The organism is Microbacterium esteraromaticum, from assembly GCF_028747645.1.
GTDB classification, from domain to species: Bacteria; Actinomycetota; Actinomycetes; order Actinomycetales; family Microbacteriaceae; genus Microbacterium; species Microbacterium esteraromaticum_C.
The window spans coordinates 2106079-2157709 of the sequence record NZ_CP118100.1 but is presented as its reverse complement, the minus strand read 5'-3'; the positions used below and the strand labels follow the sequence as shown (position 1 = coordinate 2157709).

Annotated in this window: 70 protein-coding genes and 1 riboswitch (2 of these 71 running past the window's edge); of the genes, 34 read left to right on the top strand and 36 right to left on the bottom strand. The window is 67.3% G+C overall.

All coding sequences use genetic code 11. The features are described 5' to 3' along the window. From PTQ19_RS10250 to PTQ19_RS10180, 15 genes are all read right to left on the bottom strand, one after another. A protein-coding gene (locus PTQ19_RS10250) for a hypothetical protein (protein ID WP_274367243.1) crosses the window boundary here: on the bottom strand, positions 1 to 120 show its 5' end (the start). It extends 336 nt beyond the left edge of the window; only the first 120 of its 456 coding nucleotides appear in the window; its start codon is at positions 118 to 120; its stop codon lies beyond the left edge, outside the window. Next, the gene (locus PTQ19_RS10245) at positions 113 to 352 is read right to left on the bottom strand and encodes a hypothetical protein (protein WP_274367242.1); all 240 of its coding nucleotides are present in this window, start codon (positions 350 to 352) and stop codon (positions 113 to 115) included. The genes PTQ19_RS10250 and PTQ19_RS10245 overlap by 8 nt, the downstream gene beginning before the upstream one ends. Before the next feature lie 3 nt (positions 353 to 355). Then, complete coding sequence (locus tag PTQ19_RS10240; RefSeq protein WP_274367241.1) at positions 356 to 700, bottom strand: hypothetical protein; 345 nt, start codon at positions 698 to 700, stop codon at positions 356 to 358. Next, positions 697 to 1755: a hypothetical protein gene (locus PTQ19_RS10235; protein ID WP_274367240.1), complete on the bottom strand. Its 1059-nt coding sequence runs from the start codon at positions 1753 to 1755 to the stop codon at positions 697 to 699. Before PTQ19_RS10235 ends, PTQ19_RS10240 begins: the two co-directional genes overlap by 4 nt. A gap of 114 nt (positions 1756 to 1869) precedes the next feature. After that, positions 1870 to 2508: a hypothetical protein gene (locus PTQ19_RS10230; RefSeq protein ID WP_274367239.1), complete on the bottom strand. Its 639-nt coding sequence runs from the start codon at positions 2506 to 2508 to the stop codon at positions 1870 to 1872. A 176-nt stretch (positions 2509 to 2684) separates the two neighbouring features. After that, the gene (locus PTQ19_RS10225; RefSeq protein WP_274367238.1) at positions 2685 to 3065 is read right to left on the bottom strand and encodes a DUF4326 domain-containing protein; all 381 of its coding nucleotides are present in this window, start codon (positions 3063 to 3065) and stop codon (positions 2685 to 2687) included. 207 nt (positions 3066 to 3272) lie between these two features. Then, the gene (locus PTQ19_RS10220; RefSeq protein ID WP_274367237.1) at positions 3273 to 3764 is read right to left on the bottom strand and encodes a single-stranded DNA-binding protein; all 492 of its coding nucleotides are present in this window, start codon (positions 3762 to 3764) and stop codon (positions 3273 to 3275) included. Continuing rightward, positions 3764 to 4066, bottom strand: a complete 303-nt coding sequence (locus tag PTQ19_RS10215; RefSeq protein WP_274367236.1) for a hypothetical protein — start codon at positions 4064 to 4066, stop codon at positions 3764 to 3766. Before PTQ19_RS10215 ends, PTQ19_RS10220 begins: the two co-directional genes overlap by 1 nt. Continuing rightward, a complete protein-coding gene (locus PTQ19_RS10210) occupies positions 4063 to 4563 on the bottom strand; it encodes a helix-turn-helix domain-containing protein (RefSeq protein ID WP_274367235.1) in 501 nt (166 codons plus the stop codon). Before PTQ19_RS10210 ends, PTQ19_RS10215 begins: the two co-directional genes overlap by 4 nt. After that, on the bottom strand, positions 4556 to 4999 hold the full coding sequence (locus PTQ19_RS10205; RefSeq protein ID WP_274367234.1) for a hypothetical protein: 444 nt from the start codon (positions 4997 to 4999) through the stop codon (positions 4556 to 4558). Before PTQ19_RS10205 ends, PTQ19_RS10210 begins: the two co-directional genes overlap by 8 nt. Further along, complete coding sequence (locus PTQ19_RS10200; RefSeq protein ID WP_274367233.1) at positions 4941 to 5312, bottom strand: hypothetical protein; 372 nt, start codon at positions 5310 to 5312, stop codon at positions 4941 to 4943. The genes PTQ19_RS10205 and PTQ19_RS10200 overlap by 59 nt, the downstream gene beginning before the upstream one ends. After that, entirely contained in the window at positions 5313 to 5774 is a 462-nt protein-coding gene (locus PTQ19_RS10195) for a hypothetical protein (protein WP_274367232.1), read from the bottom strand. Positions 5775 to 5903: 129 nt separating this feature from the next. Continuing rightward, positions 5904 to 6092, bottom strand: a complete 189-nt coding sequence (locus PTQ19_RS10190) for a hypothetical protein (protein WP_274367231.1) — start codon at positions 6090 to 6092, stop codon at positions 5904 to 5906. After that, positions 6089 to 7903 carry a DNA cytosine methyltransferase gene (locus PTQ19_RS10185; protein WP_274367230.1) on the bottom strand — a complete coding sequence of 605 codons (1815 nt, stop codon included), beginning with the start codon at positions 7901 to 7903 and terminating at the stop codon, positions 6089 to 6091. The genes PTQ19_RS10190 and PTQ19_RS10185 overlap by 4 nt, the downstream gene beginning before the upstream one ends. Beyond that, positions 7903 to 10539, bottom strand: coding sequence for a DNA methyltransferase (locus PTQ19_RS10180; RefSeq protein WP_274367229.1), 2637 nt, complete (start codon positions 10537 to 10539; stop codon positions 7903 to 7905). Before PTQ19_RS10180 ends, PTQ19_RS10185 begins: the two co-directional genes overlap by 1 nt. 26 nt (positions 10540 to 10565) lie before the next feature. On the opposite strand from PTQ19_RS10180, the gene PTQ19_RS10175 reads away from it, so the two are divergent. Next, positions 10566 to 10823 carry a hypothetical protein gene (locus PTQ19_RS10175; RefSeq protein ID WP_274367228.1) on the top strand — a complete coding sequence of 86 codons (258 nt, stop codon included), beginning with the start codon at positions 10566 to 10568 and terminating at the stop codon, positions 10821 to 10823. A 248-nt stretch (positions 10824 to 11071) separates the two neighbouring features. On the opposite strand, the gene PTQ19_RS10170 is transcribed toward PTQ19_RS10175, so the two are convergent. From PTQ19_RS10170 to PTQ19_RS10095, 16 genes are all read right to left on the bottom strand, one after another. Next, entirely contained in the window at positions 11072 to 11467 is a 396-nt protein-coding gene (locus PTQ19_RS10170; RefSeq protein ID WP_274367227.1) for a hypothetical protein, read from the bottom strand. Positions 11468 to 11579: 112 nt separating this feature from the next. Further along, positions 11580 to 12446 carry a DUF2303 family protein gene (locus tag PTQ19_RS10165; RefSeq protein ID WP_274367226.1) on the bottom strand — a complete coding sequence of 289 codons (867 nt, stop codon included), beginning with the start codon at positions 12444 to 12446 and terminating at the stop codon, positions 11580 to 11582. After that, positions 12443 to 12826: a hypothetical protein gene (locus PTQ19_RS10160; protein WP_274367225.1), complete on the bottom strand. Its 384-nt coding sequence runs from the start codon at positions 12824 to 12826 to the stop codon at positions 12443 to 12445. The genes PTQ19_RS10165 and PTQ19_RS10160 overlap by 4 nt, the downstream gene beginning before the upstream one ends. 20 nt (positions 12827 to 12846) lie before the next feature. Further along, positions 12847 to 12978 carry a hypothetical protein gene (locus PTQ19_RS10155; RefSeq protein ID WP_274367224.1) on the bottom strand — a complete coding sequence of 44 codons (132 nt, stop codon included), beginning with the start codon at positions 12976 to 12978 and terminating at the stop codon, positions 12847 to 12849. Beyond that, positions 12975 to 13418 carry a hypothetical protein gene (locus PTQ19_RS10150; protein WP_274367223.1) on the bottom strand — a complete coding sequence of 148 codons (444 nt, stop codon included), beginning with the start codon at positions 13416 to 13418 and terminating at the stop codon, positions 12975 to 12977. Before PTQ19_RS10150 ends, PTQ19_RS10155 begins: the two co-directional genes overlap by 4 nt. Further along, entirely contained in the window at positions 13415 to 13651 is a 237-nt protein-coding gene (locus PTQ19_RS10145; protein ID WP_274367222.1) for a hypothetical protein, read from the bottom strand. The genes PTQ19_RS10150 and PTQ19_RS10145 overlap by 4 nt, the downstream gene beginning before the upstream one ends. Beyond that, positions 13644 to 13835 (bottom strand): hypothetical protein, encoded by a 192-nt coding sequence (locus PTQ19_RS10140; RefSeq protein WP_274367221.1) that lies wholly within the window; start codon positions 13833 to 13835, stop codon positions 13644 to 13646. Before PTQ19_RS10140 ends, PTQ19_RS10145 begins: the two co-directional genes overlap by 8 nt. Beyond that, positions 13828 to 14274 (bottom strand): DUF7448 domain-containing protein, encoded by a 447-nt coding sequence (locus PTQ19_RS10135; protein WP_425313209.1) that lies wholly within the window; start codon positions 14272 to 14274, stop codon positions 13828 to 13830. Before PTQ19_RS10135 ends, PTQ19_RS10140 begins: the two co-directional genes overlap by 8 nt. Positions 14275 to 14279: 5 nt before the next feature. Further along, the gene (locus PTQ19_RS10130) at positions 14280 to 15263 is read right to left on the bottom strand and encodes a hypothetical protein (RefSeq protein ID WP_274367219.1); all 984 of its coding nucleotides are present in this window, start codon (positions 15261 to 15263) and stop codon (positions 14280 to 14282) included. Next, on the bottom strand, positions 15263 to 15880 hold the full coding sequence (locus tag PTQ19_RS10125) for a hypothetical protein (RefSeq protein ID WP_274367218.1): 618 nt from the start codon (positions 15878 to 15880) through the stop codon (positions 15263 to 15265). Before PTQ19_RS10125 ends, PTQ19_RS10130 begins: the two co-directional genes overlap by 1 nt. Then, complete coding sequence (locus PTQ19_RS10120) at positions 15877 to 16152, bottom strand: hypothetical protein (RefSeq protein ID WP_274367217.1); 276 nt, start codon at positions 16150 to 16152, stop codon at positions 15877 to 15879. The genes PTQ19_RS10125 and PTQ19_RS10120 overlap by 4 nt, the downstream gene beginning before the upstream one ends. 5 nt (positions 16153 to 16157) lie before the next feature. Then, positions 16158 to 17414: an ATP-binding protein gene (locus PTQ19_RS10115; protein WP_274367216.1), complete on the bottom strand. Its 1257-nt coding sequence runs from the start codon at positions 17412 to 17414 to the stop codon at positions 16158 to 16160. Beyond that, on the bottom strand, positions 17411 to 17647 hold the full coding sequence (locus tag PTQ19_RS10110; protein WP_274367215.1) for a hypothetical protein: 237 nt from the start codon (positions 17645 to 17647) through the stop codon (positions 17411 to 17413). The genes PTQ19_RS10115 and PTQ19_RS10110 overlap by 4 nt, the downstream gene beginning before the upstream one ends. Next, entirely contained in the window at positions 17644 to 17829 is a 186-nt protein-coding gene (locus PTQ19_RS10105) for a hypothetical protein (RefSeq protein WP_274367214.1), read from the bottom strand. The genes PTQ19_RS10110 and PTQ19_RS10105 overlap by 4 nt, the downstream gene beginning before the upstream one ends. Further along, a complete protein-coding gene (locus PTQ19_RS10100) occupies positions 17829 to 18290 on the bottom strand; it encodes a hypothetical protein (protein WP_274367213.1) in 462 nt (153 codons plus the stop codon). The genes PTQ19_RS10105 and PTQ19_RS10100 overlap by 1 nt, the downstream gene beginning before the upstream one ends. Before the next feature lie 158 nt (positions 18291 to 18448). Continuing rightward, positions 18449 to 18688 (bottom strand): helix-turn-helix transcriptional regulator, encoded by a 240-nt coding sequence (locus tag PTQ19_RS10095; protein ID WP_274367212.1) that lies wholly within the window; start codon positions 18686 to 18688, stop codon positions 18449 to 18451. Between the two features lie 111 nt (positions 18689 to 18799). Between PTQ19_RS10095 and PTQ19_RS10090 the strand changes: the two genes are divergently transcribed. From PTQ19_RS10090 to PTQ19_RS10045, 10 genes are all read left to right on the top strand, one after another. Further along, positions 18800 to 19342 carry a helix-turn-helix domain-containing protein gene (locus PTQ19_RS10090; RefSeq protein ID WP_274367211.1) on the top strand — a complete coding sequence of 181 codons (543 nt, stop codon included), beginning with the start codon at positions 18800 to 18802 and terminating at the stop codon, positions 19340 to 19342. A 138-nt stretch (positions 19343 to 19480) separates the two neighbouring features. Next, positions 19481 to 19819 carry a hypothetical protein gene (locus PTQ19_RS10085; RefSeq protein WP_274367210.1) on the top strand — a complete coding sequence of 113 codons (339 nt, stop codon included), beginning with the start codon at positions 19481 to 19483 and terminating at the stop codon, positions 19817 to 19819. 77 nt (positions 19820 to 19896) lie between these two features. Continuing rightward, a complete protein-coding gene (locus tag PTQ19_RS10080) occupies positions 19897 to 21375 on the top strand; it encodes a recombinase family protein (RefSeq protein WP_274367209.1) in 1479 nt (492 codons plus the stop codon). 3 nt (positions 21376 to 21378) lie between these two features. Continuing rightward, positions 21379 to 22053, top strand: coding sequence for a CpaF family protein (locus tag PTQ19_RS10075; RefSeq protein WP_274367208.1), 675 nt, complete (start codon positions 21379 to 21381; stop codon positions 22051 to 22053). Next, complete coding sequence (locus tag PTQ19_RS10070; RefSeq protein WP_274367207.1) at positions 22050 to 22907, top strand: type II secretion system F family protein; 858 nt, start codon at positions 22050 to 22052, stop codon at positions 22905 to 22907. The genes PTQ19_RS10075 and PTQ19_RS10070 overlap by 4 nt, the downstream gene beginning before the upstream one ends. Beyond that, a complete protein-coding gene (locus tag PTQ19_RS10065; RefSeq protein WP_274367206.1) occupies positions 22904 to 23842 on the top strand; it encodes a type II secretion system F family protein in 939 nt (312 codons plus the stop codon). Before PTQ19_RS10070 ends, PTQ19_RS10065 begins: the two co-directional genes overlap by 4 nt. A 53-nt stretch (positions 23843 to 23895) precedes the next feature. Next, positions 23896 to 24081 carry a hypothetical protein gene (locus PTQ19_RS10060; RefSeq protein WP_274367205.1) on the top strand — a complete coding sequence of 62 codons (186 nt, stop codon included), beginning with the start codon at positions 23896 to 23898 and terminating at the stop codon, positions 24079 to 24081. 7 nt (positions 24082 to 24088) lie between these two features. Continuing rightward, positions 24089 to 24484, top strand: coding sequence for a TadE/TadG family type IV pilus assembly protein (locus PTQ19_RS10055; RefSeq protein WP_274367204.1), 396 nt, complete (start codon positions 24089 to 24091; stop codon positions 24482 to 24484). Between the two features lie 25 nt (positions 24485 to 24509). Beyond that, a complete protein-coding gene (locus tag PTQ19_RS10050) occupies positions 24510 to 24941 on the top strand; it encodes a TadE family protein (RefSeq protein WP_274367203.1) in 432 nt (143 codons plus the stop codon). Beyond that, positions 24938 to 25384 carry a pilus assembly protein TadG-related protein gene (locus PTQ19_RS10045; RefSeq protein WP_274367202.1) on the top strand — a complete coding sequence of 149 codons (447 nt, stop codon included), beginning with the start codon at positions 24938 to 24940 and terminating at the stop codon, positions 25382 to 25384. Before PTQ19_RS10050 ends, PTQ19_RS10045 begins: the two co-directional genes overlap by 4 nt. A gap of 6 nt (positions 25385 to 25390) precedes the next feature. On the opposite strand, the gene PTQ19_RS10040 is transcribed toward PTQ19_RS10045, so the two are convergent. Further along, positions 25391 to 26614 carry an MFS transporter gene (locus PTQ19_RS10040; RefSeq protein ID WP_274369067.1) on the bottom strand — a complete coding sequence of 408 codons (1224 nt, stop codon included), beginning with the start codon at positions 26612 to 26614 and terminating at the stop codon, positions 25391 to 25393. A 74-nt stretch (positions 26615 to 26688) separates the two neighbouring features. On the opposite strand from PTQ19_RS10040, the gene prfB reads away from it, so the two are divergent. Next, on the top strand, positions 26689 to 27798 hold the full coding sequence (gene prfB / locus PTQ19_RS10035; RefSeq protein WP_179410428.1) for a peptide chain release factor 2: 1110 nt from the start codon (positions 26689 to 26691) through the stop codon (positions 27796 to 27798). A gap of 90 nt (positions 27799 to 27888) precedes the next feature. Here the strand turns inward: prfB and PTQ19_RS10030 are convergent, their stop codons facing one another. Continuing rightward, positions 27889 to 28866: a DUF2510 domain-containing protein gene (locus tag PTQ19_RS10030; RefSeq protein ID WP_274367201.1), complete on the bottom strand. Its 978-nt coding sequence runs from the start codon at positions 28864 to 28866 to the stop codon at positions 27889 to 27891. Positions 28867 to 29042: 176 nt separating this feature from the next. Here PTQ19_RS10030 and ftsE point away from each other — a divergent pair, with 176 nt between their 5' ends. Genes ftsE through smpB form a run of 3 tightly spaced genes read left to right on the top strand, consistent with a single transcriptional unit; the run spans position 29043 to position 31528 of the window. Then, a complete protein-coding gene (gene ftsE / locus PTQ19_RS10025; protein WP_274367200.1) occupies positions 29043 to 30089 on the top strand; it encodes a cell division ATP-binding protein FtsE in 1047 nt (348 codons plus the stop codon). Next, a complete protein-coding gene (gene ftsX, locus PTQ19_RS10020) occupies positions 30086 to 31000 on the top strand; it encodes a permease-like cell division protein FtsX (RefSeq protein ID WP_206551757.1) in 915 nt (304 codons plus the stop codon). The genes ftsE and ftsX overlap by 4 nt, the downstream gene beginning before the upstream one ends. 51 nt (positions 31001 to 31051) lie before the next feature. Next, entirely contained in the window at positions 31052 to 31528 is a 477-nt protein-coding gene (gene smpB / locus PTQ19_RS10015) for an SsrA-binding protein SmpB (protein ID WP_179410432.1), read from the top strand. Between the two features lie 44 nt (positions 31529 to 31572). Here smpB and PTQ19_RS10010 read toward each other — a convergent pair whose 3' ends face one another. Both PTQ19_RS10010 and lexA read right to left on the bottom strand, forming a co-directional pair. Continuing rightward, complete coding sequence (locus PTQ19_RS10010) at positions 31573 to 33438, bottom strand: S9 family peptidase (protein ID WP_274367199.1); 1866 nt, start codon at positions 33436 to 33438, stop codon at positions 31573 to 31575. Positions 33439 to 33506: 68 nt separating this feature from the next. Beyond that, positions 33507 to 34193, bottom strand: a complete 687-nt coding sequence (gene lexA / locus PTQ19_RS10005) for a transcriptional repressor LexA (RefSeq protein ID WP_179410434.1) — start codon at positions 34191 to 34193, stop codon at positions 33507 to 33509. 317 nt (positions 34194 to 34510) lie between these two features. Here lexA and PTQ19_RS10000 point away from each other — a divergent pair, with 317 nt between their 5' ends. The 6 genes from PTQ19_RS10000 to PTQ19_RS09975 all read left to right on the top strand — a co-directional run bounded on the left by PTQ19_RS10000 (position 34511) and on the right by PTQ19_RS09975 (position 38901). Beyond that, complete coding sequence (locus PTQ19_RS10000) at positions 34511 to 34867, top strand: LysM peptidoglycan-binding domain-containing protein (RefSeq protein WP_206822224.1); 357 nt, start codon at positions 34511 to 34513, stop codon at positions 34865 to 34867. An 89-nt stretch (positions 34868 to 34956) separates the two neighbouring features. Then, positions 34957 to 36039 (top strand): histidinol-phosphate transaminase, encoded by a 1083-nt coding sequence (locus PTQ19_RS09995; protein ID WP_179410436.1) that lies wholly within the window; start codon positions 34957 to 34959, stop codon positions 36037 to 36039. Beyond that, on the top strand, positions 36036 to 36659 hold the full coding sequence (gene hisB / locus PTQ19_RS09990) for an imidazoleglycerol-phosphate dehydratase HisB (protein ID WP_206551760.1): 624 nt from the start codon (positions 36036 to 36038) through the stop codon (positions 36657 to 36659). Before PTQ19_RS09995 ends, hisB begins: the two co-directional genes overlap by 4 nt. Continuing rightward, entirely contained in the window at positions 36656 to 37288 is a 633-nt protein-coding gene (gene hisH, locus PTQ19_RS09985) for an imidazole glycerol phosphate synthase subunit HisH (protein WP_274367198.1), read from the top strand. The genes hisB and hisH overlap by 4 nt, the downstream gene beginning before the upstream one ends. Positions 37289 to 37376: 88 nt before the next feature. After that, positions 37377 to 38123: a bifunctional 1-(5-phosphoribosyl)-5-((5-phosphoribosylamino)methylideneamino)imidazole-4-carboxamide isomerase/phosphoribosylanthranilate isomerase PriA gene (priA, locus tag PTQ19_RS09980; protein WP_179410439.1), complete on the top strand. Its 747-nt coding sequence runs from the start codon at positions 37377 to 37379 to the stop codon at positions 38121 to 38123. Further along, entirely contained in the window at positions 38107 to 38901 is a 795-nt protein-coding gene (locus tag PTQ19_RS09975) for an SseB family protein (RefSeq protein ID WP_206551761.1), read from the top strand. Before priA ends, PTQ19_RS09975 begins: the two co-directional genes overlap by 17 nt. On the opposite strand, the gene PTQ19_RS09970 is transcribed toward PTQ19_RS09975, so the two are convergent. Further along, positions 38894 to 39280, bottom strand: coding sequence for a DUF1844 domain-containing protein (locus PTQ19_RS09970; RefSeq protein WP_179410441.1), 387 nt, complete (start codon positions 39278 to 39280; stop codon positions 38894 to 38896). The genes PTQ19_RS09975 and PTQ19_RS09970 overlap by 8 nt on opposite strands. 241 nt (positions 39281 to 39521) lie before the next feature. Between PTQ19_RS09970 and infC the strand changes: the two genes are divergently transcribed. The 13 genes from infC to PTQ19_RS09905 form a co-directional block, all read left to right on the top strand. After that, on the top strand, positions 39522 to 40127 hold the full coding sequence (gene infC, locus PTQ19_RS09965) for a translation initiation factor IF-3 (protein ID WP_179411810.1): 606 nt from the start codon (positions 39522 to 39524) through the stop codon (positions 40125 to 40127). 74 nt (positions 40128 to 40201) lie between these two features. Next, complete coding sequence (gene rpmI, locus PTQ19_RS09960; RefSeq protein ID WP_179410442.1) at positions 40202 to 40399, top strand: 50S ribosomal protein L35; 198 nt, start codon at positions 40202 to 40204, stop codon at positions 40397 to 40399. A gap of 36 nt (positions 40400 to 40435) precedes the next feature. Next, positions 40436 to 40822, top strand: a complete 387-nt coding sequence (gene rplT / locus PTQ19_RS09955) for a 50S ribosomal protein L20 (protein ID WP_206551762.1) — start codon at positions 40436 to 40438, stop codon at positions 40820 to 40822. Positions 40823 to 40914: 92 nt separating this feature from the next. Beyond that, entirely contained in the window at positions 40915 to 41721 is an 807-nt protein-coding gene (locus PTQ19_RS09950) for a TrmH family RNA methyltransferase (RefSeq protein WP_206822230.1), read from the top strand. Positions 41722 to 41807: 86 nt separating this feature from the next. Further along, positions 41808 to 42557: an amino acid ABC transporter ATP-binding protein gene (locus PTQ19_RS09945; RefSeq protein WP_206551764.1), complete on the top strand. Its 750-nt coding sequence runs from the start codon at positions 41808 to 41810 to the stop codon at positions 42555 to 42557. 32 nt (positions 42558 to 42589) lie between these two features. After that, positions 42590 to 43501 (top strand): glutamate ABC transporter substrate-binding protein, encoded by a 912-nt coding sequence (locus PTQ19_RS09940; RefSeq protein ID WP_274367197.1) that lies wholly within the window; start codon positions 42590 to 42592, stop codon positions 43499 to 43501. A 67-nt stretch (positions 43502 to 43568) separates the two neighbouring features. Then, a complete protein-coding gene (locus PTQ19_RS09935; protein WP_206822234.1) occupies positions 43569 to 44225 on the top strand; it encodes an amino acid ABC transporter permease in 657 nt (218 codons plus the stop codon). Continuing rightward, positions 44222 to 45139, top strand: a complete 918-nt coding sequence (locus tag PTQ19_RS09930; protein ID WP_179410448.1) for an amino acid ABC transporter permease — start codon at positions 44222 to 44224, stop codon at positions 45137 to 45139. Before PTQ19_RS09935 ends, PTQ19_RS09930 begins: the two co-directional genes overlap by 4 nt. Before the next feature lie 42 nt (positions 45140 to 45181). Then, positions 45182 to 46222 carry a phenylalanine--tRNA ligase subunit alpha gene (pheS, locus tag PTQ19_RS09925; RefSeq protein WP_206822236.1) on the top strand — a complete coding sequence of 347 codons (1041 nt, stop codon included), beginning with the start codon at positions 45182 to 45184 and terminating at the stop codon, positions 46220 to 46222. Further along, complete coding sequence (pheT, locus tag PTQ19_RS09920; RefSeq protein ID WP_274367196.1) at positions 46222 to 48720, top strand: phenylalanine--tRNA ligase subunit beta; 2499 nt, start codon at positions 46222 to 46224, stop codon at positions 48718 to 48720. Before pheS ends, pheT begins: the two co-directional genes overlap by 1 nt. Before the next feature lie 84 nt (positions 48721 to 48804). Beyond that, the gene (locus PTQ19_RS09915) at positions 48805 to 49770 is read left to right on the top strand and encodes an NAD-dependent epimerase/dehydratase family protein (RefSeq protein WP_274367195.1); all 966 of its coding nucleotides are present in this window, start codon (positions 48805 to 48807) and stop codon (positions 49768 to 49770) included. 47 nt (positions 49771 to 49817) lie between these two features. Continuing rightward, positions 49818 to 49911: riboswitch (TPP riboswitch) on the top strand. Then, positions 49903 to 50745, top strand: a complete 843-nt coding sequence (thiM, locus tag PTQ19_RS09910; protein ID WP_274367194.1) for a hydroxyethylthiazole kinase — start codon at positions 49903 to 49905, stop codon at positions 50743 to 50745. It overlaps the preceding riboswitch by 9 nt. After that, positions 50742 to 51631 carry the 5' end (the start) of a bifunctional hydroxymethylpyrimidine kinase/phosphomethylpyrimidine kinase gene (locus tag PTQ19_RS09905; RefSeq protein ID WP_274367193.1) on the top strand. 1237 nt of this gene lie beyond the right edge of the window, so the window shows 890 of its 2127 coding nt (coding positions 1–890); the start codon lies at positions 50742 to 50744; its stop codon lies beyond the right edge, outside the window. The genes thiM and PTQ19_RS09905 overlap by 4 nt, the downstream gene beginning before the upstream one ends.

Below are 51631 nucleotides of genomic sequence, written 5' to 3'. Positions count from 1 at the left end.
AGTCACCAACGACTCTTGCCCCAGTGTCCAGGTTTCCTCGACAGGCGGCTCCCACTCCCACGGCCCTGGTGTTGCTGCTCGTGCTACCGCCTCCAGGGCGTCCAAATCCAGATCAGTCATCGGAAACCTCCTCGTGTACCCGCATCCGCTTGAAGTTCCATTCGTCCTTCCGCATGAGATGTGCGGTCGGCTCCTCCACCGTCACCTCGGCGTCATCACCCATGCCCTCGGCTGCGATCACGAGTTTGCGCAGGTCGCCCAGGGTGAAGCCGCGGTAGTTGGTCGATGAGATTGCCGCGCGGCGCACCGTGCTGTCCCAGCGACCTGCTCGGGATTCCTTCTCGTCGCTCATCGTTCAGTCCTCGCTCTCGGGGGTGCCACAGTCAGGAACCGGGAGCCATACGCCAGCCTTGCGGCGGCGGACGCCATAGCTACCGCTGTCGTTTGCGGTCACCCTCTGTGCGTACTCTCGATTCATCCAAGGCGCTCCGACCGAGATGGCCCGACCGCCGCGGGCGTCAAGGATGCCGTACTCCCAATCCGTCTCGTGCTCGGCTTCCCACTCGGCGCGCTTCTCGGCGGTGTGCGCGGCCTCGATTTCTTCGATATGAGCGCGATGCAGGTTGCCCTTCACCCACTCGATGTCGTGCCCGTACTTCGGGTCGTTGATGACCTGCAAGACGTACTCGCTGAGTCTCATCGGTTCTCCTCCTGGTTGGTTGCGAACGCTGCCTTGAGGGCGGCGCGGGCCGCATCGTGGTCGTTCTCGCACTCTCTGTCTCCGGTGTGCCCCATCGCTACGCAGATGGCGACTGCTACCTCATCCACCTGCGCGTCGGTCGGTTCGGCCTGCGGGTAGACAACCTCGACACGGATGCCGCGCTCATTGGCCTGCCCCAGCATCGAGTCGATCAACGCCTGCGTCTTGCCACCCTTTCGCGCCATGAGCTGCACGGTGGGTGGGTCGGCCGGTTCGGCCTGCGTCTCGCGGCCGATCACGCGCACATCGGCGAGGCGGAGCGTGAACTCGGCGGCATCCCAGAACTCGCAGCCCTCCCGTTTGCACGCTTCGCGGCCGAGTAAGAAGCCGGGCTGGTCGTGCCAGCGCCCATGCAAGTCACGGAGCTTGTCGTTCAGCGTCCAGTGATCCGGCCAGTCGAGCTTCTCTGTGCTCGGCTCTGGCACCTCGGGGCGGCGGAAGCCAGCGGCGGCGTGCCATACCGCCGGAAGCACCTTATCCATCGCATCCTCCAGCGCCTCGTGCCAGACGTGCGGATCGTGGCGCATCGCATTGCGGGCATCGATCTTCGCGCCCTCGAAGGCGACCATCTGCGCCTGGTGCTCGTCCTCCCGCTCGTCGTCGGTCGGTGCGGCTTCACGGTGCGCCTGCTCGCGACTCTCAAGTTTCGCGAGTACTTCCGAGTGCGCCTGCTCGAACACGGCAGCGTCTCGTAGTCGACCGGCCGCATCCGCCGGCGTGTGTCCGTCGTACTCCGGTGGCAGGTCGACAGCCGGCACGGTGAACAGGTCCCAATGCTCGGCGCTGTAGTGGTTCGACACCTGCCCGGTCGGAAGCGTCGCGGTGACGATGAACCACCCGCCGCCGAAGCAGAGCTCGCCGCGGGAGTGACGCCACGATTTCACGACAGGGATGCCGGCGGCGAGCCAGCCGTGCGCGGCGTGCGCGTTGTAGAGCATCCGGTACTCGTAGAGCTCATCGAACGTGTGGTGGCCGTCGCTGGTGTTGGTGGGCAAGTGGGATTCGAGGTCATCCGCGATGCGTTCGGCGGCTTCCGGTGAGATCGCAACTCGCTGCTGCTTTTTGCGCGCGGGAGGCCAACCCGCGCAGGTCGTTGATGTCGGTCATGGTCATGCTGCTCGCGTCTCCTTGGTCGGTTCGATGGTGAGGTGGTCGCGGATCTCCCACCCGGCGCGAACGTCAGGTGAGGTCATGAACTGGTCGGCGTCCCATAGCGCTTGGGCGCCGGCGGGACGAGACTTCGCGCCGACGTTGTGGCAGGGGCAACCGCAGTTGAGGTTGGTGCAGTCGGTGTGCAGCTGGTGCTCGCAGGTCGCGGAGCCGGCCCACCGGTCGACATGGGTGGGCACGACGTCGAGCTCGTAGCCGCAGTTTCGGCAGTCGATGACGGTGCCCTTGCGGGACTTGCGGGACACGTGCCCGTACACCGACAAGAACCCGCAGTCGGGGCACCGTTGGGGTGCAACCGGACGTTCCTCCCGGGGCTCGACGGGGAGCGCGTCCCATGCGCGGGCCGCGGCGTGAGAGAACATCACGGCGTCGGCGGCGCCTTGGTGAGTTTGCACCCAGTGGTCGACGGTGCCTCGCCTCGAGGCGAGGTGCCGTTCGCATTCGTCGACGGCGAGGAAGACCAGCGACAGGTTCGCGAAGCCGAGCGCTGAGCCGCCACCGCCTTCAGCGGCGACCGCGCGGCCCTCTGTGGCGTCGAGCTTCGCCTTGAAGTCGGACCACGCGGCGACTGACGCCACGACTCGTTCGTAGCATCCTTTGCAGAGGTGGCCGACGTCGGCGAGACGGGGGAGACAGCCCCTGCAGGTGCCGGGTCGTTCGGCCCAGCCTTCGTGATCCGGGCAGGTCACTCGGTGCTGCCCGAGGACTGTGCAGCGTCGGATGCTGGGCAGTCCGGTTGTGGTTGCGCAGAGGTTCATCGGGGATCTCCGTTCGCGATTTCGAGCAGCACATCTGCGTGGCACGGCTGATCCAGCGGACACCAGCACGCGAGGTTCTTCCCAGCTAGCTCGGTACGGATCTGTTCGATCGTGACCGGCACGAGGTGCGGGTGGTTCATGAGCAGGTCGCGGTAGCGGGCGACCGCGCTTCGACGCGCGCCCTCAAGGTCGGTGTTCTGACCGATGAATCCCACGCCGTCCCGCTCGAGGTCGAACGGCCCACGCTTCCGCACCGGGACGATCCGGACTGGGTTGCCCCACCTCGATGGCCGCGACACCACCACCGTGTTCGGAGGCTTCCGCCAGCCCTTCCGGCGCGACAGTTGCACGCGGTGTGGCATGTTGTCGGTCAGCATGAGCACTCTCCGTTCAGTGCGATCTCCATGAAGCAAGACGGGCAGACTGGGCGGGGCGCAGGTTCGGGCCGCTCGTCAGGGACGCAACCGACGTGCACCAGCTGGCCGTCGACGTACTGCGCCATGTCGCCCTCGTGCACGCGATGGCCACATCCGGCCGCGCACGCGCCGTTGTAGCGGGCGCGGAACGGGTGCGACGGGCGGTCGTCAGAACGGAGTGTCATCGCCGAACCCTCCTGCCGTGCTCCACGCGTCGCTCTGCGCGCTTCCCGGGGTCGCCCACGGCTCATCGGACGCGGCCGATTCCTGTGGCGCGGCCTGACCCTGCTGGCGGGCCTGCGCGCGGGTCACCTGCGCGGTCGCGTACCTGAGCGACGGGCCGATCTCGTCAACCTCCAGCTCGATCGCCGTACGGTTGTTGCCGTCGCGATCCTGGTAGGAACGCTGACGCAGACGGCCCTGAGCGACAACACGCATGCCCTTCGTCAGCGAGCCCGCCACGTGCTCGGCGAAGTCGCGCCAGACCGACGCGCGGAGGAACAGCGCTTCGCCGTCCTTCCACTCGTTGGCCTGACGATCGAACGTACGCGGCGTCGAGGCGATGGTGAAGTTCGCCACCGGCAGGCCGTTCTGCGTGTACCTGAGTTCGGGATCCGCGGTGAGGTTGCCCACCACGGTGATGACGGTTTCGCCGGCCATCAGCGCTCCACCGCCTCAACGATCGTGCCCGCCGGAACGTCGATCTCGATCGCGACGAGCACTTCGTCCCGATCAGGGCGATCGACAAAGCGGATCGGCCATGACGGCCACGTACCGGTGTTCTGGATGCCGAGTTCCCAGTAGTCGCTGACGCCGCCATACTCAGCGGTGACGAGCAGTGCGTCACCGTTCGGCGCGACCACACGGCCTCGCCATCCGTTGTAGGCGCCGAACTCCTCATCGAACTCGCCCTCGACCTCGACAAGGTCGTCGGATGCTCCGTAGATGGTGAGTGTGCTCATGCTGCTGCCTTTCGTTCGTTCGTGTCGTGTGTTTCGCTGTGCTCGGGGAGATCGATGGCGTCGTCGTCGTACGCGAGTGGCGGGAGCCAGCCCATCTGCTTCGCGTGGTTGCGGTTGCGGATGATCCATCCCGCCTCGGCGGGGGTGGTGGCTACAGGGATCCGCATCGACAGCTCGTCATAGACGCGGGCGATCTTCGCCGCCGTGGCCGGTTTCACCCTCGGCCGACGACAGATCAGGGACGACCACGCCGGCGAGTGCCCTGCACTCGCAGAGATCGCTTCGTGTGACCAGCCGAGCGCCTGCAACGCGCGGATCCGGCGGATCGTGCCTGTCGAGTCGATGACCAGTGGGCGGCCCGCCTTGTGCTGTGCTGCGCGCCAGTACTCGTACAGCCGGCCGTACTCGCGGCAGTCGTCGCACTTGCATCCGTGGACGGACCGACAGGTGGCGTTCTGGCCGTGTGCGTGATCGGGCGGGCAGACGGGGTCAGACATGGCGCACCTCCCGCCCCTGAGCACGGTGGATCAGCGCGAGTTGCTGTTCGGTCTCGGCTTCGTATGCCTGATCGCGAAGGGCCTGCGCCGGGATCGGCCGGTAGAGCTCGGACATCGCCCGGCGGACACGCTTCGGGTCGGATTCCAGGTCACTGATGAACGAGTCGAACCACTCGTCGGCAACGGTTGCATGCCATCCTGACGGACGTGCCGAAGATCGGTTATCCACAGGGGTCGGCGCATCAGGAACTGAAAGATGATCTCCGGGGTCTTGTAGGTTCTTACGTTCCGTACGTACCGTACGTACCGTGGCATTCGGCATCGCATCGGTTCCGCATATGCCCGACGCATATGCTCGGGCATTGCTCGACGCATACTCACGCATCGTTTCCCCACCTCGCATTCGCGGCCTTTCGCGCACGTTCTGATCGGGCATTGGCCATCGCCTCGACCGTGTCTCTCGTTGGCTGGTGGGAGTCATACCCACTGACCAGCCAGCCCTTGTCCGTGACCTCGAAGAACCCGCCCTCCACGAGCAAGCGGGCATGTACAGGTGTCCCGTGGATCTGCCTCAGCGCGGCGCGGGAGATCACACCGTCCGTGCCGTGACCGCCGGAGTACTCGATGGCGAACTTCCACACCGCGATCGCTGCGAGTGCGCGTTGCCCGTGCTCCTCAATGAAGTCCAGAACCTTCGGGTTCGCGTGAGTGTCGGTGTCCATCCGCACCCAGGGGAGTCCAGCGGCCATCTAGCTCACCGACCTCAGGTAGAGCGTCCGGGCCCGTCCAGTGCCGTCGGCGACCGCCTTCCAGAGCAGGTAGTCCTTGCCGTAGACGTCGAACATCATGCCCATCGCCTCGACGGCGGTGATCCCCCGACGGGTGTCTCCTTCGAGGACGAACCAGGCGAGCTCAGTCACGAAGTAGACCGGAACCCGGCTGACGTCCTTCACCCAGAGCGGCACCTTGACGCCCCACGCCTGAGCGTGTGCAGCCCACTCGGCATCCGACTCGATGAAGCCGTTGATCAGCGAGTCCAGCCATAGGACGTTCTCGAGGCGGTGCTTATCGGGTCGGCCGCCCATCCCTCCCTGCCGGTGTTGGGGCACGATGCGGTCAGACTCAGTGCCGGTCATCACGCACGTGCGGGCGGTGCTGGCGTCGCGGCGGTCGAGTGCGGCGATGACCTTCTTCGGAGTGCGGTCAGCCACGGTTACCTCCTCGGTGGCAGGCGCACGCGTAGTGGCGTGCGCAGAAGTACGGGGTCTTGCAGCACGACGGCATACAGCGCCCGTGAGGTGCGTCGTGCGGGCGAGTGTCGGGCGTGTAGCGCTGAATCATCACGGGGCCACCTCCCATTGCGTCTTCGGGCGCTCGTTGACGACGACGACCTCCGGATATGCGTAGGCGGCAAAGACTGCTGCGGCTTCCCTCAGGGCGTCTCGCACGGGCTCGGGCAGTTCGTCAAAATCGAACTCCGTAGTTGTCTCGACGAAGCGAATAGCAATGTCCTCGGGGTCGCGGATCATGCCGCCTCCAGCCACTCGAACCCGGCCTGCGCGATCGTCAGATCACCGAGCGCGATCCGGGACAGGATCCCGAGGTAATGCGAGACGTTCGCGGCGACCGCGTTCCCAGCAAGAAGCGTGTTCACGCTGCTGTTGCCGGTGAAGATGTACTCGCGCGGGAACCGCTGAGCGGTTGCGTGCTCACGCCACTGCAACATCCGGAACCGGAAGTCCGACACGTCGACGGCTGCGATCTGCTCAGGCGTGAACGTGGCCTTCGGACGCGGCGCTGGAGTGACCAGCGCATGGTTCCCGCCCGTCGCCGTGATCGCATGCAGCGGTGCCCGGACCGACGTGTTCAGGTGCGACTGGTCGCCCTTCTGGGTGTACTGCCGGGACACGAACGGTTCCGACACGATCGCGTGATGACCACCAGCAGCGGCCATCGTCGCGGTCGGTTCCTGATCGGTCATGTACGGGCGTGCGTTCTTCCGCAGCGTGACGCCCATTGGCGGGGTCACCAGGTTGTGATGCCCGCCGCCAGCGGTGATCGTCCCCAGCGGGACCGTGGCGGGGTCACTGTTGCGGTACTCGGAGCCCTTCACCTCCCCGTACTGGTGGGAAATGAACGGCGTGACGATCGCCTCACCGAGCTTCGTGGATCGGGTCGGTAGCGGCGCGGTCGCGGGATCGAACGTGCGGCCGTCGTCGCCGCCGTGGTTGAGCGTCGTGATGTGGGGCGTCGCGACGGCATCGCCCGGGCCGGAGGTGCGCGACATCAGCGGATCAGAGGCGGGCCAGACCCGGTGATACGCGTTCGGGTCGCCATAGTGCCGGTGCCCCGGGCGGGCGGCGTCCCAGGTGTGCCCGGAGTGCGCCACCACCTCGGTCAAGCCAGGGAACATCAGCGAGCCGACCTGGATGCGGCGGATCGTCGCTGGGGACAGGTGGCCCTTGACGGTCACCTTCTTGCCGTCGACGGTCGTCTTGAACGTGCGCAGAGGCCGATCGCCGATTCGCCCACCAAGGTCGGAGAGGTCGAGCGCATCAAGCGCCGGCATCACATACGGCTCCACCTGAGGATGCCCGAGGACCGGGCACACGTAGACGTACTGCGACCTGTACTTGCCAATGCGGCGGCCAGGCTTCTTCCACGACTGGATCAGTCGCACGTCCGCGTCACATTCCGAGCAGTGCCCGTACGGTCGCGGCGCGACGTCGGGGAACGGCAGCCCCTTGAGATAAAAGACGAAGTAGATCCGATCTCGCCACTGCGGGGCAGGAGCGTTCGTCTCCGACCAGATGTGCGCTGCCGACACCGACAGGATCTGGTGGTCGTAGCCGAGCGCTTCGAAACCTGCGAGCCAGACCTCGAACATCTCCCAGCCGGCGACCTCGACAACGTTCTCCACGATCACGATCGGGTAGCGCTTCGCCTCCGCGGTCGCCAGGACGGTCATCATCGTGGCGCGGGAGCGCTCGCCAGCAGCATTCGGCACGTACTCGTCGAACATGTCGAGCATGTCCCGGTGACGGTGGTTCTTCCGGCCGCCGGCGGGTGAATGCCAGGTGCACTCGGGCGATGCCTGATAGATGTGTGCGCGGGGCCGCAGTCGCGGGTCCTGCACGAGCAGGTCGGTCAACAAGTGATCGGTGTCGGCGTGGTTCGCGGCGTGCGTCTCGATCGCCTTGTCGAAGTGGTTCGCGGCCTGAGCGACCGTGATCCCCGCTTCCACGAGCCCCTGGGACTCGCCCCCGGCGCCGCAATAGTCCACGACGGCGGTCACTTCGGATGCGTCAGCAAGACGCCCCATCATCGGCACTGCAAGCATCAGGCAGCGCTCCCTTCGATGTCGAGGAGGTCGAACAGCGTGGGTGCGTTCGCCTCGTTGTCGTGGCGGGTGAGGTAGACGACCGAGTCGGCCGTGCTCACCGGGTTGAGTTCGGATCCGAATCCGCGGCGGCCCTGGCGGACTGCTTCGAGGACGGTGGAGCCGAGGCCGCTGAACGGGTCGCCGACGAGCTCTCCGGGGTTGGAGTACATCGTGATGAGGCGGCGGGGAATGTCGAGCGGGAACGGGCAGATGTGCGCTTCGACCTCGCGCTTGCGCTGCTCGCTGTTGAGCGTGTCGATGCGCAGCACGTCCGTCCACACATCGGCGCGCCAAGAGCCAGGCACGAGCGATGCGAACGTGCCCGGTAGCGCGTTGCGCGCGGCGAGTCGGTCAGCGAGCGCGACGTGCGCGTCGTAGTCGTACACGGTGCGCTCGGACTGCGCGGTGAACAGCTTCGCCCGCACACCCACTTCCAGCTGGGCGAGCTCGTCGACGCTCAGCAGCCGGTCGCCGCCGGTGCGCCACTCCGCGGCGGCGTCGATCTGCCACCGGCCCACGGAGTAGTCGGCCTTGTCCTTCGTCACGGGCAGGTCGGCGTACCCGCGGGTGCGGTTGCTCTGCGGCTTGTGGAACAGCAGCACGTACTCCGGGGAGCCGACGCCCATCTTCGAGTGGTCCTTCGCCATCTCCGAGTACGACAACCGGTAGGTCTGGTTGTTCTCGCGGACGACGTCGGTGGTGACGGTGATCATCCCGAAGTAGTCGAAGCCGTGGCCGGTGTAGTGCGCGATCGCTTCGGCGTGCATCGTGTCGAACGTGTAGACGCCCTTCCCGGTGACCGACCCGTACAGGGGGAAGTCCTTGACATGGATCGCGAGGATCCGGCCCGGCATCAGCGCCCGGAACAGCGACGGGGTCAGGTAGTCCATCTGCCACCAGAACTGGGCGTTGTCGTCGACGTGGCCGAAGTCGGCGTAGTTCGCCGAGTACTCGTACTTCCCGCCGAACGGGATCGACGTGACGATCAGGCCCATCGACTCGGCGGCGACGTGATCGCGCCACTCGATCACGGAGTCGTTGAGGACGATCTGCCAGTCCTGTCCCTGCCATGTCTCCCGGTCGATGCCCATCGCGCGAGCGAGCTCGGCGGACACGGCCGTCGCATTCAGACCGAATTCGCGGAGGATGTCGCTCATCGTGTCGGTGAGCGCATCATCCTCCTGCCACTTCGTCAGCAGGTTGTCGCGGACGTCCGTCTCGGACTCGCCGTACAGCAGGTGCACGGTGCAGGCGTTGGTCTGCCCGAACCGGTGGATGCGATGGATCGCCTGGACGGTCTGCTCGTACTTGTGGGTGACGCCGACGAACACGGCCGTCGAGCACTGCTGCAGGTTCAGGCCACGACCGAGCATCATCGGCTTCCCGATCAGCGCGTACGTCTCACCGGCCAGCCACGCGCGCAGCTGCTCCTCGACCTCTTCATCGGACTGCGCACCACGGATCGAAGAGAACGACAACCCGAGATCGTGCAGGCCCGCCTCGAGTGCGTCCTGCTCGTCGTTCAGGTCGCACCAAAGGATGATCTGCCCGCGCTCGTCGGGGTCAGCCCAGTGCGCAGCAATGATCCGCATTGCCTTCGCCACGCGCGCGGCGAGCGTGTGCCGCTTCTCGCGCGCGGACTCCACGGCCGACTTCGCCCCGGCGCGGACGAGGATGCCCTGCCCGTCCCTCTCGACCTGGTCGGACAGCAACTCGACCTCGACCTCTTCCCACACCACGTCCAACGGCGGGAGGTCGTACCCGTCATCGGAGTAGCCGAGATCAGAGGGCCGCTGAATGAAGCACGCCCACGTGTTCAGCCACAGCATGAACTCCCGGCGCTTGTGCGGGTGGATCCTGAGGTTCCCCGCCTTCGAGGAATCCCGCTTGAAGAACCGGGTCAGGGCCTGACCGGTGTCCATGATCCCGAGGAACCCGGCGTAGTGGATCAGCTCCTTGTGGCGGTTCGGCGCCGGCGTGGCCGTCGCGACGAACCGGTACGGCACCGCGTCGAACAACGGCAGGAACCGCTGGTACGTCTCCGAACCGAACGAGCGCAACACGGCCGCCTCGTCGAGCGATGCCGCGATGAACATCGACAGGTCGAGCTTCCCGTCGCGCACCGACTCGTAGTTCGTGACATACAGGCCCGACCATGCCAGGTCAACGTCGGCGGTCGACCGGACGAACCGTACCTCCGTGTCGAGCAAGTCGCGGCCGTCGGCGATGATGTCGAAGCGCACACCGAGAGGCGCGACGATCAGGCCGCGGCGCGTCTCGACACCGAACGCGTCACGAGTGCCGCCGAGCGCGGGCCCGTGCTGCACGATCAGCCGCAGGATCTCCAGCTGCATGACCGACTTGCCCAGCCCGTAGCGGGCGAAGATCGCACGGCGACCGCCCTTGACCGCCCACTTCACGATGTCCGCCTGGTGCGGCTTGAACTGCTCGTGGCCGGGGCGCATGATCGGCGACAGCCACTCGTCACGCACGTCGAACCCGAAGGAACGGTCGAACGCCACCTTCTCACGCAGGAACTCGTCGTAGGTGAGCGTGCCGTCGTTGCCGGTGTTCAGGGTCAGGAGCCTTCTCATGCCATCACCCCCGATAGAGTGCGGGCATGACTGAATTCATTCGCAGCGACGCCCTCAGTGCGCTTGGTCTTGAAGAGGAGCGGCCGCTTCCGATTACGCGGAGCTTCATCGAGGTCGCCAATGACGCCGTCCGACGCAACCCGCAAGACAACGTCGCCAATGCGGTTGCAGAGGGTGCAATCGTGGCGATCGCCTCGCTCGAGATGAAGTTGGGCAAGCTCATGGATGCAATCGGAGCGCGCGAAATCACCCTGAGTCCTGGAGTCAATGAGACTCAGGACTGACGTTCTCATGCGGCCGCGTCCGTATCGATCGAGCCGAGGAGCACGCACAGGCGCTCCAGGCCGCGGACAGTTACGCGCGCCTCGGGGACGTCCAGGGCGAGTCAGCCCGTCTTGACCCGCGGTGAAGTCGTACTCGACCATGGACTTGAACCACGTCGTGCAGTCCCGACCGAGGCTCGGGAAGGCATGTAGGTCGCGACCGCTGACGGTCTGGCGCCCGTCGTGCTCGTGAGTCGGGTTGAGTTGGTTCACAGCGTGCCTCCCTTGAGGAGGAGGGCGAACGTCGCGGCCGTCATGGTGACGTACTGCTCGGCCGGGTCGGCGGTGCCGCGGCGCTTGTGCATGACGACGCCGATGCGGGCGCCGTCGTTGAGCCGCTCGGCTTCGGCTTCACGCAGCCACGCGGGCAGCGAGAGCGTGGCGGTGTCCTTGCACTCGATGACGACGCGGGCGCCGTTGACCGTGCGGACGCCGGCAATGTCGCCCTTGTCGGCCGCGCCGGTCTTCACGCGCCGGTCGATGCGGTCGTCGTTGAGCACGTCAGCGAGGTAGTCGGCCTGGCGTCGTTCGAACGCGGTGCCAGCCTTCTTCGCGCTGGCGCGGTTTCGGCGGGGCTTGGGATCGGGGATGATGGGTACGCTCACGCTGAGTCTCCTGGTACGGATGCGAAGTGATGGGTGGGGAACCCGGCCGACTGCTACTCGGCCGGGTTCCCGTTCTGTTGGGCGCTGCACCTGCTACGTGCAGCGACCGGGCTTACGGCTTGCCGTAGAACAGCGGAGTGTCCGCGATGCCCTGGAAGCCGGGGAGAGTGTCCGAGTCCTCACGGCCGTTAACGACATCGGTGACGACATCCGCGAACGCGGCGTCGAGGATGTTCTCGGGTCGTTCGAGGATGAACCCGAGACGGAGGCCACTCGCGGTGATCCGGTATCGGAAGTTCGCCCAGATGGAGTAGATCGGGCCGCCGACGTACGGCCGGAGTGCGAGCTGGATCTTCTTGGGAATCTCCAGTTCGCCCTTCTGGCCAGCCTTCGCCTTGACCGTCTCCTCGAATTGAAGCTTGACCTCGCCGGAGTCGGTGCGGATGCCGGACTTGAAGTCGACGCCCTTCTTCGCTTCGAACGTCGTGGCGATGTCGATCATGCGGGCGGGGTCGGGGTCGATGACCTCGGAGTAGCGGTTCTCCAGGAACTCCGCGAACTCGTCCTGATCGAACCAGTTCCCGTCGGCTCGGGACCATGCCAGCCACGGCTTCGAATGCTCCAGCGAGAGCGTCAGGCGGTGCTTCTGCCAGCCACCGTCCCGGTTGGTGCCTTCGTGGGAGTCGATGACGGCGACGATGCTCGCACTGTTCGTGTGGGCGAATACCTCCGTGCCATCCGTCTTGTGGCGGTTCACGTAGGACGCGAACGACGCCGCATCGGTGACCACACGGTTCGCGGTGATGCGCCGCGGGGTGTCCGCCCACTCGTCAGTGTCTACGATCTCCAGCGATCCGTCGCCGTCCGGTACGAGGTAGATCTCGCCCGCATGGATCGGCTCGTGCGCTTCACCGTCTGCCTGGCGCTGCAGGTTCGCGACGACGGCCGCCTCGGTCTTGGTGTCCTCGATGGTGGTCATGCCTCAGGGGCCTCCTTGATCTCGCCGGTGCGTGGGTTGACGTTCGCGCCGGCGTCGCGAATGTCCTCATCGGTGAACAGCGGCGACGACGTCGGATCGCTTCGAGACAGGCCGTTGCTGTCGGTCACGAATGCCGTGGTGCCCTCACGCGTGCGCTCCGGCAGCCGCAGCTTCAGCGCGTCGTTGATGATGACCAGACGGTCGCCACCGTTGACAGGCTTCACTTCGAAGACGACGCTGAGCGTGCCCTTCTTGCCGGTCGCCTTCACCTCCTCGATGAGCTTCGAGAGGTTCTCAGCGAGCTCCACGTCGGTCGACGGCCGGATGCTCGCAAGCATCGCCGCGAACGATCCCGGCTCCTTCTTCTTCTCTTCCACCATGTGTCCTTTCTTGAGGTGGTTCATGCGATCCGTGTCGCGTGGTGCTGGGCTTCGTCCCAGGTGGCGAACCAGCCGATCGTGCCGGCGGTGATCACCATCCATGGGCGGTCGAAGCCCAGCCACCACGGCAGCCGAACCACAGCCGTCTTCATCGGGTGCTCCCGAAGAATCCGGCGGTGATGCGCTTTCCGATGTTCATTAGCGCGAACGACCGGTTCTGGACCGACTTCTGACGCTCCTCGGCGTAGCGGAGCATCTCCTTCTTGAGGTTCAGCTGATGCAGCTCGTCTTTCGTCTTCGCGTGCGCGTACTGGCGGGCCATCTGCGTACCCGACTTCTCGTGCATGATCATGTAGTCCGCGAACGCTGCGAGGTACGTCTCTTCGGCGCGGTCCCGGTCCTCGACGAGGACGATGATCACCTGAGCGATGTGCTCGATCGCGTCAGCGACCTCGATGATCATCCGGTCGATCTCGCCCGGTCCGATCGGCATGCCGTAGATTCCCGACGGGATTGCCAGCATCTCGGTCACCGCCTGCTCGGCGGGGGAGACTCGCATCTCGCCCGTACGGCCGTCAACGATCTCGGTCACAGTCCCAGCCCCTCCCTAACGTCCTCACGCAGAGCACCGGGGTGGTGCCGTGGCGGGGTCTGGTGCTCGCTCAGGGCGATGAGATTCGCGATGCGCTGCTGCTCAACGAGCGCGAGCGTCGCGTGCACCTGAGCCTCGAGAGCGAGCGTGATCTGGTTCGTCTGCTCATCGACGCCCTTGATCAGCCCAAGCGATCGCCGCGCCTCGGCGGCGGGGTCGATGCGATCAGACATCGCGCACCTCCCACTTCGCCATGAGGCGGTATCCCGTCGGGTACGGGTCACGTTGGCTACCGCCCATGAAGGTGGAGACTGTCACACGAGCGTCATCGGGCACGGTCGAGAGAAAGCCCTTGAGGTCAGCCGGCGTGAACGGGACCGATAGTTCCACGTCTGCGCTCATGATGAGGTCAGCCACGATCCATCTCCTCGGTTTCGAGCTCCGCACGGGACGGCGACTCGGACAGCACGATCACGTCAGGCTCGACCGTGATCGTGAAGCCGTAGGCGTAGTAGAACGGGTTCCCGCACGACCAGCCGACGGACATCTCCAGCACGTCGCCCATGTCGGCGTAGATGTGCCAGGTTGTGAAGCCGTCCGTCGTGCCGACACCGGTGATGACATGCTCGATGCGATCCGCATGCAGCAGGAAGTCGTTTACTTCGGTGTATGCGCAGCAGTCGCCACCGTCGCTTAGGCGGACACGCTTGGCGTTGTCCAGAGTGATTAGGATGCCGCGCCCAGTCTGCTCGGCGGTGATGATCCTGTGACCGACCACTTCCCTTGAGAACTCGGCGAGGTTGTCGGGCATGGTGCCGTCGTCCTCGTACTTGTCCAGCGTCTCGGCGGGATACATGGTGCTCACGACTGCACCTCCCCGGCGTCCACCGCGGCATCAAACTCCGCCGATGCTGCGGCTTCGTAGTCCTCCTCGGTCAAGCCCTCCGAGGGCGAGGGGGAAGGGGCGCTGGGGGACGCGTCCTCACCCCCGGAGGGAGTCTCATCGTCATCGGTCACGACTTCGGCATCGACGATCTCGGCTTCGCGCTTCAGCACACCGAGGCGGGCGAGGTACGGAGCGCGCATCTTCAACCGGATCTGGTCCGGCTCCGACTTCAACGCTTCACCGACCGATTCCAGATCCCCGACGGTCGCCGCGTTCTCGAACTCGGCCTTCCAGTCCTTCGACGGTTCCGGCTCGGGATCGGCGACAGGGATGCTCCCGCCGTCCGTTATCTCCTCCGTCGAGTACAGCCCGAACAGCACATCCGCGAATCCTTCGCGGCCCACCTCGGAGATCGCACGCCACACCGGCATCAGTTCTGCGTACGCCTCCCACGGCTTCGCGACATCACCGTTCTTGTTGCGCGCGCGGACCTCCCAGACGCCCTGCGCGTTCGGCTTGTACGACTGCACCAGCTGCGCACGCACCGCACGAGGGATGTCCCAGACGGAAGTGAAGACGGACCCGTCATCGGACCGGGTGCCGGTCACAGTGACCTTGTAGTCGCCGGTGGGGATCGATCCGGACTTCGCGACTTCGAGCTTGTGTCCGGCCTTGCGGATCAGCGCTCCCATCAGGCGAGCCGACAGCGTCGCACGACCCTCAACGACGTCGATGGACTGCAGCGCGGCGGCCGGCATGAGGCCGAGCATCGCGCCGGTCTCCATCACGAGGAGTACCTTGCCGGGAGACGGCGCCGCGGGAACCATCTGCCCGTTCACGTTCGTGGCCTGATTCCAGAGGCCCTTCGGGATCAGATCTCCGGCGGCCGCGAGTGTGGAAGCGTACTGCTGACGCTCGGTCAGGGACGCGGAATCGTACGGGGTGACTGCAGTGCTCATCAGAACGGAACCTTCTCGGTGAGGGCCGCGTCGTAGGCGGCGAGAACGAGGGGCGCGATGCACAGGGTGAGTTCCATCGCGGCGACAATGCGGGGGTCATCGCGGGTGAAGGTGAGTTCTTGCGGGTCGCGGCGCAGGCGCCAGCCGCCCGGTTCGGTCTCGTCTGGGACGACCTCACCCCAGACCCACTTCGCGTACTCGGCTTCGGGGATGCAGATCAACTGCCAGGCAAGCTGACGGACCTCGCGAGGTGTCGGGCCGGTGATGACCTGCTTGTGCTTCAGCTTCGTCTCGCAGATCCCGAACCAGTCCCCGGCAATGGCGCCGTCGACGGTCGCCGCGAACCTGTCATTCTCAGGCGAGTGGATCAGTAGACGGTTCGGCTCGGCACCAGCGAAAGCCAGCAGAAGCGGTTCCCACTCGTTGCCGCGCTCCGTCGTCCGGTTCCCCTGGAACGACTTCGGCGCAAGCATCGATGCCACGTACTTGCTCACCGATTCCGGCTTCGCGAACGACGACGCCAGGTAGGAACCGATGATCCGCTTGTGCGCGTCATCCCAGGACGACTGGTCGTCCAAATCCGCGAGAGTGCGGCCGAGTTCCGCCAGGGCGCTCACGAGCGCACCTCATCATCCACACGCGCCTGAATCCGCATGCCCGGTGCCTCCACATGCCGGTGCATCCAGTCCGGATCGCCACTGAACCGCTTCGGCAGCGTCGGCAGGAAGGTGCGACGAGTGGCCGCCGCCGCGAGCCCGTGCATGAAGCAACCGTCGCGGTCCGCGTGGAGCATCGCGCCCTCAGCGATCTGCAGCATCTGAACGGCGGTTGCGATCTCCCGCAGGGTCGGCTTTGGGCGCCGCGAGCGACGGGTGCCGACGATGACCATGATCTTCATCGCTGGTCACCTGCCGAGTCCGCCAGCTGGCCGTCGCGCACAGTGAACCCGATGCGGCGGGACTCATCCCTGTCGCGCTCAACGAGCACGGTGTACCCGCGGTCATCAGCGAGGTCTGCGATCGCCTGCAGGGAGTCGGAGTCGAGCAGGTCGCCGTCCTTGACGATGACGAGCTTCAGCTTCGGTTCGCCGGCAGTTGCGATCGCGAACGCGATGCGGCGACGCATCGCGCTGTTCACCTGCGAGAACGGCACACCATTGAAGGTCACGCCAGTGTCATCAACCGAGAGCCCGCCGATAGGGAACACTGCCTGTGCGAGTCCCTCCCGCTTGGTCGCGTCGATCTTGTCCAGGTCTCGCTGAGCGGCGCCTTGGGCGGCCTCGGCATCTGCGTGCTCGGCGGCGACCTTTGCGTACTCCATACGCGCGCGAGCGAGTCGGTTCACCTCGTCCAGATCGCGGAGCTTCTGCTGGATCGGCTCAAGGCCGATCGTCGGTGGCAGCGCCACGAGCGCATCACGCGCCGCCTCCTGCTCCTGCCCGACGATCTCCCGCTCAGCGGTCAGCGCTTCGATCTGGCGGGTGAGTTCGTCGTAGCGGGCGGCGCGGGCGTCGTAGCGGGCGCTGATAGCATCGCGGGTCCGGTTCTGCGCCTGAGCGTCCTCAAGCTCCGCGAGCACCTCGGCAGAAGAGATCTCAGCATCCGGCGCGTCCAGCGGATTCGCCATCGAGGAGAGCGCTCCGCGCAGGCGCTTCACCTCGCGACCAGCCTCAAGGCGCCGCTGCTCGGCAGCCGCCTTCTGCCGTCCGATGGCATCGAGATCGAACGGCAGATCAACCTTCTCGAGGAGAGCTTCGCGCTGCTTCTTCTCATCGAGGTTCAGGAACGCGACTGGATCGAAGATCGCGCCACCAAGCAGGTCGGCGACCATGTCGGACGGCTTGGAGTACTTCGCACCGTCCAGAGCCTCGACGGTCAAGGTGCCAGGGGTGCCGTCCTTCTTCCACACGCGGCGGATCCGCAGGCTGAGGTCGCGGTCGACATACTCCGCCGACGCCTCGGCCGCCCCTTCGCGGATCGGCTTCGGAGTGAGTTTGGTGCCCTTCGGGTCGAACAGCTCGGCGATCGCGTCGATGAACGACGACTTCCCCGCACCGTTGCCGCCAGCGATCACAACCAGGCGGCCGTTCGGGGAGAGCTCGATGTTCCGCACGCCCTTGTAGTCACTGACAGAGAAGGTCTGAGCGCTCATGCCGACACCGCCTCGTACTTGGCGTGAAGATCAGCGACTCGAATGGACGCCGTCTTGCCCTTCCGGTGCGGGTGCGCGTCGTTCTTGACGATGCGGTACCCGATCGGCGAAGAGAGCGTCGGGGCGGCGATGATCTCAATCACGCGCTTCTGGAGCTTCCCCTTGGGCGTGACGAACGACTGCTTCCAACGGGAGCCAACGGTGGGCTTGCGTTCGGTGATGGGGGTGGTCATGGCTTGGCCTTTCGAGAATCGGTGGAGGTCTGGTCGAACGCGCCGAGCGACCAGCAGTAGGTGACGAAGAACAGGAAGAACAGGGCGGCGAGGATCGCCGACCACACCCCGCGGGGGACGAACCACAGGCACACGAGACACTCGGCGGCGAGCAAGAACGCGACCCAGCGGATGACGGCCATCAGGCGGCCTCAGGGTCACGGGCGCACTCGTGATCGCGACCGCACTCCGGGCAGTGCGCTCGCACGACGCTGTAGGAGTACGAGACAGCCGGTGCATCGCCGACGTACGCGCACGGGCACTCAATGTCGATGTAGCTGTCGCCCGCTCCGATGCACGCATCACAGTTGACCGCGTGTGGGAGGTCGATGATCTCGGGCATCGCCGCTGGCCATGAGGTGTTGCCAGAGACGACGACGAGGGGAAGGCTGGTCAACAGATCGCCGTCGACGCTGACGTGCTGCACAGCGGCGAGCGGGACGTACGGAGCCGGCTCGACGGGTTCAAGCTCGAACACTTGCCCGCCGATCGCGTCAGCGAACTCGGCGGCTTCGCCCATGTCGTCGGTCAACCGTCGCTTACCCGCGAGGTTCGCTGCTCCCTTCTCTACGACGAGGAGGGTAGGGTTTTCGGTGATGGACATCTTCGCTGTCCTTCCTTTCTTGGATTCGGTCCCTGTTCCCGCAGGGGCCGTTTCTGTTTCTCAGGCCGCGGAGTCGACCGGCGGCTCGGCCGCATACTCGATTGCCTTGGCGACGAGGAACTCCGCCAGGTCGATCAAGCACTCTTCCCGGGTGGGCATCACGCCGCCCTCTCGGGCACGTGATGCTGGTCGGGCAAGGAACGACGCGCCGACTCGGCGATCGCCTCCGCGATCGCCGCGGCGACGTTCGCGACCCAGGACGGTGCCGGGTACGCCTTTCCGTTCTCAACGCGGGAGAGGTAGGACTCGGAGACGCCGGCCCGCCCTGCGACTTCCCGGGCGGTGAGGCCAGCGTCTTCTCGCAAGACCCGAAGGGCTGGACCTGTGCTGCTGCTCATGGGAAAGACATTAGCGACTCTTTCCGGTGAGGGCAAGCGCCTGGCGGAAGAAAGTGCGTATGTACTTCCGGATATTGGACGCAAAGCGGAAAGAGTTGTATAGTGTGGCGCATGGCTATCGACAAGGACCGGAAAGAGCTTCCGCTCACTCGACTTGGTATCGAGCGCGCGACACAGCAAGAGCGGTTGCTGTACGGAGCGACGGTTGAGCAGTTGCGCAAGGCAAAGCGCCTCACTCAGACTCAGCTTGAGGAGATGTCCGGTGTGACCTCACGCACAATCCGCAACATCGAAAGCGGTGCGAAAGCTGGACAAGCGGACAAACTGATCCGACTGTTCATCGCGCTCGATGTCGACCTCGACGGCGAGCAGCGCGCCGAGGTTGAGCAGTACCTGGCGATCCTCGCGCCGCTAATCCGATCGATACACCCCGACCACCGGCTCGCTGCAGTCAACGCCTTGATCCCAGATCTCACCGACGCTGTACGCCGGCATCCAGCCCCTTCGAAGTCCGAGCCCGCTTCGCTGGACGCGCACCGAGCTTCTCGTGTCCGAGGTCGTCGCCAAGATGATCTCTCGTCGGTACGTCTCGATGCGGAAGTGCTCGCAGCATCGACCGACGACACTGCAATCGACCCGGAACGAGGAGGATAGGCGATGAGCCTTGCTGTGGAGAGTTGGGACTCTGGAGCAACCACCGGCTACATGTTCGGAGTCTCTGACTTCTACGACAGCCCATGTGCGAGTGACTACGATCCTTGGGCACATGCGGAGATGCTCGATCTCCCCGTCGTGTTCCGCGACGATCTGCCAAGCACCGAGATGGTCGCCGCGTACTCGCACCCACATCGCGCGGTCTTCATGCGGACCAACCTCCACGGCGACGTTGAACGATGCGCGCTGGCGCACGAGATCGTCCATTTCGAGTATGGCGACGTGGGCACCTCCGACGCTCAGGAAGAACGCGCAAACCGCATCGCCGCCCGACGCCTGATTCGCCCCTGGCGGCTCAGAGAACTCGGCCCGATCACCGACGACCCTGCAGTCGTCGCGCTCGAACTCAACGTGACCGAGCGCATCATGCGCACCTACATGCGGATGCTACGGCTCGGGCACATCCGACACACGTAGCCACAGGGAAGGGGAGAGACGATGCAGGACAGCATCGGCAGCACACGAACATCGCGGTCAGCTACTCGCAGGCGATCATGACCCACGCGCTCAACAGACCGCTACCGCTGCCCGCGAAGAGCCGTCGCGCAGTCGCGATGATCCGCGTGTCCAAGGAACGCGACGGCATGACTTCCCCCGACGTCCAGCGGCACGCAATCCAACAACACGCAGACGCCAACAACATCCACATCATCGACTGGGTCGAAGGGATCGATGAGTCGGGATCAGATCGGAAGTCCGCTTGGTGGCCCCGCCTCGACCAGTCGATTGCCAGGATCGAGGCCGGTGAATGCGACACCATCCTCGTCTGGCGGTTCAGCAGGGTGGGCCGCCAACGCCTCCGTTGGGCGATCGCGCTCGACAAGGTAGACACCCTTGGCGGCATGATCATCTCCGTGCTGGAACCGATCGAATCCAGCACAGCGTCCGGACGGTTCGCGCGCGGAATGCTCGGCGAGATGAACGCCTACCAAGCCGAGCTCATCGGTGAGCAGTGGAAAGAAACTCACGACCGGCGCCGGCGGGCCGGGCTACCGCACGGTGGCCAACAACGATTCGGATACCAGCGCGTCGAGGGCCGGTTCGTGCCTGACCCGACCACTGGCCCGATCCTCGCTGAGATGTACCGACGTGCGCTGCGCGGAGACGGTTCAGGCCGTATCTCTCGGTGGCTCAACGAGAGCGGAGTGCGGACAACTCAAGACCGGCCGTGGATCAACTCCAACATCTATCAGCTCCTCGATACCGGCTTCGGGGCCGGCCTGATCATTCACAGGCCAGGTGGCCGCGAGAACCGCCCCCCGAAGAGCGAATGGACGTTCTACCCCGGCGCGCACGAAGCAGTCATCACGCCCGAGGAGTGGGCAGAGTACTGGCAGCGCCGCCTGAGCCTGTCCGAACCATCGCGCAGCATCGAAGCGCGCCACCTACTCACAGGCTTGATCTACTGCGCGGACTGCGGCGGGCGCATGCATTACTCGCACGGTCGATACAACTGCACCCGCGCCGTGCGGTTCAAAGGACTCGGGCGCACCACAGTGACGATCTCGGCACCCATCGTGGAGAATGCGGTGGAAGCATGGCTCATGGCTTTGTCCGAGGACGTCGACGCACTCGCCAAGGCGCGCGCCGCGACCACTGACCGGAAGATCAGATCCGTCAACGACGCCGGCGCGATCTCGCGACGAATCACCGCGATCGACAAGAGGATGGCGGCGTTGACGATCAAGGCGCTCGATGGGACGATCCCGGAGTCGGCGTACACGGTGACGGTCAAGCAACTCGATGAGGAGCGCGCCAGCCTCAGCGCACGCCAGAAATCCATGGCCTTGGAGCACGCGAAACGCGAGCTCGATATGCGCGAGCTCGTCGTCACGCTGGCCGGACTGTGGGGGCGATTCGAGACCCACGAGAGACGCCAGGGGCTTCAGAAGGTCGCTTCCGCGGTGCTGGTACGCACGGGCCGAGGCGAAGGGCGGGTGACGGTCGTTCCCAGGTGGGAAGAGCGTAGTTAGTTATTGCCTGTCAACATCCGCAAGTTCCTGCCGCAGCACCGCACGCTTGATTCGCTGGTGGCGCAGGGTGCGATGCCGCCGCGGATCGCCGAGCTGCTGCATCGCGCGATGCTCGATGGGCGCAGCGTGATCGTCTCGGGCGCCACGCATGCTGGTAAGACGACTCTGCTCGGGGCGCTGCTGGCATCGGTGGCCGAGCGGCAGCGCATCATCACGGTTGAGGAGACCTTCGAACTCGCGGTCGATGGGCCCGACGTGGTCGCTCTGCAGGGGCGTCAGGCGAGCCTGGAGGGTACGGGCGAGATCACCCTGCGGCGCTTGGTGAAGGAAGCACTGCGGATGCGGCCCGACCGGATCGTCGTCGGAGAGGTGCGCGACGCCGAGGCGCTCGACCTGGTTCTCGCCTTGAACACGGGAGTTCCCGGCGCCGGGACGGTGCACGCGAACTCTGCGACCGAGGCGCTGGAGAAGCTGGCGTTGTTGCCGTTGCTGGCGGGCCGCAACATCGACCGGGGATTCATCGCGCCTGCGCTGGCATCGTCGATCTCGTACGTGGTGCACTGTCGCCGGGATGCCGATGGCTCACGTCGGGTGGCGCAGATCATCGCCCCGACCGGTGAGGTCGACGACGGACGGATCGTTGCGCGGCCGGTGTATTCCGCGGAGCACGACGAATGACCCTGCTGATCGGCGCGCTACTCGGCGCGGGACTGCTGCTGTGCGCCTCGCCCTGGCTCTGGCCGCAGCGCACCCGCGAGCCGAAGCCGATGCGGCGCGGCCGACTGCGTCGCCTGCTCGACGAATCGGGATACGCGCGCATCGCGACGCGCACCCTCATCGTGACAATGATCTCCTTGGCGCTGATTGCCGCATGTCTGGTCTGGTTGATCACCACGCTGCCGATCCTCGCCGTCCTGGCGGCGCTCGCCGCCGCGGCGGGGCCCGTGCTGTTCCTGCGCGGGCGTCGACTGCGCCTGCGCAAGGCGCGTCGGCAGATGTGGCCAGACGTGTGCGATCTGCTGGTCGCCGCGATTCGGGTCGGATTGTCGCTTCCGGATGCGGTGGCGAGTCTGGCCGAGTCGGCACCGCCGGCCGTGCGCCCCGCGTTCGCGGTGTTCGCTCGGGATCTGCGGGCGACCGGGCGCTTCGAGACCAGCCTCGACCGACTGAAAGACACACTCGCCGACCCGATCGCCGACCGCATCGTCGAGACGCTGCGCATGGCGCGGCAGGTGGGCGGCACGGAACTGACCGGTGTGCTGCGTGCGCTGTCGGGGTCGGTGCGCGCGGACGCCGCGCTGCGCGGTGAGGTCGAGGCCCGGCAATCGTGGATCCGGGGAGCCGCAGTGCTCGGCTCCGTCGCACCGTGGGTCATCCTCGGACTGTTGGCGATGCGCCCGGAAGGACGTGAGGCCTACGCGAGCGCGACCGGTGTGCTCGTGATCGTCGCGGGCGCCGCGATCTCGGTCGTCGCGTACCGCATCATGCTGCGCATCGGCAGGTTGCCCGAGCCCGAGCGGTGGTTCGGATGAGCGCGATCACCGATGCCGCCGTGGCGGTGCTGCTGGGCGGGGCGTTCGCCTTCGGGGTGCTCGGCATGCTCTCGGCGCTGCCCCGGTGGGGCGCGCTGCCGCTCGAGAGACGCATCGCCCCGTACGTGCGCGACGTCGTGCCCGACGAGATGCTGCCGGGCGGAGTCGTACCGATGGTCGGCACGATGCCGGTGCGCGGCACGCGCCTGTGGACGCGGCTCAAGGCCCGGTTCGAAGGGGTGCTGGGCGGTGGGGATGCCCTCGCGCTGCGACTCGCGCAGGCGGGGAGCACGCAGACACCGGCGGCGTTCCGCGGACGGCAGCTGGCCTGGGGGATCGTCGGACTCGTGGGGGGAGCCCTGCTGGTCGTGGTCATCGCGCTCACCGGCAGGATGACGCCCATCGCCGCCCTACTACCGGTGTTCGCCGCGGCCGGTGCCGCCGTGGCGTACGACATGCAGCTGACCGGGCGGGCGAAGGCGCGGCGCGCGCGCCTGGCCGATGAGCTGCCGACGACGCTGGAGTTCCTGGCCCTGTGTCTGTCGGCGGGGGAATCGCTGCTCGACGCCCTGCGTCGCGTCTCTGACATCGGCACCGGTGAACTGACAACCGAGCTCAAGAAGACGGTCCTTGCCGTGCACACCGGGTCGCCGTTGGCCGACGCCCTCGGCGAGACCGCGACGCGTCTGCAGTTGCCCGGGCTCACGCGCGCCGTCGATCAGATCGTCGCCGCGCTTGAGCACGGCGCGCCGCTGGCCGCGGTACTGCATTCCCAGGCGGCGGATGCCCGTGACGAGGCCAAGCGGTCGCTGATCGAGCAGGCCGGGCAGAAGGAGATCCTGATGCTGCTGCCGCTGGTCTTCTTGATCCTTCCCCTGTCGGTGCTGTTTGCGGTCTATCCGGGACTGTTCATCCTCAGACTCGGACTCGGCTGACCCGCCCCAGTGCCCTTCCCACCCCCCCATCCCACGACACACGAGGAGTTCACATGTCGACGATCACCACGTGGCGCAAAGCCGCGCGCGCACTGGCCGAGGACGAGCGCGGCGATGTGCCCGGCTGGGTACTGGTGACCTTGATGACCGCGGCGCTGGTCGTCGTCATCTGGGCCGTTGCGGGACCGGCGCTGGTGAACCTGTTCGAACAGGCGATCTCGCGCGTCTCCGGCATCTGACGTGCGGGTGCGGCAGCACCTCGCCGACGAGCGGGGATCGAGTCCCGTCGAGTTCGTGCTCGTCGGGGCGTTGCTGACCGCGCTCACTCTGGCGGTGCTGCAGATCGCGCTCGCCGTGTACGTGCGCAACGTCGTGCACGACGCCGCGGTCGAGGGTGCCCACTACGCGGCCCTCGCCGACACCGGACCCGCCGACGGCGTCGCCCGGACGCAGGCCGTGATCACCCGGGCCGTTGGCGCGGCCTATGCCGACGACATCACCATCGGTGCGGACGACAGCCTCGGGCATCCGAGTGTCGTGGTGCGCGTGCGCACGACTCTTCCCGTGCTCGGGCTGATCGGTGTTCCCTACGGTCTGGAGGTGGAAGCGCGTGCCCCCGCAGAGACGTTCGGCGAAGACTGAGGCGGAACAAACGACGCGCCCACTGGTGGACGACGCGGGTTCTGCGGCGTTGGAGTTCATCGTCGCGGGGGTACTGCTGCTTGTGCCGCTGGTCTACCTGGTGCTCACCCTCGGAGCCGTGCAGGAACAGACGCTCGGCGCCGAGGCCGCCGCCCGGCACACCGCGCGCGTGATCGGACAGGCACCGGATGCCGAATCGGCGGCTGCCTCGGGCGATGCCGTTCTCGCCGGCGTGATCCGCGAGTACGGCATGGAGCCGGATACCGTCGAGGTCGGCCTCACCTGCCGTCCGGCGGGCGCGCAGTGTCCTGCGGCGGGTGCGACCGTGATCGTCACCGTGCACGCACAGGTCTCGTTGCCGTTCATGCCCCCGCTGTTCGGCCTCGACCAGATCACCGCGATCCCCGTCGAGGCGCAATCGGCGCAGAAGATCTCACGCCTGTGGGGGCGCGAATGACGGCCCGCGCCTCTGTGAGCGCCCGCGTGCGCGCGCTCGCCGCCGACGACACCGGCAGCATCCTGCCGCTGATCCTTGGTTACCTGCTGCTGGCGATCGCCGTCGTGCTCACCTGCGTATGCGCCACCGACCTGTACATCGCCCAGAAGCGCCTCGACTCCCTCGCCGACGCGGCCGCGCTCGCCGGAGCCGACGGCTTCGTGTTGCAGGTCGACGGTGGCGACGTGCGTGCCGAGCTGACAGACGCGGGCGTCCACGAGCAGGCGGATGCCGTCGTCACGGCGCTCGACCAGGGCGCGCACCTGGTCTCGGCGGGCACGCCCGACGGCGTCTCGGCTCGCGTCACGGTCGCGGTCACCTGGCATCCGCCGTTGCTGTCGCCGTTCGTGCCGGGCGGTGTGCCGCTCGAAGCGACCGGCACCAGCCGTACGGCGCTGCGCTGACCCGCCCTACGCGGGGTGCCGCGGCAGGTAGCGGGGCGTCCACCGGATGAAACCGGCCGCGCCCAGCAGCGCGACGCCGCCCATCACCCCGGTCGCCACCGGCAGCGACGCCGCCGCAACGACACCGGCGACGATCAGCGGGGCTGCCGCTCCACCGGCATCCGTCAGCGTCCGCCACGACCCCAGGAACGCCGCCGGCTCACGCTCGGGGGCGAGGTCGGCGCCGAAGGTCAGCAGGATGCCACTGGAGAGCCCGTTGCCCACCCCGAGCACCGCCGCCATCAACGCGAACCACATCGTCGCCTCATCGAGATCATGCGTGACCGACAACACGATGAAACCGGCGCCCATCATCAGCATCGCCGGCATCGCCGCCCAGATGCGTCCGAAGCGGTCCATCACCTGCCCGCTCGCGTAGAACAGCGCGAAGTCGATCGCACCCGCCACACCCACCACCAGGGCGATCGTGGTGGCATCCAGCCCCAACGAGACACCCCACAGCGGCAAGATCACCTGGCGGGCCGAGCGCACCGCCGACAGCGCCGCCGCCGACGACCCCAGCCGGGCCAGCACCGCACGGTACGCCCACGTGGTGTGCAGCACACCGCGCTGATCGAGCGTGGGGATCGACCCGGTCACCACCTCACCGGAGTCCTCGGCCACCGCCGCGCCGGTGGGCTTGAGCAGTGCCGGGCTGCTCTTCTCGGGGTCGGGACCGAACAACACCAGCGGCACGATCACCCCGGCGCACGCCAACAGCACCCAGATGCTCGACGACTCGGTGCCGGTCAGCTGGATGAGCCCCGCAGCCAGGAACGGGCCGACGAAGACCCCGAACCGGAAGCTCCCGCCCAGCAGAGACAGCGCCCTGGCGCGGAACCGCGGCGGAACGCGCGTGGTCATGAACGCGTGCCGGGCCAGCCCGAACGCGGCCGCGCAGAAACCCAGCAGGAACACTGCCGCGGCGAACAACGCCAGTGTCGGCGAGAGCAGCATGCCGACGCCGGCGAGCAACGACGCGATTCCCGCGAAGACCATCGTGAGTCGCTCGCCGATCCGCGCCACCAGCGCCCCGGCCGGCAGATTGCCGAAGAGCTGACCGATCACGAGAGCGGATGCCACGAGCGCGGCCATCGACACATCCGCGCCCAGTCGGGTGGCGATCACGGGGATCAGCGGGATCACCGCGCCCTCACCGAGCGCGAACAGCACCGTGGGGGCGTAGACCATCGGTCCGAACCGCTTCAGGACACTTGCCGCACTGTCGCTCACACCATCACGGTAGCGCGGTAGGCTGAACTGCCATGTTCGAACTCGATCTCTCCGCCGACATCCAGGCCCTGCGACAGACTTTCGGCGACATCCGCGAGGTCGTCGACGTCAACGCCCTGCGCGAGGACATCGCGCGACTCAGCGACGAAGCAGGGGCACCCGACCTCTGGGACGACCCTGAGAAGGCGCAGAAAGTCACCAGCGCACTCAGCCACAAACAAGCCGACCTCAAGCGCGTCACCGAGGTCGAGCAGCGCCTCGAAGACCTCGAAGTGCTCGTCGACCTCGCCAACGAGATGCAGGACGACGACTCGGCCGCCGAGGCACGCGCCGAGCTCGCCGCGCTGACCGAGACCATCAACCAGCTCGAGGTGCAGACTCTGCTCGACGGCGAGTTCGACGAGCGCAACGCCATCATCACCATCCGCTCCGGCGCGGGCGGCGATGACGCCACCGACTTCGCCGAGATGCTCATGCGCATGTACCTGCGCTGGGCCGAGCACCACGGCTACCCCGTCAAGGTGATGGACACCTCTTACGCCGAGGGGGCCGGCATCAAGTCGGCCACGTTCGAGATCACTGCGCCCTACGCGTTCGGAACGCTCTCGGTCGAGGCTGGCACGCACCGCCTCGCGCGCATCAGCCCGTTCGGCTCGGCCGACAAGCGCCAGACATCGTTCGCCGCCGTCGAGGTCATCCCCCTGATGGAAGAGGCGACCGAGGTCGAGATCCCCGAGAACGACATCCGCGTCGATGTGTTCCGCTCGTCGGGCCCCGGTGGTCAGTCGGTCAACACCACCGACTCCGCCGTGCGCATCACGCACCTCCCGACCGGCATCGTCGTGTCGATGCAGAACGAGAAGTCGCAGATCCAGAACCGCGCCGCCGCCATGCGGGTGCTGCAGACCCGCCTGCTGCTGCTGCAGAAGGAAGAAGAGGCGGCGAAGAAGAAAGAGCTGGCCGGAAACATCACCGCCAGCTGGGGCGACCAGATGCGCTCGTACTTCCTGTACGGGCAGCAGCTCGTCAAGGACCTGCGCACCGGACACGAGTCGGGCAACCCGGCCAACGTGTTCGACGGCGACCTGGACGACTTCATCTCGGCGGGCATCCGCTGGCGCAAGCGCAAGGAAGAGGACTGATCCCGAGCCGATCGCTCACGGGAACAAGACCCACGAGAACAACAAGAGGGCCGCCGGAATCATCCGGCGGCCCTCTTCGTCAGTGCGCGATCAGGGGATCAGGCAGGAAGGTGTGCCCTCGGCGAGCTTCTCCGAGAACTCACCAAGTGCGTCCATGTCCGCGAGTGCGTCCTCACCCGAGGCGATGACCCACAGGGTCTCGTCGGGGATGTCGGAAGCGATGAAGTACTCGGCATAGCAGGTGATCTGCTCATCGGTGAGGTCGTCTGAGGTGAGACCCATCGCCTCGATGATCTCCACGAAACCGGCGGTTACCTCGGCGGTCGACGGGCGGCCCTCGCCGCCGGTCGTACCGGAGTCGTCCGGGTCGTCGGTCTCATCCGGAACGGACGAGCCCGAGTCAGAGGTCGGTGCGCTCGAAGGCAGCGAGTCGACAGCCTCGCCCACGGCGAACAGCACAGCGACGGTGAAGATGATCGTGCCGACGATCCCGCCCACGACCGACAGCGCCAGACCGGTGATCGACGGCCACTTCTTGGTGTTCTTCAGGAACACCGCGATCAGCGACACGACGAACGCGGCGAACAGCACGAAGGCACCGAAGATAAAGGTCACCGGGATGCACGCCAGGATCGTGCCGACGATCGCGAGGCCGAGACCGACGAAGCCGAGCACGGGCGTCTTCTTGGGGCCCGCGGGTTCGGCCGGTGCGTAGGCACCGTATGCCTGACCGGCGGCCGGTGCCTGGTAGGCGCCGGGGTACGCCGCGGTCGCGTTGACATCTGCGTAGCCGGGTGCGGCCGGAGGTGCGTACGCGCCCGCGGTCACGTCCGAGGGCGGGTAGACCTGGGTGGGCTGGTCGTCCTGCGACGCGGCGGGGATCTCCTCGCGGAGCACGGTGGCATCCGGGTCGAAAGCGTTCGCATCCGCCTCGGAGGACGGCTGGGGTTCGGGCTGCTCGGCCTCGGGCTGCTGCCCCTCCGGGGCGAAGTGCTCGGTCCACTGCTGGCCGTCCCACCAGCGCTGGCGTCCGGATCCGTCGTCGTACCACCCTGCAGGCGTGCTCATCGCGCCCTCCTCACATCGTCCCGGTCGTGACCGGTGTTCCCCTCATGGCGTCGAAATGCGCCCTTATGTGTATATCAGTCGTGCGCTGCGCGCATGAGCCCCACTTCGTGCCCGACCGGGGTCGGGGGAGTGTCGCTGGGCGTACCGGCGCCGGGCGCGCCTAGGCTCGAAGGGCCATGATTCGGTTCGAGAACGTCACCAAGCGCTATCGCGGCACCAAACGCCCCGCGCTCTCCGATGTCGACTTCAACATCGAGGCGGGCGAGTTCGTCTTCCTCGTCGGAGCCTCGGGCTCGGGCAAGTCGACGTGCCTGCGACTGATCCTGCGCGAGGACGTGCCCACCACGGGGCGCGTCGCCGTGCTCGGGCGCGATCTGCGCTCGCTCGCCAATCGTAAGGTGCCCTACTTTCGTCGTCAGATCGGCTCGGTCTTTCAGGACTTCCGCCTGCTGCCGTCCAAGACGGTGGCGCAGAATGTGGCCTTCTCGCTGCAGGTGATCGGTTCATCGCGCGGGTTCATCCAGCAGGCGGTCCCCGAGGCGCTCGCACTGGTGGGGCTCGACGGCAAGGCCAAGCGCATGCCGCACGAGCTCTCCGGCGGTGAGCAGCAGCGCGTGGCGATCGCGCGTGCGATCGTGAACCGCCCCAAGATCCTGCTCGCCGATGAGCCGACTGGAAACCTCGACCCCGCGACCTCAGTCGGCATCATGCAGCTGCTGACCCGCATCAACGCGGGCGGCACGACGGTGTTGATGGCGACGCACGAGGCCGCCTTCGTCGACCAGATGCAGCGCCGCGTGATCGAGCTTCACGGCGGAGACCTGGTTCGCGACGAGGTCGGTGGCGGGTACGGCGACACCTCGGGCATCCCGCGGCTCCTGCCCGGCACCGTGCCGGGCGCGGCCGCCGCCGCCGCGCTCAGCGCCATGCAAGAGCTGCAGCGCGAGTCGCTGACCGCGGCAGCGCCGGTGGATGCCGCAGACGAGGCGACCAGCACGACAGACGCCACGATGCCGGACTCCGCCGCCGCCGTGGAACAGCAGCCGGCCCGGTCGCAGGAGCCGTCTCCACCGCAAGAGCCGTCTCCACCGCAGGAGAGCGCCACGCAGGTGGGCCCGCGCACGAACCCGATCATCATTCCCGAGGTCGACGTCGCAGAGCTCGGGATGGCAGACCGCCTGGGCCTCTCGGACGACGACGAGGAAGTGGGGCCGACCTCATGAGATTCTCGCTTATCGTCGGCGAGGCCCTCGCGGGTCTGCGCCGCAACATCTCGATGGTCATCTCGGTGGTGCTTGTCACCTTCGTCTCACTGACGTTCGTGGGCGCCGCGATCCTGATGCAAGCGCAGATCAGCACGATGCGCGCCTACTGGGGCGAGCAGGCCGAGGTCACGGTGTATATGTGCTCCCCGCTGTCGACGTCGGCGAACTGCGTCGATGGTGCGGCGACGCCCGAACAGGTGGAGCGCATCGAGCAGGACCTGCAGGGCGATGCCCTGGCACCGCTGATCAGCGAGGTGGTCTTCGAAGACAAGCAGGCGACGTTCGATCTGTGGGTGGAGCGCTTCGGTGAAGAGCAGGCCGGCGCGTTCGGTGTCGAGAACATGGGTGAGGTGTTCCGCATCACGCTCGAAGACCCGCAACGCTCCGATGTGATCAGCGAGGCGTTCTCAGGTGTGGCCGGCGTCGACGAGGTGCAGGATCAGCGCAAGCTGCTCGATCCGCTCTTCTCCGCCTTGACGGTGGCCACCTACATCGCCGTCGGTGTCGCGGCGCTCATGCTGATCGCGGCCGTGCTCCTGATCGGAACGACCATTCGACTGTCGGCCTACGCCCGTCGCAAAGAGATCGCGATCATGCGTTTGGTCGGCGCCTCGAACCGATCCATCCAGTTGCCGTTCGTGCTGGAGGGCGTCTTCGCCGCATTCCTCGGTTCGGTGCTGGCCAGTGCCGCTGTGCTCGCCGGTGTGCATTTCGGTGTCGAGGGGTACCTCGCCGAACGCGTACCGTTCATGCGTCCGCTGGTGGGCATGTCCGAGGCGGCGTTCGTCGTACCGGTGCTGGTCGGTATCGGCATCGTGCTCGCGGCGCTGTCGGCCGGATTCGCGATCCGCCGGTGGTTGCGCGCGTAGTATCGCGGCGTCGGCATATACTTGTGGGCTGTCTGTCGTCAGGAGAAGAAGATGCCCAGGGAACGCGGTGAGAAGGTCGTTGCGACCAACCGTCGCGCACGTCACGACTACAACATCGAGAAGTCGTACGAAGCGGGGCTGGTGCTCACCGGCACCGAGGTCAAGTCGCTGCGCCAGGGGCGCGCGAACCTCAGTGACGGTTACGCCTATGTCAAGGGCGGCGAGGCGTTCCTCGACGCCGTGCACATCCCCGAGTACTCGCAGGGGCACTGGACGAATCACTCGGCCAAGCGCATCCGCAAGCTGCTGCTTCACCGCGAAGAGATTCACAAGCTCGAGCACGCCGTCTCGGCGGGCGGGTACACCCTCGTCCCGCTGCGCCTGTACTTCTCGGACGGCCGCGCCAAGGTCGAGATCGCCCTGGCGAAGGGCAAGCGCGAGTTCGACAAGCGCCAGGTGCTGCGTGAGCGGCAGGACAAGCGCGAGGCCGAGCGCGCCATGCGCACGCGCAATCGTCTGGGCGAGTAGACCCGCCCCTCTGATCGAACCGGTAGGTCAGGCGTCCCGGTAGCTCAGGCGCCCAATCGCGGTTCGAAGTCGAAGGCGCGCCCGAGAAAGCGCAGTTCGGTCTCCAGCGAGGCGATGATCGCCTCGGCCGCACGGAAACCGTGACCCTCGCCCTCGAACAGCACATACTCGTGCGGAACACCGCGCGCGGCAAGGGCATCGCGGATCGCCTCGGACTGCGACGGCGGAACCACGCGGTCCTCGCTGCCCTGCTCCAGCAGCACAGGAACGTCGATCCGGTCGGCGTGCGTGAGCGGAGAACGCTCGATGTAGACCGACTCCGCCTCCGGCAGGGGACCGACCAGGCCATCGAGATAGCGCGCTTCGAAGTCATGGGTCTCAGCGGCCAGCATCCGCAGGTCGGCGACGCCGTACCGTGAGATTCCGGCGCCGAAGGTGCCACCGCGCACGAGTGCGCTCAGCACCGTCCAACCACCCGCGGACCCGCCGCGGATCGCGATCCGCGCGGGATCGGCGAGACCGGCGTCGGCCAAGCCGCGCGCCGCGGCGATCACGTCGTCGACGTCGACGACGCCCCAGGCGCCGTCAAGACGCTCGCGGTAGGCGCGACCGTACCCGGTCGATCCGCCGTAGTTGACATCGAGCACACCGATTCCGCGGCTGGTCCAGTACGCGTAGGCGGTGGATGCTGCCCCCGAGACATGTGCGGTGGGTCCGCCGTGCACCATCACGATGTACGGCGGCAGCTCGCCGTGCGGCGCGCGGGCGTCAGGGTTGGTCGGCGGGTAATCGAACGCGTGCACCGGCCCGTGCGGGCCGTCGAAGGTGACCGGCCGCGCCTGGGGAACCCAGTCGAGGTCGGCGTCGGCGCCACCGGTGACCGTCGTCACCGTGCCGCGGTCCAGATCGAGGAACCACAGTCCTGCGCCGACCGTTGCGCCCGCTCCTGAGACGAGCACCCGTGAGCCGCGCACGTCATCGATGCTCGCGCCGGCCGTGATGGGCACGTCCAGCTGCGTGGCGTTGCCGTCCGTGCCGATCCGGACGATCCGATCGTCGCCGTTGGTGCGCACCGCGACGATGCGTCCGTCGTCGAGCGGGCGGTACCACCGGTTGCCGAGCACCCACAGTCCGCCGCCGGTGTCAGCGTCGGCGGGCGCCACCGGCGTGGGAGCAGCCGCGGTCTCATCGACCCGCACGCGCTGCAGGTTCCAGCGTCCGGACGGGTCATCGAGGTAGAGCAGCTCGTCATCGCTCACCCACTCCGGCTGCAGTGCCGCGCGGGTCGACACCGACATCATCGCATCGCCGTTCACCGATGCCACGTGCAGCAGTGCGAGCTCCCAGGGCATGTGCTCTGTGCTCCACTGCACCCACGCGATGCGGGAGCCGTCCGGCGACAGTGCCGGGTGCGCTACGAAGCCAGTAGTCGAGACGACCACGCGTACGGCGTCGTCGTCAGCCGCAGCCGAGCCGTCCACCGGAATCTCGACGATCGCGCGCCGGTGCGGCTGCGGGCGCAGGTCTTCGCGCACAGCCAAGAGGCGCCCCTGCTGAGCGCGCAGACCGCCGTACGCGGCGCCGGGCGCCGTGAGCGGCTCGGGATCGCCGGACGAGGGCATCCGATACACCCGCTGGTCAGAGCCGTCCACGAAGAACAGCGTTCCCTCGTCGTCGGCGGTCCACGAACCGCCACCGTATTCGTGCACGCGGGAGCGGGCGTTCCACGGCGCGGGCAGGATCTCGGCGCCGGTCGAGCTGCGCACCGTGATCCGGCCGCCCTCGGAGGGCACCGACTCACCCCACCAGATCTCGTCGCCGACGAAGAGAGCGCCGTCGATCCGGGGCGCAGCCTGCGCGATCTGAGCAGCGGTGAACGGAGACGGCCACGAACCGAAAGACGAGGTCATGCGCTCGAGCCTAGTCCCGGGTGCCGTCCGACCCGCCGTGGTCGGAGGCCGCTCGCTCGGAAGCGGGCTCAGACCGTGCGCAGCACCGCGACGACCTTGCCCAGCACGACCGCGTCATCGCCGAGGATCGGTTCGAAGGCAGAGTTGCGGGGCAGCAGCCAGGTGTGTCCATCACGCTGACGGAACGTCTTGACGGTCGCCTCGCCGTCGATCATGGCAGCCACGATCTCGCCGTTCTCGGCCGAGCTCTGGGTGCGCACGACCACCCAGTCGCCGTCGCAGATCGCGGCGTCGATCATCGACTCGCCGTTGACCTTGAGCATGAACAGCTCGCCCTTGCCGACCAGCTGACGGGGTAGCGGGAAGATCTCCTCGACCTGCTGATCAGCGGTGATCGGCACTCCGGCGGCGATCTGCCCGACCAGCGGAACGAGCGCCGCATCGCCGACCGCGGGCGCGGTGTCGGCAGGGTTCTCGGTGCTCGCGCCCGGAAGGTCGATGAGCACCTCCATCGCGCGGGTCTTGCCCGGGTCGCGGCGCAGGTAGCCGCTGAGCTCGAGCTGGCCGAGCTGATGCGTGACGCTGGAGAGCGACTTGAGGCCCACGGCGTCACCGATTTCGCGCATGCTCGGCGGGTAACCGTGCCGTGCGATCGAATCCTGAATGACCTCGAGGATCGCCATCTGCTTGGGGCTCAAGTTCTTGCGACGTCGCGTGCGCGGAGCCTCGGCTGCGGGGGCGGTGTTGTCGCTCATCGGTGCTCCTTCATGGTTCCTGCCGGTGCGGATTCCGCGGCGTCGCGGGCGTCCGATTCGAATGTCGGTGGCCCGTGGTGGGCTGTCCACATCGAAACGGTATCCGAGAAACGGCCCGAAACGGAAGATCTGTTCGAGCGTGTCGCGCCTTCCTCGTAGACGTTTTCGAAAAAGTCTTGACAGATGTTCGATATCGAAGATAACTTCGGTACGTAGCTTCGCATCCGGCATCCCCGGCCGGGTGCCGGATGCGAAAGCTGCACCATGTCCTCGCTGACTGGCGGGCCGGGTGCAGTGTGACAGGAGAGGAGCCACCCATGAGCACGATCGATATTCAGGCACCGATGGCCCCGGTTCCGGCGACGCGCCTGCGGATCACCGCTCGCGGCCGCCGAGTGGTCGTCATGCTGGCTGCGCTCCCGGTTGTCGTCGGCGTCATCCTGTCGGCTCTCGCCGGCGGTTCCGCACTCGCCTCCGGTGACCTGGCAGAGCCGGTGACGTTCGAAACGGTCGCCGTGATGCCCGGTGACACGCTGTGGTCGATCGCGGACGAGGTCGCGCCGGGTGCCGACCCGCGCGTGGTCATCGAGGACATCAAGAGGTTGAACAATCTGCGCTCCGGCATGATCCAGGTCGGCGCCGAGATCGCGATCCCCACTGTTTACACCGACTGAGCACCGTGTGCACCCACTGAGCCTCGGATGCGCGCGTGCGCGGTCGTCACGAAGGCGTCGCCGGTGGGCGTGAGACCTACGATGGAACAGTGACTTCTCTTGACGAGCTACCCCTCCGCGACGACCTCCGCGGACTCACTCCCTACGGCGCACCCCAGGCACCGCTGCCGATCGCGCTGAACGTCAACGAGAACACCCATCCGGTGCCCGATGAGGTCGCCGACGACATCCTCGACGAAATCGCGCGTGCACTGCGTGAGGTCAACCGCTATCCGGATCGTGAGTTCACCGCACTCCGTGAAGGCTTCGCTGAGTACCTCGGCCACGGGCTCACCGCCGATCAGATCTGGGCGGGCAATGGCTCCAACGAGGTGCTCCAGCACATCCTGCAGGCCTTCAGCGGTCCGGGCCGCACAGTGTTCGGATTCGCCCCCACCTACTCGATGTACCCGCTCCTGGCGCAGGGAACCGGCGCGCGGTGGGTTGCCGGTGCGCGCGACGACGACTACGCGCTGACGCCCGAGAGTGCGGCAGCACAGGTCGCCGAGGCTGATCCCGACGTCGTACTGCTGTGCGCTCCCAACAACCCCACCGGCACGCCCATGGGACTCGACGTCATTGAGGCCGTCTACGAGGCCGCACGGGGTGTGGTCGTTGTCGATGAGGCCTACTTCGAGTTCGCGCCGCACGACTCGGTCTCGGCGCTCACCCTGTTGCATGGGCGGCCTCGCCTGGCGATCTCGCGCACTATGAGCAAGGCGTTCGCCTTCGCCGGTGCGCGTGTGGGCTACCTGGCCGCCGACCCCGCGTTCATCGACGCGCTCCGACTGGTGCGTCTGCCGTATCACCTGAGCGCGATCACTCAGGCCGCCGCGATCGCCGCACTGCGCAACTCCGCCACCATGCTGCGCATGGTCGACGAGATCGTTGAACAGCGTGACCGCATCTCGGCCACCCTCGAAGCCCTCGGCTACCAGCCGCACGAATCCTGGTCGAACTTCGTCCTGTTCGGCGGTGTCACCGACCCGCCCGCGTTGTGGCGCGCCCTCTACGATCGCGGTGTCCTGATCCGTGACGTGGGCATCCCCGGCCACCTGCGCGTCTCGGCGGGCACCGAGGCCGAGACCACCGCCTTTCTGGAAGCACTCGCGTCGATAGGATCTCCCTCATGAGCGCCCCCCGCACCGCATCGTCCGCACGCACGGCGAAGCGCACCCGCAGCACCTCCGAATCGACCGTCGAGGTCGAGGTCAACCTCGACGGCACGGGCCGCAGCGACATCGCCACCTCCGTACCGTTCTTCGACCACATGCTCACGGCGTTCGCGAAGCACTCGCTCACCGACCTCACGGTCCGCGCCACCGGCGACACGCACATCGATGCACACCACACGGTCGAGGACATCTCGATCGTGCTCGGCCAGGCGCTCCGTGAGGCCCTCGGTGACAAGGCCGGTATCTCGCGCTACGGCGACGCACTCGTGCCGCTCGACGAAGCACTCGCCCAGGCCGTGGTCGACATCTCGGGACGGCCGTTTCTCGTGCACGACGGCGAGCCCGCGGGCTTTGAGTTTCACCTGATCGGTGGCCACTTCACCGGTTCTCTCGTGCGTCACGTGTTCGAAGCGATCACGCTCAATGCGGGACTGACCGTGCACGTGCGCGTGCTCGGCGGGCGCGATCCACACCACATCGCCGAGGCCGAGTTCAAGGCGTTCGCCCGGGCCTTCCGTCAGGCGAAGTCACTCGACCCGCTCGTCGAGGGCATCCCGTCCACCAAGGGTGCGCTGTGACCGGGCCCCACGTCGCGGTCTTCGACTACGAGTCGGGCAACGTCCACTCGGCGGTCAAGGCGCTGGCGGCCGCCGGAGCCGATGTCGAACTGACCCGCGACCGCGGCCGCGCCCTGGCCGCCGACGGGCTCGTCGTGCCCGGCGTCGGTGCATTCGCCGCGGTGCGCGACGCCCTGATCGCGCACGGCGGTGACGAGATCATCGATCGCCGCCTGGCGGGCGGGCGCGCCGTGCTCGGCATCTGCGTCGGCATGCAGATCATGTTCGAGCATGGCGTCGAACGCGGCCAGGACTCCGCGGGGCTGGGGGAGTGGCCGGGGGCGGTCACCGAACTGGACGCCCCGGTACTGCCCCACATGGGCTGGAACACCGTCGAGCCTGGCGAGGGATCGGTGCTGTTCCGCGGCATCGAGCACGAACGGTTCTACTTCGTGCACTCCTTCGCCGCCAAGTCGTGGGAACTCGACGTCATTCCGCCCTTCCCGCAGCCCGCGGTGACCTGGGCGACGCACGGCGAGCGGTTCATCGCCGCCGTCGAGAACGGGCCGCTCTCGGCCACGCAGTTCCACCCCGAGAAGTCCGGCGAAGCCGGCATCCGACTCCTGCGCAACTGGGTCGAATCCCTCTGACCCCGCACAGGGTTTGAGGACTTCGTCGCCGAAGACTACTCTCGTCTCTCGTGCCCGACCGGGCCGCCCTACCCTCCACAAGGAAGCCATGAACGATTTCGCACAGTCACCAGCCCTGATCCTGCTGCCCGCCGTGGATGTGGCCGGCGGAAAGGCGGTGCGACTCACCCAGGGCGAGGCGGGCACCGAGACCAACTACGGCGACCCCGTCGACGCGGCAGGCGAGTTCGTCGACGCCGGCGCCCAGTGGATCCACCTCGTCGACCTCGACGCGGCCTTCGGCCGGGGCAGCAACAGCTCGATCCTGCGCAAGGTCATCAAGCAGTACCGCGGCATCAACATCGAGGTCTCGGGCGGCATCCGCGATGACGCGAGCCTCGAAGCGGCGCTGGAGTCGGGCGCGGCCCGTATCAACCTCGGCACCGCGGCGCTGGAGAACCCCGAGTGGGCCGCCGACGTCATCAGCCGCTACGGCGAGGCCGTCGCCGTCGGACTCGACGTGCGCGGCACGACCCTCGCGGCACGCGGCTGGACCAAGGAAGGCGGCGACATCTGGGAGGTGCTGGAGCGCCTCGAAGAGGCCGGCTGCAGCCGCTACGTCGTCACCGACGTCACCAAGGACGGCACGCTGCGCGGACCCAACCTCGATCTGCTGCGGGAGATCACCGCGCGCACACCGAAGCCCGTGATCGCCTCGGGCGGCGTCTCCAGCCTCGACGACATCGCCGCACTGCGCGAGCTCGTCCCGCTGGGTGTCGAGGGCGCGATCGTCGGCAAGGCGCTCTACGCCGGACAGTTCACCCTCGCCGAGGCTCTGGATGTCGCAGGGGACTGACGACGCCTGCGACCACGGTGCCCCCGCTGACTCGGCGGGCGTGCCGTGGGAGGGGCGCAGTTTCGAGACCAACCCCCACGCCGCCGACGACGGATCCGCCGACCCTGCGCTGCTCGCCGCTTTGCGGCGATTCCGCTCGGGCGAGGGGTCGCAGGTCGAGGTCGTCGATGCGTTGCGAAGCGCCCGCGTGCTCGTGCCGCTGGTCGCCGAGCGCGGCGATGAGGGCGTCGGGCCGACCGGACTGAAGGTCGACAAGACCCAGGAGCTCTCGATCGTCACCGTGGCCGCCCCCGACGGGCGTCGCGTGCAGCCGGTCTTCTCTTCCGTCGACACGATGCGGCGCTGGGACGCTCAGGCCCGGCCGATCCCGGTCGAGGCCGTGCGCGTCGCGCTGTCGGCGTCGAGCGAGCAGACCGATCTGATCGTGCTCGATCCGGCATCCGACACCGAGTTCGTCGTGCGTCGCCCCGCGATCTGGGCGATGGCGCAGAGCCAGCCGTGGGAGCCGAGCTTCCTGTCGCCGGAGGTGTTCACGGCCCTGCGTGAGAGTATCGCGCACGAACTGGCCGTCATCGATGTGGCCGTCGCGTCGGGGGACGCGGATGCCCGCATGCGCGGCCCCGAACTGATCGTCACGCTGACGCTGATCGATGGCCTGGACCGCGAGACTCTGGACGCTGTGCTGGCGCGGCTGGCTCAACGGTGGGCGGCCGATGACCGCATGGCGGTTCTGGTCGACTCGCTCACCGTCAAGCTCACGCGCTCCGAGGTCAGTTGACCGGGCCGGTCCACTTCTCGCCGGGGCCCTTGCCGATCGGGTCCGGGATGACCGATGCCTCACGGAAGGCCAGCTGAAGCGAGCGCAGACCGTCGCGCAGCGGGCTGGCGTGCGCGCTGCTGATCTCGGGCGCCCCGGCGGTGATGAGCCCGGCGAGGGCGTTGATGAGCTTGCGGGCCTCATCGAGGTCGAGCTGCTTCTCGGGGTCATCCGCCAGGCCGAGTTTCACGGCGGCCGCACTCATCAGGTGAACAGCGGTCGTGGTGATCACCTCGACCGCGGGAACGTCGGCGATGTCGCGTCCCGCGGCGGTCGCTGCCTGCTCCTGCTCGGCCCAGGTGTCGAGGCGGTGGTCGTGGGGCTCAGCAGGAATCGTCACTTCGTGTTGCTTTCTGTTAGACTTCTGCGGGCTCCGGAGCGTCACGCTCCGGCACGAAAGAGGATCCAATCCCACCCGCGCTTGCCGTTCCAGGCTACCGGGTTCTGCACCCCGCCGGTTTCGGTGGAAAGGGTGTGACAAGCCGGTGCATCTGAAGCATCGGCGGGTGGGGGAACTCCGAATTCGCCCGAGGCGTCAACAGCGACTCGGTGGCCGACAACCCACGTCTAAGGAGCTCCGCATCAGCGATCCCCGTACCAATGAGCGCATCCGCGTCCCCGAGGTCCGCCTCGTCGGACCTGCGGGTGAGCAGATCGGCGTTGTCCGCATCGAGGCAGCGCTGCGTCTGGCCCAGGAAGCCGATCTCGACCTCGTCGAGGTGGCTCCCAACTCCAAGCCGCCCGTGGTCAAGATCATGGACTACGGCAAGTTCAAGTACGAGGCCGCGCAGAAGGCGAAGGAAGCACGCCGTAACCAGGCGAACACCATCCTCAAAGAGGTGCGCTTCCGCCTGAAGATCGAGGCCCACGACTACACGACCAAGCTCAAGCGGGCCGAGGGCTTCCTCAAGGCCGGCGACAAGGTCAAGGCCATGATCCTGTTCCGCGGTCGCGAGCAGTCACGTCCCGAGCAGGGTGTGCGTCTGCTGCGCAAGTTCGCCGAGGACGTCGCCGAGTTCGGCTCGGTCGAGTCGAACCCCACCATCGACGGTCGCAACATGGTCATGGTCATCGCGCCGCTGAAGAACAAGTCCGAGGCCAAGGCCGAGCAGAACGCCGTCCGCTCGGCGAACAAGCAGGCCGCGCGCGAGGCGAAGTCCTCGACGGGCAACGACGCCGAGGCCTGAGCCGCCCCCCAGTCTCCCGCTTGCGAGCGGGTATCCACCGTCGCCCGCCAGGGCGCCACACGAAGGAAGAGAAGATGCCGAAGCAGAAGACCCACTCGGGTGCGAAGAAGCGCTTCAAGATCACCGGCAGCGGAAAGCTGAAGAAGCAGCAGGCCGGCATGCGCCACAACCTCGAGCACAAGTCGAGCCGTCGCACGCGCCGCCTGAACCAGGACCAGGTGCTCTCGAAGGCCGACTCCAAGGTCGCGAACAAGCTTCTCGGTCGCGGCTGAGCCCCGCCCGAGCGTACGGAATAGGAATACACGAAAATGGCAAGAGTCAAGCGCGCGGTAAACGCGCAGAAGAAGCGTCGCGTCATCCTCGAACGCGCCTCGGGTTACCGTGGCCAGCGTTCGCGCCTTTACCGCAAGGCGAAGGAGCAGGTCACCCACTCGCTCGTCTACGCGTACCGTGACCGTCGCAAGCGCAAGGGCGACTTCCGTCGTCTGTGGATCCAGCGCATCAACGCCGCTGCCCGCCAGAACGGCATCACGTACAACCGCTTCATGCAGGGTCTGGGCCTGGCCGGTGTGCAGGTTGACCGCCGTATGCTCGCCGAGCTCGCCGTGACCGACGCCGCCGCATTCGCGTCGCTGGTCGAGACCGCGAAGAACGCTCTTCCCTCGGACGTCAACGCTCCGAAGTCGGCTGCCTGAGCATCCGCTCTTCACGCAAACGGGCGTCTCCCCTCGGGGAGGCGCCCGTTTCGCGTCCCGGGGCATCCGCGGCGCGCCGATAGACTGATGCCGTGCTGGAGAATCCTCGCTCGCCCCGTGTCCGCGCTGTCGCCAAGCTCTCCAAGCGCAGTGCGCGCGTCGAGACCGGTCTGTTCCTGCTGGAGGGGCCGCAGGCGGTCCGTGAGGCATTGCGGTACGTGCCCGGTGCGATCGTCGAGCTCTACGCGACGCCGACTGCGTGGGAACGGCACGCCGACATCCGCCAGCTGGTCGCCGAGCACGAGGTCCCGTTCGACTACGTGACCGAGGACGTGCTCGACGCGATGGCCGACACCGTGACCCCGCAGGGGCTGATCGCGGTGGCCCGCCAGACCCCGACCGCTGTGAAGGACATCTTCGCGGCGTCCCCGCGCCTGATCGCGATCTGCGAAGAGGTGCGCGACCCGGGCAATCTCGGCACGATCATCCGTGCGGCGGACGCCGCAGGGGCGGATGCTGTCGTGCTGACCGGCCGCACCGTTGATCCCTACAACCCGAAGGTCGTCCGCTCGACCACGGGCTCGCTGTTCCACCTGCCGATCTCGGTGGGAGGCGACCTAGCCGACGTCGTCAGCCGTGCGCACGCGGCCGGACTGCAGGTGCTCGCCGCCGATGTGGGCGGGGGCGATCTGTTGTCTGCGCGCGCCGACAACACGCTCGCCAAGCCGACCGCCTGGTTGTTCGGCAACGAGGCGCGGGGGCTCGAAGCGGATGCCCGCGGGCTCGCCGACCAGGCACTGAAGCTGCCGATCTACGGGCAGGCCGAGTCGTTGAACCTCGCGACCGCCGCGAGCGTGTGCCTGTACGAGAGCGCGTTCGCGCAGCGCGCCGAGCACTGATCGGCGCCATCGCGCCGCCGATCACGAAACGATAAAGACCACGACGACCCCCTGTGCTGTCGAGGCCCCGGCCCTAGAGTTGGGCCATGGCAGAGAGCAGAGACGCCCTCGTGGTCGTCGAGAACGTCCAGAAGCACTACGGCGACTTCCAGGCGCTGACCGACATCAACCTCACGGTCGACCGCGGTGAGGTCGTCGTCGTCATCGGACCGTCAGGCTCGGGTAAGTCCACGCTCTGCCGCACCATCAACCGGCTGGAGACGATCACCAGCGGCGAGATCCGCATCGACGGCAAAGTGCTGCCCGCCGAGGGCAAGGCGCTCGCGCACCTGCGCGCCGAGGTCGGCATGGTCTTTCAGTCGTTCAACCTGTTCGCGCACCTGACGATCCTCGAGAACGTCACGCTCGGCCCGATCAAGGTCCGCGGCCTCAAGAAGGCGGATGCCGAGAAGGAGGCCATGGCGCTGCTGGAGCGCGTCGGGGTCGCCGAGCAGGCGCGCAAGCTTCCTGCGCAGCTGTCGGGTGGACAGCAGCAGCGTGTCGCCATCGCCCGTGCCCTGGCGATGCGCCCGAAGGTCATGCTCTTCGATGAGCCCACCAGCGCCCTGGACCCCGAGATGATCACCGAGGTGCTCGACGTGATGATCGGGCTCGCCAACGAGGGTATGACGATGATCGTCGTCACTCACGAGATGGGCTTCGCGCGCAAGGCGGCCAACCGGGTCGTGTTCATGGCCGATGGGCAGATCGTCGAGCAGGCCACGCCCGAGCAGTTCTTCACGAACCCGCAGAGCGCGCGCGCCAAGGACTTCCTCTCCAAGCTGCTCACCCACTGACTCCCGTCCACACATCCCATAAGGAGACGCACATGCGACGTACACGCACACTGGCAGGAATCGGCATCGCAACGGTGGCGTTGTTCGCCCTGACCGCCTGCAACAGCGGAACCCCGTCGGACCCCGGTGGCGACGGCGGCGATGGCGGCGACGCCGGATCATCCACGCCGTGGGAGGTCGCGACGGATGTCAGCCTCGACGGCAGCCCGACTTTCGACGCGATGGTCGAGCGCGACGGCGTCATCATCGGCGTCAAAGAAGATCAGCCCGGCCTGGGCTACCTCGACGTGACCTCGGGCGATCGCACGGGATTCGACGTCGACATCGCACGCTGGATCGCGGCGTCGCTCGGCTTCGATGAGGACCAGATCGAGTTCAAGCCGATCGCCTCGGCCAACCGCGAGCAGGCCATCGTCAACGGCGACATCGACTACTACGTCGGCACGTACTCGATCAACGACAAGCGCAAGGAGCAGATCGACTTCGCGGGACCGTACTTCGTCACGGGTCAGGGGTTGCTGGTCGCGAAGGACGCGCCGGAGGCGACCAAGCTCGAGGACTTCAACGGCAAGACCGTCTGCTCGGCGACAGGCTCCACGCCGATCCAGAACATCAAGGCGAACTTCCCCGACATCAAGACGCAGGAGTACGATCTCTACTCCGCCTGCGTCGAAGACCTGATCAGCGGCAAGGTCGAGGCTGTGACCACCGACCAGGCCATCCTGATCGGCTACGCGGCGCAGTACCCCGATGACGTCAAGGTCACGGGTGGACTGTTCACCGAAGAGCGCTACGGCGTCGGTCTACCCAAGGGCGATGACGTGCTGCGCGACCACATCAACACGCTGTTCACCGATGGCGGCGATGTCTGGCAGCAGATTTTCGACAACAACCTCGGCGACTCGGGCATCCAGGTCGAGCAGCCTGCGGTCGACGCGTACTGAACGACATCTGCGGGGGCGCGGATGCATCGCGCCCCCGCACCATCATCCGACGGAGGAATGAGAAGACGTGGACGTCATCTTCGGCAACCTCGACCTGTGGAGCGAGGCGCTGACCAACACCCTGCTGGTGTTCGTGTTCGGAGGGATTATCGCCCTCGTTCTCGGCATCATCGTCGGTGCGATGCGCGTCTCGCCGGTGCCGATCGCGCGAGGAGTGGGCACGGTCTATGTCAACCTCGTTCGGAACACCCCTCTGACCCTGGTGTTCTTCTTCTTCGTGTTCGGATATCCGCAGTTGGGACTGCCCCCGCTATCGAACACCGTGCTCGGCATCCTGGCGATCGGCATCTACACCGCGACCTATGTCGCTGAGGTGCTGCGTGCGGGTATCAACACCGTGCACGTCGGGCAGGCCGAAGCTGCGCGTGCGATCGGCCTGCCGTTCGGGCAGGTGATGACACTCGTGGTTCTGCCGCAGGCGTTCCGGTCCGTCGTGCCGCCGATGATGAGCGTGTTCATCGCGCTGCTCAAGAACACCACGGTGGCCGCCGGCTTCGCGATCTCCGAGCTCGCCGCACTGCGCGCCACCATCAACGATGCGCCTGACCGGCCCGGTAACCCCATGGAAGTGCTGCTGTGGGTGGCGGTGGTCTTCGTCGCGCTCGTGCTATTGATGAGCTGGGCGCAGCGAACGCTTGAGAACAAGTGGAGGATCGCACGATGACTTCCGTCCTTTACGACGTACCCGGACCGCGTGCGATCGCCCGCAACCGGGTACTGGCAGCGGTCACGGTGCTCCTCGTGCTCGCCGTGATCGGCTTCATGACTTACCGGCTCTGGGAGTCTGGCCAGTTCGAGGCGTCGAAGTGGTACGTGTTCACCTTCAGCAACGTGTGGATGAGCATTCTTGAGGCGCTCGGCAACACGCTGGCCGCGTTCGCGCTGGCCGCAGTGCTGAGTCTTGTTCTGGGTCTTGTGCTGGCGATCGGGCGTCTGTCAGACCACGCCTGGATCCGTGTGCCGGTGACCGCAGTCACAGAGCTGCTGCGAGCGGTACCGGTTCTGGTCATGATGATGCTGCTCTACTACGGTCTTCCCGTCGTCGGCGTCAAGATGGAGCCCTACTGGGCGGTTGTACTGGCACTGATGGCGTACAACGGTTCCGTGCTGGCCGAAGTCTTCCGAGCGGGAATTGAATCCTTGCCACGTGGACAGAAGGAAGCCGGCTACGCGATCGGTCTGCGCAAGAGCGGAGTGATGCGGCTGATCCTCTTCCCGCAGGCTGTGCGGGCGATGCTTCCGGTCATCGTCGCTCAGCTCGTCGTGACCATGAAAGACACGGCACTGGGATTCATCATCACCTACCCCGAGTTGCTCTACTACGCCAAGCTGCTCAGCTCGCAGCAGGGGCGCCCGATCCTGCAGTCCGCCTTCGTCATCGGTGGCATCTACATCGTGATGTGTCTGATTCTCTCGGGCATCGCGAAGTGGCTCGAGATCCGCACACGCCGCTCGCCGAAGGACAAGGTGCTGGAAGCCGAGGCGGCCGTGCTCATGCACGAAGGAACCGACACCGAACTTCTGGTCGCCCAGGGGGACGGCAAGCGGGGACGGCGGCTGGGTCGGGACCGACGCTGAACGGAACGGCCGGTCGTCGCCGCGCCGGTAGACTCTGATCTCGTGTCAGCCACTCCTGAGATCACCCCCGAAGCGGTCGAGGCCGCGGTCACGGCGGCACTCGCTGCCGTCGAAGCCGCGAGCGACACCGCCCAGCTCAAATCCGCCAAAGCCGCGCATGTGGCCGAAGGGTCGCCGCTGGCCGTCCTGAACGCGTCCATGCGTCAGGTCGCGCCCGAGCACAAGGCGACGTTCGGCAAGCTGATCGGGCAGGGGAGGGGTCGGGTCGCCCAGGCCCTGGCCGCCAAGGAGGCCGAGCTGGCCGAGGCCGAGACGGCAGCCCGCCTGGAGGCCGAGCGGGTCGACATCACCGCGCTCGCCTCGCGTTCGCGTGTGGGTGCGCGCCATCCGCTGCCGCTCATGCAAGAGCAGATCAGCGACATCTTCGTCGGCATGGGGTGGGAGATCGCCGAGGGCCCCGAGCTCGAGCACGAGTGGTTCAACTTCGACGCCCTGAACTTCGATGTCGACCACCCGGCGCGTCAGGAGCAGGACACCTTCTACGTCGACCCGACGTCGCGCCACCTGGTGATGCGCACGCACACCAGCCCGGTGCAGGTGCGCTCGATGCTCGATCGAGAGGTGCCGATCTACGTGCTGTGCCCTGGTCGCGTGTACCGCACTGATGAGTTCGACGCCACGCACCTGCCGGTGTTCACCCAGGTCGAGGGCCTCGTGGTTGACAAGGGCATCACCATGGCGCATCTGAAGGGCACGCTCGACCACCTCGCCAAGCAGCTCTTCGGAGCCGAGGCGAAGACGCGCCTGCGCACCAACTACTTCCCGTTCACCGAGCCTTCGGCCGAGTTCGATCTGTGGCATCCGACCTTCAAGGGCGGCGCCCGCTGGATCGAGTGGGGCGGTTGCGGAATGGTCAATCCCAACGTGCTGCGCGCGGCGGGGATCGACCCGGAGGTCTACAGCGGGTTCGCCTTCGGTATCGGCGTCGAGCGGGCGCTGATGTTCCGCAGCGATGTGAAAGACATGCGCGACATGGCAGAGGGCGATGTGCGCTTCAGCGAGCAGTTCGGGATGGTGGTGTGATGCGTATTCCGCTTTCCTGGTTGCGCGAGTACGTCGAGGTGGCAGCGGATGCCACTCCGGAAGACGTTCTGGCGTCGTTCCTCTCGGTGGGCTTCGAAGAGGAGGACATCCATCGCGTCGAGATCACCGGTCCCGTCGTGGTCGGTCAGGTGCTCTCGGTCGAGCCCGAGCCGCAGAAGAACGGCAAGACGATCAACTGGTGCCAGGTCGATGTGGGCGAAGACGAGCCCCGCGGAATCGTCTGCGGTGCGCACAACTTCGTCGCCGGTGACAAGGTCGTGGTGACCCTGCCCGGGGCTGTGCTGCCCGGGCCGTTCCCGATCGCCGCGCGCAAGACGTACGGCCATGTCTCGGACGGCATGATCGCCTCGGCGCGCGAGCTCGGCCTCGGCGACGAGCACGACGGCATCATCGTGCTGTCGACGCTGGGTCTGGATCCCGAGGTCGGTACTGACGCCATCGAACTGCTGCACCTCAACGATGTCGCCGTCGAGATCAACGTCACGCCCGACCGCGGCTACGCGTTCTCACTGCGTGGCGTCGCCCGCGAGTACGGTCACGCCACCGGGGGTGCTTTCAGCGATCCCGCCGAGCGCGACTTCGCCGAGCTGCAGCCGGGAACGGGCTTCGACATCCGCGTCGAGGATGAGAACCCGATCCGCGGCACCGTCGGCGCGCGCGAGTTCGTCGCACGCGTCGTCCGCGATGTCGACCCGAGCCGTCCCACCCCGCCGTGGATGGTCGCCCGGCTCGCGCTGGCGGGCATGCGCTCGCTGGGCATCCTGATCGACATCACCAACTACGTCATGCTCGAACTGGGCAACCCGATTCACGGCTACGACCTCGACAAGCTCGACGGCGGCATCGTGGTGCGTCGCGCGGGCCAGGGCGAGCGCATCACCACGCTCGACGGGCAGGATCGCGCTCTGCACGTCGAGGATCTGCTGATCACCGACGGTTCGGGCCCCATCGGCATTGCAGGCGTCATGGGCGGCGGCACGACCGAGATGAGTGACACCACGCGCAACGTGCTGATCGAGGCGGCGACGTTCGATCCGGTCACGATCGCCCGGAGCGCCCGCCGACACAAGCTGCCGAGCGAGGCGTCGAAGCGCTTCGAGCGGGGTGTCGATCCGCTGATCCCGTTCGTCGCCGCACGCCGGGTGGCCGATCTGATGGTCGAGCTCGCCGGGGGAACGCTGACCGACGAGGGCGGCGCGCTGTACACCGAGTTCGAGATCGCCGGAATCGCGCTGCCGCGTGGCTTCGCCGATGGCGTCGTGGGCGTCGACTACACCGACGACGAGGTCGTCGGGGCACTCGAGATGATCGGCGCCGAGGTCGCGGCGCAGGGTGACGGGTGGTTCGTGATCCCGCCGAGCTGGCGACCCGACCTCACCGACAAGTGGACGCTCGTCGAGGAGATCGCGCGCATCCACGGTCTCGACCGGATCCCGTCCGTACTGCCGGTCCCGCCGTCGGGCCGTGGCTACACGGCGCTGCAGCAGGGACGCAAGCGGGTGGCGGATGCCCTCGCCGCGGCCGGTCTGGTCGAGACGCCGTCGTTCCCGTTCACCACCGAGCAGCTCAACGACCTGCACGGCTCGGCGACCGGCGATCACCTGCCCAGCATCCGTCTGGCCAACGCACTCGACGGGCAGGCGCCGTTCCTGCGCCGATCGCTGCTGCCCGCCCTGGTGCAGACCGCGCACCGCAACATCTCGCGCGGTCTGGTGGATCTCGGCCTGTTCGAGGTCGGGTCGGTGTTCACCCCCGAAGAGGGCGTGACCTACGGCACGGACTTCATCCCGCCGCTCGGCGAACGCCCCGACGATGAGACGCTGGCGGCGCTCAACGCGGCCATCCCGCCGCAGCCGAGGCACATCGCGGCGCTGTTCGCCGGCAATATCACCCCGCGCCAGCCGGGACGCCCTGCCGAGCACGTCGACCTGGCCGATGCGCTGGACGTCGTGCGCGTGATCGGCGTCGCCGCCGGCGTCGACATCGACGTCGCGCAGACGCAGCGCGCCGCGCTGCATCCGGGACGCGCCGGGGCACTGAGCGTGCGCGGCGAGCAGATCGGCTACGTCGGCGAGCTGCACCCGCAGGTCTCGGCCGACGCCGACCTGCCGGGGCGTGTCGTCGTGTTCGAACTGGACCTGGATCGTCTGCTCACCCTCGCGGGCGAGCGCGTCGTCGTCGAGTCCCTGTCGACGTATCCTGCGGCCACGCAGGACGTCTCGCTGGTCGTGGGTGTCGAGGTGCCGGCCGCCGAGGTGCGCGCCGCGCTCGTCGAGGGCGCCGGCGACCTGCTCGAGTCCGTGCGTCTCGTCGACGACTACCGCGGCGAGGGCCTGGGCGACGGGCAGAAGAGCCTCAGCTACGCCCTGCGCTTCCGGGCATCCGACCGTACGCTGACCGCCGCCGAGGCGAGCGAGGCAAAGCTCGCGGGCGTCGCCGTGGCGACGCAGCGCTTCGGCGCGAGCATCCGCGACTGAGTCGCATCGGCGATTCCGCTCACGGTGCCTGCGCTGTGAGCGGAATCGCTTGCGTCTGCTCTCGGATGCCGATGGCATGGACGCATGACTCAGGTGCTGGTGCTCGGCGGAACAGGATGGCTTTCGGGACGGATCGCGCAGCGCTGGCGTGACGCCGGCGCGCAGGTGACGTGTCTGGCACGCGGGAGCCGACCGGCCCCGGACGGCACCGTGCTGTTGCGCGGGGACCGCGACGAACCGGATGTCTACGACCGGCTGCGTGAGCAGCAGTGGGACGAGATCGTCGATATCTCCTCGCGCGCGGATCACGTGGGTGCGGCCGTCGCGGCGCTCGGCGACAGCGCGGCGCACTGGACATACGTGTCGTCGGTCTCGGTGTACGCCGACGAGGTCACCGTCGGTCTCGACGAGACCGGACCGCTCCACGCGCCCGCGCAGCCGGGCGACGAGTACGACTACAGCGCCCAGAAGGTCGCCGCCGAACAGGCGGTGACCGCCCTGGGCACGCGGGCCGGCATCGTCCGGCCCGGCCTGGTGGTCGGCGCCGGCGATCCCAGCGACCGCTTCGGATACTGGGCGGCGGCCTTCGCACGCGCCGGTGACGGCGCAGTGCTGGCGCCCGACAGTCGCGACCGATTCGCTCAGGTGATCGACGTCGACGATCTCGCCGGGTTCATCACCGCTGACCGGCGCACCGGGGTCGTCAATGCCATCGGCGATCCGCTGCCGCTGAGCGACCTGCTCGACGCCTTCCGTACCGAGTCCGGGCACACCGGTCCGGTCCGGGTGGCCGACGACGACTGGCTCGGTGCGCACGGCGTGCAGTACTGGATGGGGGAGCGCTCACTGCCGCTGTGGCTGCCCGCGGACATGCCGGGCTTCGCGCAGCACGACAACCGTGCGTACCGCGCCGCCGGCGGCGGGTTCACGCCCCTCGACCAGACGATCCGGAGCGTGCTCGCCGACGAACGCGCCCGGGGACTGGACCGCGAGCGTCGCGCCGGTCTGACCCGGCACGACGAGAGCGAGCTGCTCGCACAGCTCGTCTGAGCTTGGTCCGGTCGAGGCCCGAACCGGCAGGCTTCGCTAGACTCGCGCACAGTGACACGGGGTGCCGCAGAAGCGGCTGAGATCACACCCGTCGAACCTGATCTAGTTCGTACTAGCGAAGGGATGTCGTCCATGAACGATCGTCTGCGCCCATCCGCCCGTATTCCGGCCGCCGCCGCCGAGCTGCTGCGCGAGGTGCGCCGAACACCTCCGCTGACCCAGTGCATCACCAACACCGTGGTCACGGGGTTCACGGCCAATGTGCTTCTGGCGACGGGGGCGGCACCCGCGATGGTCGGCATCGTCGGCGAGTCCGGGATCTTCGCCGGTATCGCCGATGCGCTGCTGGTGAACCTCGGCACTCCGCCGCCCGAGCAGCGCGCGGCCATGTCCGAGGCGGTGCGCGGCGCGAACACGGCGGGTACGCCGTGGGTGCTCGACCCGGTCGCGATCGGAGCACTCCCCGTGCGGACGGCACTCGCCGCCGAGCTGGTCGCCCAGCATCCGACGGCCGTGCGCGGCAACGCGAGTGAGATCCTCGCCCTGGCCGGCACCGGTGCCGGCGGACGGGGCGTCGACGCCGTCGACGCCCCGGATGCCGCCATGGAGGCGGCCCGTACGATCGCCGCACGGTGGGGGAGCGTGGTGGCGGTCTCGGGTGCCACCGACCTGATCACCGACCGTGAACGGGTGATCCGGATCGCCAACGGCGACCCGCTGCTCACGCGCGTCACCGGGGGAGGGTGCGCGCTCGGAGCCGTCATGGCCGCCTTCCTCGGCGCGGCCCGAGCAACCGGGGCCGACGCCATGACGGCGGTGGCTGCGGCGACCCTCGTCTACACCGTCGCCGCCGAGCGCGCGGCCAAGGTCGCCGCGGGCCCCGGCAGCTTCGCCGTCGCATTCATCGACGCGCTCGCGGCGGTCGAGGCAGACGATCTGCTGCGCGACGCCCGGATCGAGGAGGACGCACGGTGACGTACGACCTGTCGATCTACCTGGTCACCGATCCGCACCTGTGCGGTGCGCGCGGTGTCGTGCAGACCGTCCGCGATGCGGTCGACGGCGGCGCCACCATCGTGCAGCTGCGCGACAAGCACGCGGACGACGACGCCATCGTCGACCAACTCGTCACCCTGTCCGAGGTCATCGACGGACGCGCGCTGCTCGTCGTCGACGACCGCGTCGACGCCGTTCTTGCCGCACGCCGCCGGGGAGCCCGCGTCGACGGGGTCCATGTGGGACAGTTCGACATGCCGGCGACCGAGGTGCGACGCCTGCTCGGGCCGGATGCCCTCGTCGGCCTCACCGCGAACACGCCGGAGCACCTGGCGGCGCTGCGCGACCTTCCGGCCGGGACGGTCGACTACATCGGTGCCGGGGTGATCCGTCCGACGAGTACGAAGCCCGATCACCCGGCACCGCTCGGCATCGCAGGCTTCGCCGCGCTCGCCGCGCAGAGCCCTGTTCCCGCCGTCGCGATCGGTGGCATCCGTTCGGATGACGTTGTACCGCTGCGCGCGGCAGGTGCCGCCGGTGTCGCCGTGGTGTCGCAGATCTGCGCGGCCGACGACGCGCACCTCGCGACCACCGTGCTGCGCGCGCGGTGGAGCGGCTCCGCGGTTCCCCGGGTGCTGAGCATCGCCGGCAGCGACCCCTCCGGGGGTGCCGGCATCCAGGCCGACCTGAAATCCATCGCCGCCAACGGCGGCTACGGCATGGCAGCACTGACCGCACTCACGGCGCAGAACACACGCGGCGTGCGCGAGGTGCACGTCCCGCCGGTGTCGTTCCTGCGTGCGCAACTCGACGCGCTCGCCGACGACATCGAGATCGATGCGGTGAAGATCGGGATGCTCGCGGA

Coding starts and splice junctions, on each gene's coding strand:
- PTQ19_RS10120 (WP_274367217.1), bottom strand. CDS start 16,152: ATGGTCATCGTCGGCACCCGTCGCTCGCGGCGCCCAAAGCCGACCCTG.
- PTQ19_RS10110 (WP_274367215.1), bottom strand. CDS start 17,647: ATGACCACCCCCATCACCGAACGCAAGCCCACCGTTGGCTCCCGTTGG.
- PTQ19_RS10090 (WP_274367211.1), top strand. CDS start 18,800: ATGGCTATCGACAAGGACCGGAAAGAGCTTCCGCTCACTCGACTTGGT.
- rplT (WP_206551762.1), top strand. CDS start 40,436: ATGGCAAGAGTCAAGCGCGCGGTAAACGCGCAGAAGAAGCGTCGCGTC.
- PTQ19_RS10060 (WP_274367205.1), top strand. CDS start 23,896: ATGTCGACGATCACCACGTGGCGCAAAGCCGCGCGCGCACTGGCCGAG.
- ftsE (WP_274367200.1), top strand. CDS start 29,043: ATGATTCGGTTCGAGAACGTCACCAAGCGCTATCGCGGCACCAAACGC.
- PTQ19_RS10200 (WP_274367233.1), bottom strand. CDS start 5,312: ATGGCCGCTGGACTCCCCTGGGTGCGGATGGACACCGACACTCACGCG.
- PTQ19_RS10080 (WP_274367209.1), top strand. CDS start 19,897: ATGACCCACGCGCTCAACAGACCGCTACCGCTGCCCGCGAAGAGCCGT.
- thiM (WP_274367194.1), top strand. CDS start 49,903: ATGAACGATCGTCTGCGCCCATCCGCCCGTATTCCGGCCGCCGCCGCC.
- PTQ19_RS10215 (WP_274367236.1), bottom strand. CDS start 4,066: ATGAGCACACTCACCATCTACGGAGCATCCGACGACCTTGTCGAGGTC.
- lexA (WP_179410434.1), bottom strand. CDS start 34,193: ATGAGCGACAACACCGCCCCCGCAGCCGAGGCTCCGCGCACGCGACGT.
- PTQ19_RS09945 (WP_206551764.1), top strand. CDS start 41,808: ATGGCAGAGAGCAGAGACGCCCTCGTGGTCGTCGAGAACGTCCAGAAG.
- PTQ19_RS10240 (WP_274367241.1), bottom strand. CDS start 700: ATGAGACTCAGCGAGTACGTCTTGCAGGTCATCAACGACCCGAAGTAC.
- PTQ19_RS10095 (WP_274367212.1), bottom strand. CDS start 18,688: ATGAGCAGCAGCACAGGTCCAGCCCTTCGGGTCTTGCGAGAAGACGCT.
- PTQ19_RS09940 (WP_274367197.1), top strand. CDS start 42,590: ATGCGACGTACACGCACACTGGCAGGAATCGGCATCGCAACGGTGGCG.
- PTQ19_RS10000 (WP_206822224.1), top strand. CDS start 34,511: ATGAGCACGATCGATATTCAGGCACCGATGGCCCCGGTTCCGGCGACG.
- smpB (WP_179410432.1), top strand. CDS start 31,052: ATGCCCAGGGAACGCGGTGAGAAGGTCGTTGCGACCAACCGTCGCGCA.
- PTQ19_RS10130 (WP_274367219.1), bottom strand. CDS start 15,263: ATGAGCACTGCAGTCACCCCGTACGATTCCGCGTCCCTGACCGAGCGT.
- PTQ19_RS10165 (WP_274367226.1), bottom strand. CDS start 12,446: ATGACCACCATCGAGGACACCAAGACCGAGGCGGCCGTCGTCGCGAAC.
- rpmI (WP_179410442.1), top strand. CDS start 40,202: ATGCCGAAGCAGAAGACCCACTCGGGTGCGAAGAAGCGCTTCAAGATC.
- PTQ19_RS10100 (WP_274367213.1), bottom strand. CDS start 18,290: ATGTCCATCACCGAAAACCCTACCCTCCTCGTCGTAGAGAAGGGAGCA.
- hisB (WP_206551760.1), top strand. CDS start 36,036: ATGAGCGCCCCCCGCACCGCATCGTCCGCACGCACGGCGAAGCGCACC.
- PTQ19_RS10180 (WP_274367229.1), bottom strand. CDS start 10,539: ATGAGAAGGCTCCTGACCCTGAACACCGGCAACGACGGCACGCTCACC.
- PTQ19_RS09915 (WP_274367195.1), top strand. CDS start 48,805: ATGACTCAGGTGCTGGTGCTCGGCGGAACAGGATGGCTTTCGGGACGG.
- PTQ19_RS10040 (WP_274369067.1), bottom strand. CDS start 26,614: ATGGTCTACGCCCCCACGGTGCTGTTCGCGCTCGGTGAGGGCGCGGTG.
- PTQ19_RS10190 (WP_274367231.1), bottom strand. CDS start 6,092: ATGATCCGCGACCCCGAGGACATTGCTATTCGCTTCGTCGAGACAACT.
- ftsX (WP_206551757.1), top strand. CDS start 30,086: ATGAGATTCTCGCTTATCGTCGGCGAGGCCCTCGCGGGTCTGCGCCGC.
- PTQ19_RS10160 (WP_274367225.1), bottom strand. CDS start 12,826: ATGGTGGAAGAGAAGAAGAAGGAGCCGGGATCGTTCGCGGCGATGCTT.
- PTQ19_RS10155 (WP_274367224.1), bottom strand. CDS start 12,978: ATGAAGACGGCTGTGGTTCGGCTGCCGTGGTGGCTGGGCTTCGACCGC.
- PTQ19_RS10070 (WP_274367207.1), top strand. CDS start 22,050: ATGACCCTGCTGATCGGCGCGCTACTCGGCGCGGGACTGCTGCTGTGC.
- PTQ19_RS10225 (WP_274367238.1), bottom strand. CDS start 3,065: ATGCTGACCGACAACATGCCACACCGCGTGCAACTGTCGCGCCGGAAG.
- PTQ19_RS10045 (WP_274367202.1), top strand. CDS start 24,938: ATGACGGCCCGCGCCTCTGTGAGCGCCCGCGTGCGCGCGCTCGCCGCC.
- PTQ19_RS10175 (WP_274367228.1), top strand. CDS start 10,566: ATGACTGAATTCATTCGCAGCGACGCCCTCAGTGCGCTTGGTCTTGAA.
- PTQ19_RS10205 (WP_274367234.1), bottom strand. CDS start 4,999: ATGCCCGATCAGAACGTGCGCGAAAGGCCGCGAATGCGAGGTGGGGAA.
- PTQ19_RS10185 (WP_274367230.1), bottom strand. CDS start 7,903: ATGCTTGCAGTGCCGATGATGGGGCGTCTTGCTGACGCATCCGAAGTG.
- PTQ19_RS10115 (WP_274367216.1), bottom strand. CDS start 17,414: ATGAGCGCTCAGACCTTCTCTGTCAGTGACTACAAGGGCGTGCGGAAC.
- priA (WP_179410439.1), top strand. CDS start 37,377: ATGAACGATTTCGCACAGTCACCAGCCCTGATCCTGCTGCCCGCCGTG.
- PTQ19_RS10030 (WP_274367201.1), bottom strand. CDS start 28,866: ATGAGCACGCCTGCAGGGTGGTACGACGACGGATCCGGACGCCAGCGC.
- PTQ19_RS10145 (WP_274367222.1), bottom strand. CDS start 13,651: ATGTCTGATCGCATCGACCCCGCCGCCGAGGCGCGGCGATCGCTTGGG.
- PTQ19_RS10010 (WP_274367199.1), bottom strand. CDS start 33,438: ATGACCTCGTCTTTCGGTTCGTGGCCGTCTCCGTTCACCGCTGCTCAG.
- pheT (WP_274367196.1), top strand. CDS start 46,222: ATGCGTATTCCGCTTTCCTGGTTGCGCGAGTACGTCGAGGTGGCAGCG.
- PTQ19_RS09930 (WP_179410448.1), top strand. CDS start 44,222: ATGACTTCCGTCCTTTACGACGTACCCGGACCGCGTGCGATCGCCCGC.
- prfB (WP_179410428.1), top strand. CDS start 26,689: ATGTTCGAACTCGATCTCTCCGCCGACATCCAGGCCCTGCGACAGACT.
- PTQ19_RS10210 (WP_274367235.1), bottom strand. CDS start 4,563: ATGTCTGACCCCGTCTGCCCGCCCGATCACGCACACGGCCAGAACGCC.
- PTQ19_RS09975 (WP_206551761.1), top strand. CDS start 38,107: ATGTCGCAGGGGACTGACGACGCCTGCGACCACGGTGCCCCCGCTGAC.
- PTQ19_RS10220 (WP_274367237.1), bottom strand. CDS start 3,764: ATGGCCGGCGAAACCGTCATCACCGTGGTGGGCAACCTCACCGCGGAT.
- PTQ19_RS10135 (WP_425313209.1), bottom strand. CDS start 14,274: ATGTATCCCGCCGAGACGCTGGACAAGTACGAGGACGACGGCACCATG.
- PTQ19_RS10065 (WP_274367206.1), top strand. CDS start 22,904: ATGAGCGCGATCACCGATGCCGCCGTGGCGGTGCTGCTGGGCGGGGCG.
- PTQ19_RS10245 (WP_274367242.1), bottom strand. CDS start 352: ATGAGCGACGAGAAGGAATCCCGAGCAGGTCGCTGGGACAGCACGGTG.
- PTQ19_RS10105 (WP_274367214.1), bottom strand. CDS start 17,829: ATGGCCGTCATCCGCTGGGTCGCGTTCTTGCTCGCCGCCGAGTGTCTC.